The organism is Actinomadura sediminis (genome assembly GCF_042675525.1).
GTDB classification, from domain to species: domain Bacteria; phylum Actinomycetota; class Actinomycetes; order Streptosporangiales; family Streptosporangiaceae; genus Spirillospora; species Spirillospora sediminis.
In genome coordinates this window covers 1-52888 of the sequence record NZ_JBHTJA010000048.1, presented here as the reverse complement: position 1 = coordinate 52888, position 52888 = coordinate 1, and the positions used below count along the sequence as shown (strand labels likewise).

51 protein-coding genes and 2 pseudogenes are annotated in these 52888 nt (G+C 73.3%); 31 read left to right on the top strand and 22 right to left on the bottom strand.

Going from position 1 to position 52888, the window contains the following annotated elements; genetic code table 11:
• Positions 1 to 331 (bottom strand): annotated as a pseudogene (locus ACFQ11_RS22310) (GNAT family N-acetyltransferase); the annotation flags it as partial.
• An 83-nt stretch (positions 332 to 414) separates the two neighbouring features.
• Here ACFQ11_RS22310 and ACFQ11_RS22305 point away from each other — a divergent pair.
• Complete coding sequence (locus ACFQ11_RS22305; protein ID WP_378301659.1) at positions 415 to 912, top strand: GNAT family N-acetyltransferase; 498 nt, start codon at positions 415 to 417, stop codon at positions 910 to 912.
• On the opposite strand, the gene ACFQ11_RS22300 is transcribed toward ACFQ11_RS22305, so the two are convergent.
• Complete coding sequence (locus ACFQ11_RS22300) at positions 890 to 1483, bottom strand: DUF4126 domain-containing protein (protein ID WP_378301657.1); 594 nt, start codon at positions 1481 to 1483, stop codon at positions 890 to 892. The genes ACFQ11_RS22305 and ACFQ11_RS22300 overlap by 23 nt on opposite strands.
• A 94-nt stretch (positions 1484 to 1577) precedes the next feature.
• Between ACFQ11_RS22300 and ACFQ11_RS22295 the strand changes: the two genes are divergently transcribed.
• The gene (locus tag ACFQ11_RS22295; protein ID WP_378301655.1) at positions 1578 to 2624 is read left to right on the top strand and encodes an SGNH/GDSL hydrolase family protein; all 1047 of its coding nucleotides are present in this window, start codon (positions 1578 to 1580) and stop codon (positions 2622 to 2624) included.
• Positions 2625 to 2703: 79 nt separating this feature from the next.
• Positions 2704 to 3669, top strand: coding sequence for a CapA family protein (locus ACFQ11_RS22290; protein ID WP_378301653.1), 966 nt, complete (start codon positions 2704 to 2706; stop codon positions 3667 to 3669).
• A 37-nt stretch (positions 3670 to 3706) separates the two neighbouring features.
• Here ACFQ11_RS22290 and ACFQ11_RS22285 read toward each other — a convergent pair whose 3' ends face one another.
• A complete protein-coding gene (locus tag ACFQ11_RS22285; RefSeq protein ID WP_378301651.1) occupies positions 3707 to 4006 on the bottom strand; it encodes a hypothetical protein in 300 nt (99 codons plus the stop codon).
• A gap of 366 nt (positions 4007 to 4372) precedes the next feature.
• Here ACFQ11_RS22285 and ACFQ11_RS22280 point away from each other — a divergent pair, with 366 nt between their 5' ends.
• Positions 4373 to 6757, top strand: coding sequence for an ATP-binding protein (locus tag ACFQ11_RS22280; protein ID WP_378301649.1), 2385 nt, complete (start codon positions 4373 to 4375; stop codon positions 6755 to 6757).
• A 66-nt stretch (positions 6758 to 6823) separates the two neighbouring features.
• On the opposite strand, the gene ACFQ11_RS22275 is transcribed toward ACFQ11_RS22280, so the two are convergent.
• The gene (locus tag ACFQ11_RS22275; RefSeq protein WP_378301647.1) at positions 6824 to 7225 is read right to left on the bottom strand and encodes an NUDIX hydrolase; all 402 of its coding nucleotides are present in this window, start codon (positions 7223 to 7225) and stop codon (positions 6824 to 6826) included.
• A gap of 306 nt (positions 7226 to 7531) precedes the next feature.
• Between ACFQ11_RS22275 and ACFQ11_RS22270 the strand changes: the two genes are divergently transcribed.
• The gene (locus ACFQ11_RS22270) at positions 7532 to 8803 is read left to right on the top strand and encodes a cytochrome P450 (protein WP_378301645.1); all 1272 of its coding nucleotides are present in this window, start codon (positions 7532 to 7534) and stop codon (positions 8801 to 8803) included.
• Positions 8804 to 8849: 46 nt separating this feature from the next.
• Here ACFQ11_RS22270 and ACFQ11_RS22265 read toward each other — a convergent pair whose 3' ends face one another.
• The 4 genes from ACFQ11_RS22265 to ACFQ11_RS22250 are packed head-to-tail and all read right to left on the bottom strand — an operon-like array spanning position 8850 to position 12641.
• The gene (locus ACFQ11_RS22265; RefSeq protein WP_378301643.1) at positions 8850 to 9983 is read right to left on the bottom strand and encodes an NAD(P)H-dependent flavin oxidoreductase; all 1134 of its coding nucleotides are present in this window, start codon (positions 9981 to 9983) and stop codon (positions 8850 to 8852) included.
• A gap of 25 nt (positions 9984 to 10008) precedes the next feature.
• Entirely contained in the window at positions 10009 to 10413 is a 405-nt protein-coding gene (locus ACFQ11_RS22260) for a Zn-ribbon domain-containing OB-fold protein (protein WP_378301641.1), read from the bottom strand.
• Between the two features lie 4 nt (positions 10414 to 10417).
• Positions 10418 to 11584, bottom strand: a complete 1167-nt coding sequence (locus tag ACFQ11_RS22255; protein ID WP_378301639.1) for a thiolase family protein — start codon at positions 11582 to 11584, stop codon at positions 10418 to 10420.
• Positions 11577 to 12641 (bottom strand): GlxA family transcriptional regulator, encoded by a 1065-nt coding sequence (locus tag ACFQ11_RS22250; protein WP_378301637.1) that lies wholly within the window; start codon positions 12639 to 12641, stop codon positions 11577 to 11579. The genes ACFQ11_RS22255 and ACFQ11_RS22250 overlap by 8 nt, the downstream gene beginning before the upstream one ends.
• A gap of 101 nt (positions 12642 to 12742) precedes the next feature.
• Here ACFQ11_RS22250 and ACFQ11_RS22245 point away from each other — a divergent pair, with 101 nt between their 5' ends.
• Positions 12743 to 13396, top strand: a complete 654-nt coding sequence (locus ACFQ11_RS22245; protein ID WP_378301635.1) for an HD domain-containing protein — start codon at positions 12743 to 12745, stop codon at positions 13394 to 13396.
• A gap of 162 nt (positions 13397 to 13558) precedes the next feature.
• Here ACFQ11_RS22245 and ehuA read toward each other — a convergent pair whose 3' ends face one another.
• The 9 genes from ehuA to pip all read right to left on the bottom strand — a co-directional run bounded on the left by ehuA (position 13559) and on the right by pip (position 21754).
• Positions 13559 to 14467: an ectoine/hydroxyectoine ABC transporter ATP-binding protein EhuA gene (gene ehuA, locus ACFQ11_RS22240; RefSeq protein WP_378301633.1), complete on the bottom strand. Its 909-nt coding sequence runs from the start codon at positions 14465 to 14467 to the stop codon at positions 13559 to 13561.
• The gene (ehuD, locus tag ACFQ11_RS22235) at positions 14454 to 15107 is read right to left on the bottom strand and encodes an ectoine/hydroxyectoine ABC transporter permease subunit EhuD (RefSeq protein WP_378301631.1); all 654 of its coding nucleotides are present in this window, start codon (positions 15105 to 15107) and stop codon (positions 14454 to 14456) included. Before ehuD ends, ehuA begins: the two co-directional genes overlap by 14 nt.
• Positions 15107 to 15820, bottom strand: coding sequence for an ectoine/hydroxyectoine ABC transporter permease subunit EhuC (gene ehuC / locus ACFQ11_RS22230; RefSeq protein WP_378301629.1), 714 nt, complete (start codon positions 15818 to 15820; stop codon positions 15107 to 15109). Before ehuC ends, ehuD begins: the two co-directional genes overlap by 1 nt.
• Before the next feature lie 3 nt (positions 15821 to 15823).
• Positions 15824 to 16711 carry an ectoine/hydroxyectoine ABC transporter substrate-binding protein EhuB gene (gene ehuB, locus ACFQ11_RS22225; protein WP_378301626.1) on the bottom strand — a complete coding sequence of 296 codons (888 nt, stop codon included), beginning with the start codon at positions 16709 to 16711 and terminating at the stop codon, positions 15824 to 15826.
• A 108-nt stretch (positions 16712 to 16819) separates the two neighbouring features.
• Positions 16820 to 17728: an ectoine hydroxylase gene (gene thpD / locus ACFQ11_RS22220; protein ID WP_378301624.1), complete on the bottom strand. Its 909-nt coding sequence runs from the start codon at positions 17726 to 17728 to the stop codon at positions 16820 to 16822.
• Positions 17725 to 18120 (bottom strand): ectoine synthase, encoded by a 396-nt coding sequence (locus ACFQ11_RS22215; protein ID WP_378301622.1) that lies wholly within the window; start codon positions 18118 to 18120, stop codon positions 17725 to 17727. The genes thpD and ACFQ11_RS22215 overlap by 4 nt, the downstream gene beginning before the upstream one ends.
• Before the next feature lie 93 nt (positions 18121 to 18213).
• Positions 18214 to 19476, bottom strand: coding sequence for a diaminobutyrate--2-oxoglutarate transaminase (gene ectB, locus ACFQ11_RS22210; RefSeq protein WP_378301620.1), 1263 nt, complete (start codon positions 19474 to 19476; stop codon positions 18214 to 18216).
• Positions 19477 to 19528: 52 nt separating this feature from the next.
• Positions 19529 to 20077 carry a diaminobutyrate acetyltransferase gene (gene ectA, locus ACFQ11_RS22205; protein ID WP_378301617.1) on the bottom strand — a complete coding sequence of 183 codons (549 nt, stop codon included), beginning with the start codon at positions 20075 to 20077 and terminating at the stop codon, positions 19529 to 19531.
• Between the two features lie 708 nt (positions 20078 to 20785).
• Positions 20786 to 21754, bottom strand: coding sequence for a prolyl aminopeptidase (gene pip / locus ACFQ11_RS22200; protein ID WP_378301615.1), 969 nt, complete (start codon positions 21752 to 21754; stop codon positions 20786 to 20788).
• 417 nt (positions 21755 to 22171) lie between these two features.
• On the opposite strand from pip, the gene ACFQ11_RS22195 reads away from it, so the two are divergent.
• The 14 genes from ACFQ11_RS22195 to ACFQ11_RS22130 all read left to right on the top strand — a co-directional run bounded on the left by ACFQ11_RS22195 (position 22172) and on the right by ACFQ11_RS22130 (position 36010).
• Positions 22172 to 23902: a hypothetical protein gene (locus tag ACFQ11_RS22195; RefSeq protein WP_378301613.1), complete on the top strand. Its 1731-nt coding sequence runs from the start codon at positions 22172 to 22174 to the stop codon at positions 23900 to 23902.
• Between the two features lie 284 nt (positions 23903 to 24186).
• Positions 24187 to 25890, top strand: coding sequence for a CTP synthase (locus tag ACFQ11_RS22190; RefSeq protein WP_378301611.1), 1704 nt, complete (start codon positions 24187 to 24189; stop codon positions 25888 to 25890).
• A complete protein-coding gene (locus tag ACFQ11_RS22185; RefSeq protein ID WP_378301609.1) occupies positions 25887 to 26525 on the top strand; it encodes an NUDIX domain-containing protein in 639 nt (212 codons plus the stop codon). Before ACFQ11_RS22190 ends, ACFQ11_RS22185 begins: the two co-directional genes overlap by 4 nt.
• A 42-nt stretch (positions 26526 to 26567) precedes the next feature.
• Positions 26568 to 27728, top strand: coding sequence for a site-specific tyrosine recombinase XerD (xerD, locus tag ACFQ11_RS22180; protein ID WP_378301607.1), 1161 nt, complete (start codon positions 26568 to 26570; stop codon positions 27726 to 27728).
• Between the two features lie 210 nt (positions 27729 to 27938).
• Complete coding sequence (locus ACFQ11_RS22175) at positions 27939 to 28799, top strand: ParA family protein (RefSeq protein ID WP_449193584.1); 861 nt, start codon at positions 27939 to 27941, stop codon at positions 28797 to 28799.
• Positions 28800 to 28842: 43 nt separating this feature from the next.
• On the top strand, positions 28843 to 29424 hold the full coding sequence (locus tag ACFQ11_RS22170) for a SecDF P1 head subdomain-containing protein (RefSeq protein ID WP_378301605.1): 582 nt from the start codon (positions 28843 to 28845) through the stop codon (positions 29422 to 29424).
• Between the two features lie 122 nt (positions 29425 to 29546).
• Positions 29547 to 30521: a segregation and condensation protein A gene (locus ACFQ11_RS22165; RefSeq protein ID WP_378301603.1), complete on the top strand. Its 975-nt coding sequence runs from the start codon at positions 29547 to 29549 to the stop codon at positions 30519 to 30521.
• Entirely contained in the window at positions 30518 to 31111 is a 594-nt protein-coding gene (scpB, locus tag ACFQ11_RS22160) for an SMC-Scp complex subunit ScpB (protein WP_378301601.1), read from the top strand. The genes ACFQ11_RS22165 and scpB overlap by 4 nt, the downstream gene beginning before the upstream one ends.
• A 47-nt stretch (positions 31112 to 31158) precedes the next feature.
• Positions 31159 to 31890 carry a pseudouridine synthase gene (locus tag ACFQ11_RS22155; RefSeq protein ID WP_378301599.1) on the top strand — a complete coding sequence of 244 codons (732 nt, stop codon included), beginning with the start codon at positions 31159 to 31161 and terminating at the stop codon, positions 31888 to 31890.
• Between the two features lie 31 nt (positions 31891 to 31921).
• The gene (gene aroH, locus ACFQ11_RS22150; protein ID WP_378301597.1) at positions 31922 to 32284 is read left to right on the top strand and encodes a chorismate mutase; all 363 of its coding nucleotides are present in this window, start codon (positions 31922 to 31924) and stop codon (positions 32282 to 32284) included.
• Positions 32285 to 32333: 49 nt separating this feature from the next.
• The gene (locus ACFQ11_RS22145) at positions 32334 to 33440 is read left to right on the top strand and encodes a prephenate dehydrogenase (protein WP_378301595.1); all 1107 of its coding nucleotides are present in this window, start codon (positions 32334 to 32336) and stop codon (positions 33438 to 33440) included.
• 162 nt (positions 33441 to 33602) lie between these two features.
• The gene (gene cmk, locus ACFQ11_RS22140) at positions 33603 to 34265 is read left to right on the top strand and encodes a (d)CMP kinase (protein ID WP_378301593.1); all 663 of its coding nucleotides are present in this window, start codon (positions 33603 to 33605) and stop codon (positions 34263 to 34265) included.
• A gap of 31 nt (positions 34266 to 34296) precedes the next feature.
• Positions 34297 to 35697 carry a ribosome biogenesis GTPase Der gene (gene der / locus ACFQ11_RS22135; RefSeq protein ID WP_378301590.1) on the top strand — a complete coding sequence of 467 codons (1401 nt, stop codon included), beginning with the start codon at positions 34297 to 34299 and terminating at the stop codon, positions 35695 to 35697.
• 109 nt (positions 35698 to 35806) lie between these two features.
• Entirely contained in the window at positions 35807 to 36010 is a 204-nt protein-coding gene (locus ACFQ11_RS22130) for a hypothetical protein (protein WP_378301588.1), read from the top strand.
• A 196-nt stretch (positions 36011 to 36206) separates the two neighbouring features.
• Here ACFQ11_RS22130 and ACFQ11_RS22125 read toward each other — a convergent pair whose 3' ends face one another.
• Positions 36207 to 36638 carry a PPOX class F420-dependent oxidoreductase gene (locus ACFQ11_RS22125; RefSeq protein WP_378301586.1) on the bottom strand — a complete coding sequence of 144 codons (432 nt, stop codon included), beginning with the start codon at positions 36636 to 36638 and terminating at the stop codon, positions 36207 to 36209.
• Positions 36639 to 36774: 136 nt separating this feature from the next.
• Between ACFQ11_RS22125 and ACFQ11_RS22120 the strand changes: the two genes are divergently transcribed.
• The 7 genes from ACFQ11_RS22120 (at position 36775) to soxR (ending at position 43142) form a co-directional block, all read left to right on the top strand.
• The gene (locus ACFQ11_RS22120; RefSeq protein WP_378301584.1) at positions 36775 to 37179 is read left to right on the top strand and encodes a TOBE domain-containing protein; all 405 of its coding nucleotides are present in this window, start codon (positions 36775 to 36777) and stop codon (positions 37177 to 37179) included.
• Between the two features lie 9 nt (positions 37180 to 37188).
• Positions 37189 to 37959 carry a molybdate ABC transporter substrate-binding protein gene (gene modA, locus ACFQ11_RS22115; protein ID WP_378301582.1) on the top strand — a complete coding sequence of 257 codons (771 nt, stop codon included), beginning with the start codon at positions 37189 to 37191 and terminating at the stop codon, positions 37957 to 37959.
• On the top strand, positions 37956 to 38792 hold the full coding sequence (locus ACFQ11_RS22110) for an ABC transporter permease (RefSeq protein ID WP_378301580.1): 837 nt from the start codon (positions 37956 to 37958) through the stop codon (positions 38790 to 38792). Before modA ends, ACFQ11_RS22110 begins: the two co-directional genes overlap by 4 nt.
• The gene (locus ACFQ11_RS22105) at positions 38789 to 39847 is read left to right on the top strand and encodes an ABC transporter ATP-binding protein (RefSeq protein WP_378301578.1); all 1059 of its coding nucleotides are present in this window, start codon (positions 38789 to 38791) and stop codon (positions 39845 to 39847) included. The genes ACFQ11_RS22110 and ACFQ11_RS22105 overlap by 4 nt, the downstream gene beginning before the upstream one ends.
• Positions 39848 to 40024: 177 nt before the next feature.
• Positions 40025 to 41842, top strand: coding sequence for a phosphoenolpyruvate carboxykinase (GTP) (locus ACFQ11_RS22100; protein ID WP_378301576.1), 1818 nt, complete (start codon positions 40025 to 40027; stop codon positions 41840 to 41842).
• A gap of 125 nt (positions 41843 to 41967) precedes the next feature.
• Positions 41968 to 42555 (top strand): HdeD family acid-resistance protein, encoded by a 588-nt coding sequence (locus ACFQ11_RS22095; protein ID WP_378301574.1) that lies wholly within the window; start codon positions 41968 to 41970, stop codon positions 42553 to 42555.
• A gap of 41 nt (positions 42556 to 42596) precedes the next feature.
• Positions 42597 to 43142, top strand: coding sequence for a redox-sensitive transcriptional activator SoxR (gene soxR, locus ACFQ11_RS22090; protein WP_378301572.1), 546 nt, complete (start codon positions 42597 to 42599; stop codon positions 43140 to 43142).
• A gap of 7 nt (positions 43143 to 43149) precedes the next feature.
• Here soxR and ACFQ11_RS22085 read toward each other — a convergent pair whose 3' ends face one another.
• Entirely contained in the window at positions 43150 to 45555 is a 2406-nt protein-coding gene (locus ACFQ11_RS22085) for a glycoside hydrolase family 65 protein (RefSeq protein WP_378301570.1), read from the bottom strand.
• Positions 45552 to 46316 (bottom strand): HAD family hydrolase, encoded by a 765-nt coding sequence (locus ACFQ11_RS22080; RefSeq protein WP_378301568.1) that lies wholly within the window; start codon positions 46314 to 46316, stop codon positions 45552 to 45554. The genes ACFQ11_RS22085 and ACFQ11_RS22080 overlap by 4 nt, the downstream gene beginning before the upstream one ends.
• Before the next feature lie 149 nt (positions 46317 to 46465).
• Between ACFQ11_RS22080 and gndA the strand changes: the two genes are divergently transcribed.
• Positions 46466 to 47893 (top strand): NADP-dependent phosphogluconate dehydrogenase, encoded by a 1428-nt coding sequence (gene gndA / locus ACFQ11_RS22075; protein WP_378301566.1) that lies wholly within the window; start codon positions 46466 to 46468, stop codon positions 47891 to 47893.
• 3 nt (positions 47894 to 47896) lie between these two features.
• Here the strand turns inward: gndA and ACFQ11_RS22070 are convergent, their stop codons facing one another.
• Together ACFQ11_RS22070 and ACFQ11_RS22065 are read right to left on the bottom strand one after the other, a co-directional pair.
• Positions 47897 to 48694 carry an SDR family oxidoreductase gene (locus ACFQ11_RS22070; RefSeq protein WP_378301564.1) on the bottom strand — a complete coding sequence of 266 codons (798 nt, stop codon included), beginning with the start codon at positions 48692 to 48694 and terminating at the stop codon, positions 47897 to 47899.
• A complete protein-coding gene (locus ACFQ11_RS22065; RefSeq protein WP_378301562.1) occupies positions 48691 to 48882 on the bottom strand; it encodes a hypothetical protein in 192 nt (63 codons plus the stop codon). The genes ACFQ11_RS22070 and ACFQ11_RS22065 overlap by 4 nt, the downstream gene beginning before the upstream one ends.
• A gap of 148 nt (positions 48883 to 49030) precedes the next feature.
• Between ACFQ11_RS22065 and ACFQ11_RS22060 the strand changes: the two genes are divergently transcribed.
• The 3 genes and pseudogenes from ACFQ11_RS22060 to ACFQ11_RS22050 all read left to right on the top strand — a co-directional run.
• Positions 49031 to 51535 (top strand): DEAD/DEAH box helicase, encoded by a 2505-nt coding sequence (locus ACFQ11_RS22060; RefSeq protein ID WP_378301560.1) that lies wholly within the window; start codon positions 49031 to 49033, stop codon positions 51533 to 51535.
• Positions 51536 to 51567: 32 nt separating this feature from the next.
• The gene (locus ACFQ11_RS22055) at positions 51568 to 52365 is read left to right on the top strand and encodes a carbon-nitrogen hydrolase family protein (RefSeq protein ID WP_378301558.1); all 798 of its coding nucleotides are present in this window, start codon (positions 51568 to 51570) and stop codon (positions 52363 to 52365) included.
• A gap of 138 nt (positions 52366 to 52503) precedes the next feature.
• Positions 52504 to 52888, top strand: a pseudogene (locus ACFQ11_RS22050) (hypothetical protein); the annotation flags it as partial.

Here is a 52888-nt window from a genome sequence, read left to right as displayed (position 1 = left end):
GGGGCCGCCAGGCGTCCGTGAACGCCTCGGCGGCCTCCGGGGCGGCGTGCACGCCGCGGACGGGCCCGGGCAGGACGCCCGCCAGTTCGCCGGCCGCGTCCGGCGGGCAGCCGAGCAGCGGCGGGCGCGGCGGCGTCCACAGCGCGACGCCCTCGACGCGGCCGCCGCGGGTCCAGCGGGCGAACAGGACGTCCTCGCGGTCGCCGGGTTCCAGGGCGCGCATCGTGGCGGTCACCGTGAGCGGCACCGTGTGGACGGCCGGGTCGGCGTGCATGAACGGTCCGGCGTCGGAGAGGAAGGTGTCGAGGTCGCGCGTCAGCGTCCAGCCCATCCCCCCAGTCTGGACGGCGCCGTGCCGCCCGCGCACCCGGATATCCGGTCGTCCGCCCGGGCCCGGCGCCCTACGATCGCGCCATGGAGTTCGAGGTGCGGGCGGCGCGCGACGGTGATCTGGCGGGCCTCCCGGAGATCGAGCGGAGCGCGGACGGGGTGTTCCGGCCGCTCGGCATCGTGTTCCCGCCCGGCCCCACCGTGATCGAGGAGCTGATCGGGACGGACGCCGACATCATCGTCGCGGGGGACCCGCCGGTGGGCTTCGCCGCGGTCCGGGACGTCGACGGCGCGGCGCACCTGGAGCAGATCGCCGTCCGCGCGGACCTCACCGGCCGGGGCATCGGCGTGCCGCTGCTGCGGGCCGTCCGCGCGCGGGCGGCGGAGGCGGGGGCGCCGGGCGTCAGCCTGCTGACGTTCCGGGACGTCCCGTGGAACATGCCCTGGTACGAGCGGCACGGGTTCGCCGAGCTGCCCGGAGAGCGCTGGGGGCCGGGCCTGCGGGCGCACTGGGACGCCGAGGTGGAGGCGGGCCTGCACCGGCTGGGCCCCCGCGTCGTCATGTGGGCGCCCGCCCGCTGACGCGCCTCCGCCTCAGCAGCCGGTGGCCCGCCCACAGCACCGGCGGCAGGAGGAGCAGCGCGACGAGCGGGGCCAGGATCGCCAGCAGGCTCATGCCCAGCGACGCGGCGTCCTCCGCGGTGCTGACGACCGGCGCGCCGAAGCCGAACGTGCCCCCGTCGATCACCGGGCGCACCGACGCCTTGACGGCGTGCACCGCCAGGGCGGCCACGATGCCGAGCACCCACCCGATCCAGGCGTGCTCCTGCATGAACGACGACGTCGCGACCCGCCCGTCCAGCCGTTCCGCCGCGTCCGTGGCGGCGAAGACGGCCCCGCCCGCCGCCGGGCGGACGAGCGTCTGCACGGCGTCGTTGACGGTGTCGACCGCGGGGATCTTGTCCAGGACGACCTCGGCGGCGAGCAGCACCGCGAGGCCCGCAAGGACCCACCCGTTCGTCAGCCACCCGAACTCGGCGGGCAGCCGGACGACGTCGGTGAAGCGGGCGAGGAACCCGACGACGAGCATCGGGATGTAGGCGTTCAACCCGGCGGCGGTCGACAGGCCGAGGCCGGTCAGTGTCGCGAGCATCGTCCGGAGTCCCCCGTATCGTTGTTGCCCTAGGACGTGGGCGGCCCCACCCGGGTTCCGGGGCGGCGCCCGGCACAACAGGACAGGGGGGACGATGACGAGCCCGGGGGCGTGGCTGCGGGATCTGCGGGGTCGGCTCGGCGACCGGACGCTCTCCGTGGCGGCGCTGGTCGTGCTGGTGGCGGTGGCGGTCGTCCCGCTGGTGGCGCTGCCGGCGGTGCGGTGCGAGGTGTTCGGGAGCGGCTGCCGGGAGCCCGTGCCGGACCTCCGCGCGGACCGGGTCGTGGCGCGCACGCCGTCCGTGACCCCCGTCCAGGCGGCCGTCCGGGGCGGGTACGTGGCGCTCGGCGACTCCTACTCGTCCGGGCTCGGCGCCGAGGGCACCGTCGCCGACCGCAACCCGCTGAACCGCTGCCACCGGACGTCCGAGGCGTACTACCACGGGGTCGCGGCGGCGTTCGACTTCGCCGGGGGCAGCGCGTTCTGGGCGTGCTCCGGGGCGACCACCGCCGACGTGCTGGACGGCAAGGGCGGCGAGCCCCCGCAGATCGGCCGGATCGGCGCCGGCACCAGCCTGGTCACGATCAGCATCGGCGGGAACGACGTCGGCTTCTCCAAGATCCTCGCGGGCTGCGTGGTCAAGCTGCCGTGGAGCGACGCCTGCACCGAGCAGGGCGTCGACATCGCGGCGCGGATGGCCGAGCTGCGGCAGGACCTGCCCGCCCTGATCGACCGGCTGCGGGAGCGGGCGCCGCGGGCCCGGATCGTCCTGATGGGCTACCCGAAGGCGTTCTCCGAGGTGAAGGGCGCGGCCGGGGACAACATCACGGTCGGCGACCAGCGGTGGCTGAACGCCCGCACCTACGAGCTGGGCGAGCTGATCGAGAAGGCGGCCGCCGAGGCCGATGCGGAGATCGCGGCCGCGGGCGCGCCCGGCAGCGTCGAGTTCGTGGACGCCTACAGCGCGTTCGCCGGTCATGAGGCGGGCAGCCGCGACCCGTACATGAACGGGCTCACGGTCGACCTGGCCGCGTTCAAGGCCGAGCCGCGCAGCTTCCATCCGACCGCCAAGGGCCACGACGCCCTGGCGCGGCTGTTCGTCGACCAGATCAAGAAGGGCCCCGGGCGCCCCCTCACCTGAGTCGCGCGCACCGCCCCGCCGGGCTCGGGGTGACGGGCCACGGCGAAACGGGCATGAATGGACGGACTGGGAGGTTCCGATGTCCGTCACGCTGGCCCTCGCCGGAGACACGATGCTGGGCCGCGGCGTCGCCGAACGCGTCGCCGCCGACCCGCGCGGGCTGTTCTCCGGCGAGGTGCGCGAGGCCGTCGCCGGGGCCGACCTCGCCGTCCTGAACCTCGAATGCTGCGTGTCCGACCGCGGGCGGCGGTGGGACCCGGCCCACAAGGCGTTCCACTTCCGGGCGCCGCCGGCCGCCGCCGACGCCCTCGCCGGGTTGGGCGTCGACTGCGTCACCCTCGCGAACAACCACGCCCTCGACTACGGGCCCGACGCCCTGTCCGACACTCTCGGCCACCTCGCCGCCGCGGGCGTCCGGACCGTCGGCGCCGGACGGACCCCGCAGGAGGCGCGGGCACCGGCCGTCCTGGAGGCGGGCGGGCTCCGGCTGGCGGTCCTCGGCGTCACCGACCACCCCGCCGACTTCGCCGCCGCGCCCGGCCGTCCGGGCGTCGCCCACGCCGACCTGGAGAACGGCGTGCCCGCGTGGCTCCTCGACCTCGTCCGGGACCTTCGCGCCTCCTGCGACGCCGTCCTGGTGACCCCGCACTGGGGTCCGAACATGACGTCCGAGCCCCTCCCGTACGTGCGGCGGGCCGCCGCGGCGTTCGTGGAGGCGGGCGCCACGCTGGTCGCCGGGCATTCCGCCCACGTCTTCCACGGCGTCGCCGGGCCGGTCCTGTTCGACCTCGGCGACTTCATCGACGACTACGCCGTGAACGGGTTCCTCCGCAACGACCTCGGGCTGCTCTTCCGCGTCACCCTGGACGCGCGCGGCCCGTCCGGCATCGAGGCGGTCCCGCTCCGCCTCGACTACGCCCGCACCCGCCTCGCCGTCGGCGCCGACCGGGCGTGGATCGAGGGCCGCCTCACCGACGCCTGCGCGGCGTTCGGCACCCGCGTCGCGGCGGGGGCCGGGAACGGCCCCCTCACCATCGTGCCGTGATCACCGCGTGACCGCGCCGTCCTCCCCGCGCCCGCGTTCAAGGGCGGAGGACGATCGAGCGCGGGGGTTCGGGCGACTCCACCGTGACCTCCCCGGACTCCGGGTCGTGGAAGCCCTGCGCGACGAGCCCGCCGTAGTCGTACGTCCCCTGCCGCCCCTGGACGAGGCGGACGGCCCACACCGCGCCGCGGCTGCCCGGACGCTCGCGCACGAGCGCCCGCGCGAGCTCCTCCATCGCCCGCCGCGGGTCGGCGCCCGCCCCGCCGGGTCCGACGCGGCGCCCGGCGGGGTCGAGCACGTGCCAGCTGAACAGGTCGCCGCCGCTCGGCACCGTCATCGGGCTCCCCTCACCGTCTTCGCGTCCCGCCCCGGCGGTCGGGGCTCCCCCCGAGCCCCCGACCGCCGGGCCGGCGGACCGCGCGGGACGCCGGACGGACGGCCGTCCGGCGCGCACCGGTCCCGTACCGGGACAGGACCGGCCCCGTCCGGCCGACGCCCATCCTGGCGGGAGCGGCGCCCGGCCCGCATCGGTAGGTGCACCGATCGAGGTACCGATTTCGGAGGCCCCGGGCCCGAGGCCCTACCGACGCCGTATGTTCGTCCGCAACCTGACGATCACGGTAGCCGTCAGTGACTCGGTCATTACAATTCAGGTGACCCCTGATGTGCCGGGCTTCCGGCGGTAGCTGACTTGGAGGCGGCCGTGGCGCGGAGCGCGACGCTGGAACGACAGACCGGACGCCTGCCCGCGGAGCTCACCAGCTTCATCGGCAGGAAGGCGGAGCTGGAAGAGGTGCGGCGGCTGATCGACGGGCACCGGCTGGTCACGCTGACCGGGCCGGGCGGGGTCGGCAAGACCAGGCTGGCGGTCCGCGTCGCGACCGGGGCGCGGGACGCCTTCGCCGACGGCGTCCGCTTCGTGGGGCTGTCCGGGCTGACCGAGCCGACGCTGCTGGCGCAGTCGGTCTGCGACGCGCTCGGCGTCGGCGAGGGCGCCGAGCCCGCGGCGGCGCGGCTCGCCGACCATCTGGCCGACCGCTCGCTGCTGCTCGTCCTCGACACCTGCGAGCACCTGGTGGACGAGTGCGCGATGCTGGCCGAGGCGCTGCTGGCGGCCGCGCCCGGGTTGCGCGTCCTGGCGACCAGCAGGCAGCCGCTGGACGTCCTGGGCGAGTGCGCCTTCCCCGTCGCGCCGCTGGCCCGGCCGAGGACGGGCGGGGAGGAGGGCCCGGCCGGGGCGCCGGACGGCGAGGAGTGCGACTCGGTGAAGCTGTTCGCCGAGCGCGCGGCCGCGACCGTCCAGGGCTGGACGCTGACGCGCGGCGACCGTGACGCCGTCATGCGCCTGTGCGACCGGCTCGACGGCATCCCGCTGGCGATCGAGCTCGCCGCGGTGCAGCTGCGGACGTTCTCGCCGGACCAGGTGCTCGGCCGGCTCGGCACCCGCCTGTTCCAGGTCCGCGGCAGGCGCACGGGCCTGCCGCGCCACCAGACGCTGCGCGCCGCCGTCGACTGGAGCCACGAGCTGTGCTCGCCCGAGGAGCGGCTGCTGTGGGCGCGGCTGTCGGTGTTCGCCGACGACTTCGACCTCGACGGCGCCGAGGACGTCTGCTCCGGCGACGGGCTCGCGGCCGACCGGGTCGCCGAGGTGCTGACGGGCCTGCTGGAGAAGTCGATCGTGCAGCGCGCCGACCGCGGCGGCCGGGTCCGCTACCGGATGCTCGACACCCTGCGCGAGTACGGCGCCGAGCGGCTGGCCGAGCGCGGCGAGGAGGACCGGCTGTGGCGGCGCTGCCTCGACCGTTACGTGGCGCTGCTGCGCCGCGCCCGCGCGGAGCTGCACACCGCGGAGCAGGCGGCCTGGCTCGAATGGTTCGCCGGGGAGCGCGCGAACGTCCGGGCCGTCCTCGGCCGTCTCCTGCCGACGGCGGACGACGACGCGGTCCGGAAGGCGATGGCCGCCCTCGGCCGGTTCTGGACGCTGCACGGGATGGTGGGGGAGGGGCGGCACTGGGCGGCCAGGGTGCTGGAGACCCGCGACACGACCGCGCCGGGCTGGTCGGAGGTCGTGACGATGAGCGCCCTGACGATGGTGCTGCAGAACGACCTCGCCGTGGCGGGCGGGCTGCTGGACCGGGCGCTCGCGCAGGCCCGCGCGGAGGACGACCGCGCCGGCGTCGCCACCGCGCTGCTCGCGCAGGGCGTCGCCGCGCTGTTCGCGGGCCGCACCGAGGCGGCGCTGCGGCTGCTCGGCGAGGCCGGCGACCACTATCGCGACACCGGCCACGACGACGTGCTGGCCCCGCTCGTGGACGTCTTCCGCGGCCTGGCCCACATGTTCGGCGACGACTTCGCGGCGGCCGTCGCGGACGCCGACCGGGCGGTGCGGCACGGCGAGGAGCGGGGGGAGCTGTGGGTGCGGTCCTACGGGATGCTGGTGTGCGGGCTGGCGCTGTGGCTCGCCGGCGACCTGGACGAGTCGCTCGCCCGGCTGCGCGGGGCGCTGCGCATCAAGCGCGACCTGGACGACGGGCTGGGCATGACGCTGGGGCTGGAGGGGGTCGCGGGATGCCTGTGCAGCCGGGGCGAGCACGCCCGCGCCGCCCGGCTCCTCGGCGCCGCCGACCGGATGCGCGAGTTCACCCAGACGTCCTGGTTCGGCCCGCAGCACGCGCTGCTCCGCGAGGTGTACTGCGGGGAGGCGGTCGCGGCGCTGGGCGAGGAGCGGTACCGCGCGGCCTTCGCGGAGGGCGAGGCGCTGCCCACGGCGTCCGCGATCGACGACGCACTCGGCGACACCCCGGACGCCCGGGACGCCCGGGACGGCGCGGCCGGGGGCGGCACCGCCCCGGCCGCGCCCGTTACGGACGGGCGGACGGGCGGGGCCGCGCAGGCGGGGCGCCCGCTGACCGGGCGGGAGCTGGAGGTCGCGGCCCTGATCGCCGAGGGGCTGTCCAACCGCGACATCGCCGCACGGCTGACGATCGCCAAGCGGACCGCCGACTCGCACGTCGAGCACATCCTCGCCAAGCTCGGCTACTCCTCGCGGGCGCAGGTCGCCGCGTGGATCGCCGCGCGGGACGCCTGACCGCGCGCCCGGGCGGGGCCGCCGCCCCGGGCCCGCCGCGATCTCCGCGGCGGGCCCGGGGGCGGGTCAGCGCAGGTCGCCGGCCTCGTGCAGCCGGTCGAAGATGATCTGGTCGACGGGGGAGACCCGGTCGCGGTCGCGGTACGACAGCCAGCCGACCTCTTCGATCTCGTTGCGCGGCACGGGGGTGCCCCGGTGGTCGGCGGTGTAGCAGGTCATCCGGACGGTGACGCCGCACGCGTGCCCGTGCGCCCGCGCGCGGAACGTCCCGAAGTGCCGGACGGTGTCGGGCTCGATGGCGACGGCGAGCTCCTCCTCGATCTCGCGGACGAGGGTGTCGAGGTCGGTCTCGCCGGATTCGCGCTTGCCGCCCGGAAGGTAGTAGACGTCCTTGCCGCGCGATCGCGTGCCGAGGACCCTGCCGTCCTCCAGGTGAATCCACGCGATCTTGTCGATGGTCTTGATCAAGCCGGTTCCCCCGGTCGGTCGCCGTCGTTCGTCCCCCGCTCCATCATCGCAATTCTCACGACCCGGCGCCTTCGAGTTCGAGCCCGGGGCCGTCCCGATTCGGGGCCTGGAGCGGACATCCGGAACGGACGGGACGCGCCCGTGCGGGCCGACGGCCTCCGGGCTTACTCCCGCGATGTCGTTTTGACTCCTCCGGTTAACGTAACCTGACCGCAAAGCAAGCCCCTGACCAGCGCAAAGCCATGCTCGGCAGGCGGACGGCGCTCGCTGGGCAACTCCCCGGCAGACCCCTTGACGGAGGCCCCCTTGTGCGACTTCGACGAGCCTGACCTCTTCACGGACGAGTCCCTCATCGACGACCCCCACCCCTACTACGACCGCCTGCGGGGGAAGTGCCCGGTCCAGATCGAGCCCCACCACGGAGTGGCCGCGGTGACCGGCTACGACGAGGCCGTCGCCGTCTTCCGGGACCACTCGGGCTACTCGTCGGTCAACGCGGTGACCGGACCGTTCCCGGGCCTGCCGTTCGAGCCGGAGGGCGACGACATCGGGGCGCTGATCGAGAAGTACCGCGATCACTTCCCGATGAACGAGCACCTGGTGACGCTGGACCGGCCGCAGCACACCGCGCACCGGGCGCTGCTGCGGAAGCTGCTGACCCCGCGGCGGCTGCAGGAGAACGAGGCGTTCATGCGGCGCCTGGCGGACCGCCAGATCGACGAGTTCTTCGAGCGGGGCCGGTGCGAGCTGATGGGCGACTACGCCAAGCCGTTCTCGCTGCTGGTCATCGCGGACCTGCTGGGCGTCCCGGAGGAGGACCACCGGAGTTTCCGGGCGCAGCTCGCCGGCGGGTCGGCCCCCCTCGAGAACGGCGAGGTGCCGATCGCCAACCCGCTGGAGTTCCTGGAGGAGCGCTTCACCGCCTACGTCGAGGACCGCCGCCGCGAACCACGCGAGGACGTGCTGACCTCGCTGGCCACCGCCCGCTTCCCGGACGGCACGCTGCCGGAGGTGGCCGAGGTGGTCCGGGTCGCCTGCTTCCTGTTCGCGGCCGGGCAGGACACCACGGCGCGGCTGCTCACCTCCGCGTTCCGGATCATCGCCGACCGGCCCGACCTGCAGCGGCTGCTGCGCGACGAGCGCGACCGCGTCCCGGTGTTCGTCGAGGAGACGCTGCGGATGGAGAGCCCGGTCAAGAGCGGCTTCCGGCTCGCCCGGACGCCGACGACGCTCGGCGGCGTCGACGTCGCCCCCGGGACGACGGTCATGGTGCTCAACGGCGCGGTGAACCGCGACCCCGCGCGGTTCGAGTGCCCGCACGAGTTCCGCGTCGACCGCCCCAACGTGCGCGAGCACCTGGCGTTCGGACGCGGCGTCCACTCCTGCCCGGGCGGTCCCCTCGCCCGCATCGAGGCCCGCGTCAGCATCGAGCGGTTCCTGGACCGCACGTCCGACATCACCGTGAGCGAGGCCCGGCACGGGGCGCCCGGCGACCGCCGCTACTCCTACGAGCCGACCTACATCCTGCGCGGCCTCAACGAGCTGCACCTGGAGTTCGCGCCGGTCCCGGAATCGTGAACGCGGCGCCCGGGGTGCCCGGACGGGCGCGGCCGGGCACGGCCGGTCAGCCCTCGGTGATCCGGTTGAGCCGCTCCACGGCGTCGGCGAACTCCTGCACCATGTCGTAGACCACCTGGCGGGCGGGCTTGACGGTGTTCATCAGCCCGACGCACTGGCCGACGAAGTAGTTCGCGAGCTGCCGGGCGCCCGGGCCGCCGGACTCGGCGACCTTGTTGATCTGCCGCATGGCCCCCTCGGCGACGATCATCTGCAGCGGCATGCCGAGGGCGCCCGGGCTCGCGGGGCCCTCCCACTCGTCCGTCCAGGCCGACCGGAGCTGCCGTGCGGGCTTGCCGGTGCGGGACCGGGAACGGACGGTGTCGCGCGACGTCGCGGCGAGCATCTTCTCCTTGACCGGGGGCGGGGTCTCGGCCTCCTCGGTGGTGAGCCAGACCGAGCCGCACCAGACGCCGGAGGCGCCGAGCGCCAGGGACGCGGCCATCTGCCGGCCCGTCGCGATGCCGCCCGCCGCGAGGACGGGGACGGGCGCGACCTCGTCGACGATCTCGGGGACCAGGACCATCGTGGAGATCTCGCCGGTGTGCCCGCCGGCCTCCCCGCCCTGCGCGACGATGAGGTCGGCGCCCGCGGCGACCTGCCGGCGGGCGTGCTCGGCGGTGCCGACGAGCGCGGCGACCGGGACGCCCGCCGCGCGGGCCCTCTCCACCATGAGCGGCGGGGGAGTGCCGAGCGCGCTGGCGATGAGCCCGATGGGATGGGCGAGGGACACGTCGATCAGCTCGGACGCGCCCCGCTTCGTCACCTGCGTGCCGCCGCGGGCGTTCGAGCGCTTCGCCTTCTCGAAGTCCGGCGGCGGGACGTCGTACTTCTCGAAGAGGCCCGCGAGGAACGCCCAGTGCTCCGCGGGGATCGCGGCGAGCATGTCGTCCAGGCCGCCGCCCCGCTCGGCCGACTCGTCGATCTTGCCGGGGACGAGCACGTCCACGCCGTACGGCCGTCCGCCGACGTGGTCGTCGATCCAGCGGAGCTCCTCCTCGAGGCGGTCGGGCGTGTAGGCCACCGCGCCGAGGACGCCGAAGCCGCCCGCGTTGGTGACGGCGGCGACGACGTCGCGGCAGTGGCTGAAGGCGAACAGGGGGAACTCGATGCCGAACCGGCGGCAGACCTCGGTGTCCATGCCCGGCACGCTACTAAGCCGAATGTCATTCGGTCCAGGGGCGGAACAGCATGTACGACTCGCCCTCCTCCGGGTGGACGAACGCCGCGCGCAGCGGGAGCCCCTCGCGCAGGGTCGCGCGGTCCACGCCGTCCAACCGGGCGTGCAGCCACGGACCCTCGGCCAGTTCGACGAGCGCGAGGAACACGGGGGGCGGGACGGTGCCGTCCTCGGCGGGACGGCCGTGCGTGACGGTCCAGGAGACGAGGGACGCCTCGCCGCTCGCGTCCGCCCAGCCGAGCTCCTCGCTCCCGCAGCGGGGGCAGTCGCCCGCGTCCGGGGCGAGCCGGTGCTCGCAGGCCGTGCAGCGCCTGAGCACGAGCCGGCCTTCGGCGGCGCCGTCGAAGAAAGGGTCGGTGCGGCCGTCGCGCCGCAGAACGCCGATGTCCATCGGGTCAGGCTCCCTTCGGGTGCGGGCTGACGATCAGCGTGGAGTGGTGGTCGAGGATGCCGCCGTTGCCGCTGACGAGGATGACGTCGTTGGCCGGCGCCTGCCGTTCGCCGCCGTCCCCGCGGGCCTGGATCACGGCCTCCGACAGCGGCGTCATGCCCCACATGTAGTACGCCGACAGCTGCCCGCCGCCGGTGTTGGTCGGCAGCGACCCGCCGGGCCCGAGGGCGCCCGACGCGGCGAACGCGCCGCCCTCGCCCTTGGCGCAGAAGCCGTAGTCCTCCAGCGACACGAGGACCGTGTAGGTGTAGCAGTCGTACAGCTCGCACACGGTGACGTCCGCCGGGGTGACGCCCGCCATCTTCATCGCGGTGGCCCCGGACGCCGCGGCGCCCGTGGTGAGGCCCCACTCGCTGCCGCGCTCCTTGCGGTGCCCCGGGTGGCCCTGCCCCCACCCCCACAGGTGGACGGGCGGACGGGCGAGGTCGCGGGCCCGCTCGGCGGACGTGACGATCACCGCGATCGCGCCGTTGGAGACCAGGCAGCAGTCGAGCAGGTGCAGCGGCTCGGCGACCCAGCGCGAGCTCTGGTGGTCGTCGAGGGTGATCGGGTCGCGCATCTGCGCGAGCGGGTTGCGCGTCGCCCACTCCCGCGTCGCGACGGCGATCGCGCCCAGCTGCTCGCTGGTGGTGCCGTAGCGGGCCATGTGCCGCTGCGCCGCGAGCGCGTAGAACGCGTTGACGCTGCGCAGGCCGAGCGCGGCCGTCATCCCGCCGAACCCGTACCACTCGCGCGCGTCGCGGTGGTACGCCGCGCCGGACGACTGCCTCGGTTTGAGCGGCGCGTCCGCGAACACGCACGCCACCGCGGACGCGGCGCCGCTGCGCACCGACATCGCCGCGTAGGAGATCATCGCCCCGGCCGTCGCGCCGAACGCGTTCATCTGCGTCAGCAGCCGCAGGTCCCGCATGCCGAGCGTGTCGGCCAGCTCGATGCCGGGGGATCCGCCCAGCCCGTGGCTGACGATCAGCCCGTCCACGTCGGACGGCGCGAGGCCCGCGTCGGCCGCGGCGAGCCGCACCGCGTCCGCGGCGAGCCGGCGCGGGCTGCGTCCGTACACCTTGCCCAGCTCGGTCATGCCGAGCCCTGCGATCGCCGTGCCGTCACCCATCGGTCGTGCATCCCTCCCGCGTGTCCATCCGGCCACGGTACCGAATCGCGTTCGGTGCGGGGGCGGGCGGGTCGGGCGGGGCGGTGCGGAAGGCGCTCCGGTACGCCTGCGGCGACGCGCCGACGGCGCGCGCGAAGTGGGCCCGCAGCGTCACCGCCGACCCGTACCCGCACTCGGCGGCGATCCGCTCGACCGGCAGGTCCGTCGTCTCCAGCAACTGCTGCGCCCGCCGCACCCGCGTCCGTGCGAGCCACCGCAGCGGCGTCGTCCCCGCCTGCTCGCGGAACCGGCGGCTGAGCGTCCGCACGCTGACGGACGTGTGCCGCGCGATGTCGTCCAGCGTCAGCGGCCGGTGCAGGTTCGCCTCCAGCCACGCCAGGACGGGCTGCAGCGCCGTGCCGGCGTCCGCCGGGTCCGCGTGCCGGATGAACTGCGCCTGCCCGCCGTCCCGCTGCGGCGGCATGATGATCCGCCGGGCGGTGCGGGCGGCGGTCGCCGCGCCGTGGTCCCGCCGCACGACGTGCAGGCACAGATCGACCCCCGCCGCGACGCCGGCCGAGGTGAGCACCGCGCCCTCGTCGACGAACAGCACCGCCGGGTCGACCTCGACCCGCGGGTACCGCCGGGCCAGCCGCCGGGCGTACATCCAGTGGGTGGTCGCGCGCCGCCCGTCCAGCAGCCCGGCGGCGGCCAGGACGAACGCGCCGACGCAGATGGACGCGACGCGCGCGCCCCGGGCGGACGCGGCGCGCAGCGCGTCCAGCACCTCGCCCGGCGGTTCGTACGGGTCGTCGTGGCCGGGGACGACGATGGTGTCGGCGCCCGCGAGCGCGTCGAGCCCGAACGGGCTCTCCACCCGCATCCGGCCGAGCACGCCCGACGTCGCCGCGCCGTCCGGCCCGGCGCACACGCGCACCTCGTACAGCGGGACGCCCCCGTCGGTGGTGGTCGTCCCGAACACCTGGCCCGGGACGGCCAGATCGAACGGCACGACCCCGTCCAGAGCGAGGACCGCGACGACGTGGGGGGCGGAGGAGCGCGGGGCCGGGAGTGGCATGGCCAGAACGTAGCGCATATCGGCAGGGCAGCCACTGGCGGGGACGGCCCGTGCGGTCGGACGATCGATGCCGTCATCGTCCGACCGACAAGGAGACCGACATGGGCGACTTCTTCGCCGAGTTCGACGCCCCCGACACCGACCTGACCCGCCGGGCCTACGACCACGTCTTCGCGACCGGGACCGCCGCGCTCGCCGGGCACAGCGTGCGGGCCTACCTGTTCGGCCGTGCGCTGGGGGAGAGACGGGGCCTGCGGCCCGGCACCGACTACGACGACGAGGCGCTCCTGCTGGCCTGCCTGCTGCACGATCTCGGCCTCACCGAGGGCGGGGACGGAGACCAGCGGTTCGAGGTGGACGGCGCCGACCGCGCCGCGTCGTTCCTGCGGGACCGCGGCATGGACGAGGAGCGGGTGCGGGTCGTGTGGGAGGCGATCGCCCTGCACACCAGCCAGGGGATCGCGCACCGGATGCGTCCCGAGATCGCGCTCACCCACGCCGGGTCCGGCGCCGACGTCCTCGCGTTCGGTGCGGACGCCCTTCCGGACGGGTTCGCCGACCGGGCGCACGCGGCGTTTCCCAGACTGGACGCCGGCCGGGAGCTGAGCGACACGGTCGTCGGGCAGATCGCCCGGGACCCGCGCAAGGCCCCGTTCGGCTCGTTCCCCGCCGCGATGGCGGCCGAGGCCGGCGTCGACGTGCGTGCGCCGCGGTGGTCCGACCTCCTCGCGCGGGCCTGGGAGGGCACGGCGTAACGGGCGAGCTGCGACGAGCAGGCTGTGACGGGCGGGCTGGCACGGGCGGGCGTGACGGGTGGGGGCCGGCTCATGCGCCCCCGCCCCGCCCCTCGACGCGAAGACGCCCGCGCCTCCCTCGACAGGGGGACGCGGGCGCCGTGACGCGGACGCGCGGGGAGGTCAGGAGGCCAGGACGGCCTGCAGGAAGTCCCGCGTGCGCTGCTCGGTGGGCTCGCCGAAGATCTGGTCCGGCGGGCCCTCCTCGACGATCTGGCCCTGGTCGAACATCAGGACCCGGTCGGAGATGTCCCTGGCGAAGTGCATCTCGTGCGTGACGCACAGCAACGTCAGGTCGCTCTCGCGGGCGATGTCGCGCAGCAGGTCCTGGACGCCGACGACCAGCTCGGGGTCGAGCGCCGAGGTGACCTCGTCCAGCAGCAGCACCCTGGGCTGCATGGCGAGCGCGCGGGCGATCGCGACCCGCTGCTGCTGGCCGCCCGACAGCCTGCTCGGGTGGGCGTTCTCCTTGTCGGCCAGGCCGACCAGGTCCAGCAGGCCGCGGGCCCGCTCGACGGCCTCGTCCTTGGACACCCCCAGCACCCGCACCGGCCCCTCGGTGAGGTTGCGCAGCACGTTCATGTTGGGGAACAGGTTGAACTGCTGGAACACCATGCCGACCTGCTTGCGCATCTCGTGCAGGTGCTTCTCGTTGGCCGGGACGCGCTTGCCGCCCTTGTCCATGTGCCACAGGGTGTTGTCGCCGATCCAGATGACGCCCTCGTCGAGCTTCTCGAGCGTCATCAGCAGCCGCAGGATCGTGGTCTTGCCGGACCCGGACGGCCCGATGAGCGTCACCCGCTCGCCGGGCTCCACGGTGAAGTCGAGCTCGCGGAGCACGACATTGCCGCCGAACCGCTTGACCACCTTCTCGAAGCGGATGCCCGGGGCACCGCTCTGCGGCAGCTTCGCGACCTCGTCGAACGCCGCGCCCTTGCGGACGCCGCTCGCGGGCGCGTCCCCCTTCGCCGCCGGGACGCCGTCGGTCTCGTCGGGGTTCGGGGCTTCCGGTGTGGTGTCAGTTGGTGGCATAACGCCTCTCCAGGCGGCGGACGATGATCGAGGAGAACACGCTGACCACGACGAAGATCAGTCCGGCGACGGTCAGCGGCTCCAGGTACTTCAGGGTCTTGGCCCCTTCGTCGAACGCGACGAAGAGCACCTCGTGGACGCTGATCGCCAGCAGCATCGGGGTGTCCTTGAACGTCGCGATCAGGTAGTTCCCGAGGGTCGGGATGACCCGCCGGACCGCCTGCGGCAGGATCACGTCCAGCCACACCCGCGACCTCGGCAGGTTGAGCGCGGTGCAGGCCTCCCACTGCCCCTTCGGGACGTCGGCGATCCCCGCCCGGTACACCTCCGCCGTATAGGTGGAGTAGTGGACGCCGAGCGTGATGATCCCCGCGGTGAGCGACTCGAGCGTCAGGCCCCAGTCCGGGAAGACGAAGTAGACGAAGAACAGCTGCGGGATCAGCGGCGTGGACCGGATGAACTCGGTCACCCACCGTGTCGTCTGCCGGACGACCACGTTGGGCGCCCTCCGCAGCAGCGTCCACACGAGCCCGAGGACCAGGGCGATCGCGTACGCGATCAGCGTCGCCAGGACCGTGACCCGCAGTCCTTCGAGCAGCGCCGGGAAGACGTCCACGGCGAATTCGGTGTCCCACTGCATCAGCCGGTCACCCCCGCCCCGGGCGCGCCCGCCGCGACGGACTCGAGCGACGGCTCGTGACCGCCCCGGCGGCCGAGCATCCGGTCGACACGGCGCTCCGCGAAGCGGACGAACAGCTGCAGGAGCTGCGCGATCACGAAGTAGAACACGAGGACGACGGAGAAGACCATGATGGTCTCACCGAGGCTGCTCTGCAGGTTCTTCGACACCCTCGTCAGGTCGACGAGGCCGATCAGGGAGACGATGGCCGTCGCCTTCATCAGCTCGATGAGCAGGTTGCCGAACGGGGGCAGCATGAGCGCGACGCCCTGCGGCAGCAGGACGCGCACCATCCGCTGGAACGGCGTGAAGTTCAGCGCGATCGCGGCCTCGTACTGGGCCTTGGGCACCGCGTTGATCGCGCCGCGCACGACCTCCGCCCCGTACGCGCCGACGTTCAGGCCGAGGGCGAGCACCGCCGCGAGCAGCGGGGTGAACCGGAAGCCCACGAGGGGCAGCGCGTAGAAGAACCAGTACAGCAGCACCAGCGCCGGCGTCCCGCGGAAGAACTCGACGTAGACGCGGTTGAGGACCCGCACCCAGGCATGGCGCGAGGTGCCCGCCAGGCCGAAGGCCAGGGCGAGCACCAGCGCCAGCAAGGCGCCCAGGACGGTGAGCTGAACGGTCGTTACCGCGCCCTCGAGCCACTGGTCGTTGCTGAGGACCTCGGACACGGATCAGCCCTTGCAGAACTTGGCGGCCGTGTCGTCCGGGCCGGGCATCTCCGCCTCGGTGAAGCCGAACGGCTGGAGGATCGGCAGCAGCTTGCCGCCGTCCTTCAGCTTCTTCAGCTCAGCGTTGAAGGCGTTCAGCAGTTCGGTGTCGGCCTTGCGGAACCCGAACGCGCCCGCGCCGAACTGCTCCTTGCCGTCGACGACGGGCGTGAACGCGTCGGTGACCTCGAAGCCCTCGCCCTCGTGCTTGGACAGCAGGTCGGCCAGCGAGATGCGGGTCAGCCAGATCGCGTCGATGCGGCCGGACTTGAGGGCGGAGTAGGCGCTCGCCTGGTCGGGGAAGGTCTGGATGTCCTTCACGCCGAGGCTCTTGGCGTAGCCCTGCTCGACGGCACCGGTCAGGACGCCGACCTTCGCGTTCTCGGCCGCGAGGCTCTTGCCGTCCGTCAGGCCCTTCGGGTTGCCTTCCTTGACCATGAGGGCGCTCTTGGCGACGTACTCGGGATCGGAGAACGCCACCGACTGGCAGCGCTCGGGGATGATGAACATGCCGGCGGCGATGACGTCGAAGCGCTTGGCGTTCAGCCCGCCGATCAGGCCGCCGAAGTCGACCTGGACTCCCTCCATCTCCTCGATGCCGAGGTTCTTGAAGATGACGCGGGCGAGCTCGGGGGCCTCACCGGTCAGCTTCCCGGAGCTGTCGGTGAAGCCGTACGGGGCCTCGTTGGCGAAGCCGACCTTGATCTTGCCGGCGTCCTTCGCCTTCTGGAGCGTGCCGCCGCCGCTCGCCTCGGTCTCCGGGTCCGTCGTGGAGCAACCCGCCGCGGCGAGCGGCACCGCGGCGGACAGCAGAACGGCGGAGCGAAGGAAATCGCGTCGTGAGGAAGTCATCGTTGAACTCCTGCATTGGGGGGTGGTGTGCGTCGCGCCCGCGGAGACGATATGCCTCCGCGGGCGCGACCACCGTGGTCGGGTTATGGAATTGTTACGCCCATCGGGTCAGTCGCGAACGGGGGTGAAGTCGCGCGCGCCGATGAACGTGGGGCGGGGTGAAGGCGCCGAGAAGGGCTCGACGCACGTGTTCTCGACGCTGTTGAACACGATGAACACGTTGGAGCGCGGGAACGGGGTGATGTTCCCGTTGGAGCCGTGCATGCAGTTGCAGTCGAACATCGTCGCCGAGCCGGCGGGCCCGGTGAACAGCTCGATGCCGTGCTTGTCGGCCAGGATGGAGAGGCTGTTCGGGTCGGGAGTGCCGATCTCCTGGTTACGGAGGGACTCCTTGTAGTGGTCGGCGGGAGTTTCCCCGACGGCCGCCACGAACGTCTTGTGCGAGCCCGGCATGATCATGAGGGCGCCGTTGTGGACGAAGTTCTCGGTCAGCGCGATGGAGATGCTCACCGCGCGCATCCGAGGCATGCCGTCCTCCGCGTGCCAGGTCTCGAAGTCGGAGTGCCAGTAGAAGTCCTTACCGGTGAAGCCTGGCTTGTAATTGACCCGGCTCTGGTGAACGTAAACGTCCGAGCCGAGGATTTGCCGGGCCCGGCCAACGACCCGGGGGTCCTTGACCAGGGAGTTGAAGACTTCGCTGATCTTGTGGACTTCGAAGATGGACCGGACCTCGTTGGAGCCGCGCTCGGTGACCGTGCGCTCGTCGGCCAGGATCTCCGGGTCGTTCGACAGCCGGCGCAGCTCGGCGCGGTAGTCCTCGACCTCCTCCGGCGCGAGCAGCTGGTCGACGTTCAGGAACCCGTTGGTCTCGAAGGAGTCGAGCGTCGCCTCGTCGATGGGGCCGTCGCCCGGACTGCCGTAGACGACCGGATCCTGTCGGTACAGGAGCGCGGCCTCCGCCCCCTTACGGGTGGGGTAGGCGTCGTCGATCGTCGGGTGGCTCTCGATGATGCTCATGCGTCCTCCTCTGTGAGCAGCGGATAGACCCCGTTCTCGTCATGGACCTCCCGGCCGGTCACGGGCGGGTTGAACACGCAGACCGTCTTGACGTCCGTGTGCGCCCGAAGGGTGTGGTGCTCGTGCTCGTTCAGCAGGTACATGACGCCGGGCTCGATACGGTGCTTCTCGCCGTTCTCGTGGTTGATCAGCTCCCCTTCGCCCTCGATGCAGTAGACGGCCTCGACGTGGTTGGCGTACCACATCTTCGTCTCCGTCCCGGCGTACAGGACGGTCTCGTGCATCGAGAACCCCACGCCCTCCTTGGCCAGCACGAACCGGCGGCTGTGCCACGTGGGCGCCTGAACATCGCGCTCCGTGCCGATGATCTCCTTCAGGGAACGAACGATCATGAATCTCCTCTTTCGATCGGCGGGGGGCGGCCGGTGACGGCCCCGGGCGGGCCCGTCCGGGACGGGCCCGCGGACCCCGTGCGGGACGGTCGGTCAGACCGTCACGGTCGAGCGGACGGCCTCGACGGAGTCGGCGATGATCTCCAGGCCGCGGCCCAGCTCGGCCTCGGTCACGGTGAGCGGCGGCAGCAGCTTGACCACCTCGCCCTCCGGACCGGAGGTCTCCATCAGCAGCCCGCGCTTGAACGCCTCGCCGCAGACCTTGGGGGCCGTCTCCGGGTCCTTCATGACCAGACCCCACGCCAGGCCGCGGCCGCGCACCGAGTCGACGGCGCCGGCGTGCGACAGCGCGATCTCCTCCAGGGCCGCCTGGACCTGCTGGCCCTTGGCGATGGTCTGCTTCTCCATGCCCTGGCCGGCCCAGTAGTCCTCCAGGGCGCCGACGGCGGTGACGAACGCGGGGTTGAAGCCGCGGAACGTCCCGTTGTGCTCGCCGGGCTCCCAGACGTCCAGCTCGCGCCGCATCAGCGTCACCGCGAACGGCAGCCCGTAGCCGCTGAGCGACTTGGACAGGCAGACGATGTCCGGGGTGATCCCGGCCTCCTCGAAGGAGAAGAACGGGCCGGTGCGGCCGCAGCCCATCTGCACGTCGTCGACGATCAGCAGGATCTCGTGCCGGCGGCACAGCTCCTGCAGGCCGCGCAGCCACTCGGCGGTGGCCACGTTGATGCCGCCCTCGCCCTGCACCGTCTCGACGATCACCGCGGCGGGCTTGTCGAGGCCGCTGCCGCTGTCGTCCAGCATCGTGTCGAACAGCAGGAAGTCGGGCGTGCGGCCGTCGAGGTAGTTGTCGTAGGGCATCGCGACGCCGTGGCCGAGCGGGACGCCGGCGCCGGTGCGCTTCATCGAGTTGCCGGTGACCGCCAGCGCCCCCAGCGTCATGCCGTGGAAGGCGTTGGTGAAGCTGACGACGGTCTCGCGGCCGGTGTACTTGCGGGCGAGCTTGAGGGCGGCCTCGACCGAGTTGTTGCCCGCCGGACCGGGGAACTGGACCTTGTAGTCCAGGCCCCGCGGGGACAGCACGTACTCGTTGAAGCGTTCCAGGAAGTCCCGCTTGGCCGAGGTGTACATGTCCAGGCTGTGGACGATCGAGTCGCTCGCCAGGTAGTCGATGAGGCGCCGTTTCAGCTGCGGGTTGTTGTGCCCGTAGTTCAGCGTGCCCGCACCGGCGAAGAAATCGAGGTAGGTGCGGCCGTTCTCATCGGTCATGTGGCTGCCCTGCGCGCTGGTGAACACCGTGGGCCACCCCCGGCAGTAGCCGCGGACTTCCGATTCCATACGGGCGAACGTGTCCATGATCTGCCTCCGGCAGGTTGGGATGGAGTGAGAGCGGGATGAAGAATCGTGCTCAGTCGGCGACGGTGATCGGGCCGATCCGGAAGAGCACCTCGGGCTCGTGTCCCCCGTCGGGGAAGTGCTCCGCGCCGAACAGCGGGCTGCGGACGAGCTCGCATCCCCGGGCCCGCGCGAACGACTCGAACATCGCGGTGGACGCGGCGTTGTCCGGGGTGACGGTGGCCTCCATGTACCGGTGGCCGCGGCCGGCGAGGCGGTCGGCGAGGTCGTCGAGCATGCGGCGGGCCAGGCCCTGCCCGCGGTGGTCGTGATCGACCGCGACCTGCCAGACGAAGAACGTGTCGGCACTGGACGGGCGGGTGTAGCCGGTGATGAAGCCGCAGGCCGTGCCGCCGTCGCGGGCGACGACGGAGGTGTCGGCGAAGTCGCGGCACCAGAGCGTGTAGCTGTACGGCGAGTTGACGTCCAGGACCTTGGAGTCCCGGGCGAGCCGCCACATCTCGGGCCCGTCGGTAAGGCTGGGCTCCTGGAGTCGCACGTCCTCGTTCGTCTCGTTCGCGTCCGGGCGTCGGGTCGGTGTTTCCAGGGATTGCGCTGCCATGTCCAGGCAACTTAGCGAATCTCGGCCCGTGATCGCAGAGTAATGTTATGTGCGAGATGTTTAGCGAGGCCGCGCAGTGGGTATGGTGATACGCTTAACAATTTCGGGGGAAAATTAGCGGGTGCGGCGGCGGTTCCGAGGCGCCATTTCCCCGCGATACGCAGGAGGTACTGCCGACTGCGGCTCCGGAGGCGTCGATCGCCTTCCTGAAAGGAAGCTTAATGTCCTGTCATCGCTTGGACGGGCATTTTGTGTATCGGTTGTGTGAGGTAAGTCACATAGATTTAACGTCAACGTCCGGAGTGCGGCGGGCGTCACGTCGGCCCGGGCCGGGAGGGGCCTTCATCACGCCTGGTGGGGCGGGTGGGGGAGGTGGCGCCGGCGCGGGTTCTGGGAGGGGCGCGGCCTGCCCTGCAAGCCCCCGAAGGGCTTACCTCGGCGCCAGGGTGAACGTATGGAGAGGTAAGGCGATCGGAGGTTTCGGTCGCTCTGGACGTTCGCCGGGACGGGATTCGGTCACCGTGGTCCGGGCGGGCTTCGGACGAGCCGTTACCGAGGTTGGAGATGGACCGTAATCGGGGGGAGGGCGGAGAAGACGGCGAGGACGGGACGGGGGAGCGGGCGCCGGGTACGGGGCGGCGGGTACGGGGCGGCGGGGATACGGGGCGGCGGGGACGGGCCCCGGCGGTTCGGAGCCCGTCCGGGGGTTCAGCGGTCGCGGGCGAACTTGTCGGTCGCCTCGATCAGGTGGTGCAGGATTCCCGGCTCACTGTAGGCGTGCCCGGCGTCGTCCACGATGTGGAAGTCCGCCTCCGGCCACGCGCGGTGCAGATCCCACGCCGTCGCGACGGGCGTGCACATGTCGTAGCGGCCCTGGACGATGACGGCCGGGATGTGCCGGATCTTGTCCACGTCCCGGATCAGCTGATCCTCTTCGAAGAACCCCTCGTTGACGAAGTAGTGGTTCTCGATCCGGGCGAACGCCACCGCGTAGTCGGGCTCGCCGAAGCCGCCCGCCAGCTCCTCGTCGGGGCGCAGCGTGAGCGTCGACCCCTCCCACGTCGACCAGGCCCGGGCGGCCGCCACCCGCACGTCGCGGTCGGCGGAGTTCAGCCGCTCGTGGAACGCGGAGATGAGGTCCTCGCGCTCGTCCTCCGGAATCGGCTCGACGTACCGCTCCCACAGGTCGGGGAAGATCAGCGACGCGCCCTCCTGGTAGAACCAGTACAGCTCGAACGGCCGCAGCGTGAAGATGCCGCGCAGCACCAGCTCGGTGACGCGCTCCGGGTGCGTCTGCGCGTACGCCAGCGCCAGCGCGCTGCCCCAGCTCCCGCCGAAGACGAGCCAGCGGTCGATTCCCAGATGTTCGCGGAGCCGCTCCATGTCGGCGACGAGGTGCCAGGTCGTGTTCGCCTCCAGCGACACCTCCGGGTCCTTGGCGTGCGGTTCGCTCCGGCCGCAGTTGCGCTGGTCGAACAGCACGATCCGGTACGCCTCGGGATCGAACTGCCGCCGGTGCGCGGGGCTGCACCCGCCACCCGGCCCGCCGTGCAGCATGACGGCGGGCTTGCCGTCCGGATTGCCGCAGACCTCCCAGTAGACGCGGTTGCCGTCACCCACGTCGAGCAGCCCGGAGTCGTACGGCTCGATCGGCGGGTACAGGGTGCGAAGCTCCATGGCCCGGATTCTCGCACTCGCGCGCGCCCGCGCGTGCGACCGGCCCGGCGCGCCCGTTCGCCGCTCGGCCGTTTCGACGCCCGTGTGCACGTTCGTCCGGTCTTCCGGGGGCGCGCCGGGGTGGCGTTCGGGTGTGAGTCATGGCACCGTCCGTGGGAGCCGGCACGGCCCCGCCCGGGGCCGTGATAGGTGGTTGATCAGGCGCGCTGCGTGCGTGAACACCGGAACGGGACCACGAAACTAAACCCCAAACTGGGCAAACGTTTCGCCGGTCCGGACTAGAGTGCCTTCCGTGAGCGAAGCGACGAGCCTGCGGGCGAGGAGTGAAGCGAGCGCCATGTCCACGGGCGGCCCCGCGCACACGACGTGCACACCAGCCCCGCGAACGCGGCCCCGTGCCGCCAGTCGAGGAGAGCAGTGAGCGAGCTGAACGGATCGGGTGGTTCGCGCGGAGTCCCGGAGTCGGGCTCCCCCTGGCCCGCGATGGGACGCGACCCGTCGCGCGGGTCGGACGTCTCCGTGCCTGCCGCCCAGCAGCCGATCCAGATGACCAAGGCGGACCTGCCCGGCGAGACCGCCCGGCCCGAGCCCGAGCAGCCCGAGGCGCAGCCCTGGGACATCGTCGAGCGCCTCCGCCAGATGGCCGACCTCATCGGCGACGCGCTCGCCGCCGGGGAGCGCAAGGTCACCGAGGCGCAGAGCGACGCCGCCTCGCAGGTCTCGGCCCTGCAGGCGGAGAAGGAGTCGGCGCAGCGGGACGCGGCGGCGGCGTGGGGCGAGGTCCAGCGTGCGCGCGGGCAGGCCGAGGAGGCCGACCGCCGCGCCGTCGAGGCCGAACGGAAGGTCGCCGAGGCGCAGAACGAGGCCGCCTCGCAGGTCTCGGCCGTCCAGGCGGAGAAGGAGTCGGCGCAGCGGGACGCGGCGGCGGCGTGGGGCGAGGTCCAGCGTGCGCGCGGGCAGGCCGAGGAGGCCGACCGCCGCGCCGTCGAGGCCGAACGGAAGGTCGCCGAGGTCGAGCGGCGCGCCACCGAGGTGCAGAACGAGGCCGTCACGCAGATCGCCGCCCTCCAGACGGAGAAGGAGGCCGCCCAGCGGGACGCGGCCGCCGCCTGGAACCAGGCGCAGCAGGGACGCGCCCAGGCCGACCAGGCGCGCGGGCAGGCCGAGCAGGCCAGGGTCCAGGCCGACCAGGCGCGCGCGCAGGCCGAGCAGGCGCGCACCCAGATGGAGCAGGCGCAGGGCCAGGCCGCGCAGGCGCGAGCCCAGGCGGAGCAGGCCGAACGCCGCGTCGCGGAGGCGGAGGCGACCGTCCGGCAGGCCATCCAGCAGCGCGACGCCATGAGCGAGGCCCGCGACGACGCCCTGCGCGCCGTCGAGGACGCCGTCGGCGGCCGGCGCGCGGCCGAGGCCGAGCGCGACCGCGCCGCCGAGCAGGCCGCCGAGCTGTCGCGGGCGCTGGAGACCGCGCACGCCGAGCTGACCGCGCTGCGCGCGAAGGTCTCCGACGCGGAGATGACCGCGCAGAACCTGCAGCACGCCGTGGTCGCCGCCGGCAAGGAGGCCGACGAGAGCCGCCGCCGCGCCGAGGCCGCCGAGCGCCGCGCGCAGGAGAACGACCGGCGCGCCCAGGACGCCGAGCGCCGTGCCCAGGAGTCCGAGCGGCGCGCCACCGAGGCCCAGCGCCGCGCGGAGGCCGCCGAGGCCGAGCGGCAGCAGGCCCTCGACACCGCCGCGCAGTCGCTGGAGGCGGGCAAGAAGGCCGAGCGGGAGCGCGACGCCGCCACCAAGGCCCGCGAGGACGCCGAGCGGGCCCGCGAGGCGGCCGTGCAGGCGCAGGCCCGCGCGGAATCGGAGCTCACCCTGGCCCGCGGCCGCGCCGACCAGGCCGGCCGGGAACGGGACAAGGCGGTGGCCGGGATGCGCCAGATGGCCGCCGAGCGCGACGCCGTGGCCGAGAAGCTCGCCGAACGCGATCAGTGGGTCGACCAGCTCGCGCAGGCGGTCACCGAGCAGCGCGCCGCGATCGCCGAGCTGTCCCAGGAGCGCGACGCCGCCAAGAACGCCGCCGACCAGGCGCGCTCGCTGATCGACGAGCTGACCCGCCAGCTCCGCACGATCATGCCGACCGCGGCGACGCCCCGCCTCTAGCCGGACGGACGGTCGGGACGGCGCGATGGCGCCGCCCCGACCGCCGCCCCGACCGGCGTCACGATCCGGTACGCCACGGGACCGAACCGTCGGCGCGCGGGCCGCGCCCGGCGGCGCGCGCGTCCACCCCGTCCGCGCCCTGACCAGGAGCGGGACGCCGCCGGACGTTCGACCTCCGGACATCTCACCGGCGCGCGGCTGTTATCCTGGTGGCCCGTGGACAGTGAGCCTTCTCCAGGCTCAACGCGGTACGTCCGCCTCGCAACGACCACGGGAGCGCCTTCTTGCCTTCGGCAGCCACTGGTAGAACTCGTCCTACCAAGCATCTCTTCGTCACCGGCGGTGTCGCCTCCAGCCTCGGCAAGGGTCTGACGGCGTCCAGCCTGGGCCGGCTACTCACCCTCCGCGGCCTGCGGGTCACCATGCAGAAGCTCGACCCCTACCTCAACGTCGACCCCGGCACGATGAACCCGTTCCAGCACGGCGAGGTCTTCGTCACCGACGACGGCGCCGAGACCGACCTGGACATCGGGCACTACGAGCGCTTCCTGGACACCGACCTGCACGGTTCCGCCAACGTCACCACCGGCCAGGTGTACTCCAACGTCATCGCCAAGGAGCGGCGCGGGGAGTACCTCGGCGACACCGTGCAGGTCATCCCGCACATCACCAACGAGATCAAGGACCGCATCCGCGGCATGGCGGACGGCTCGGACGGCGCCGAGGTCGACGTCGTGATCACCGAGGTGGGCGGGACGGTCGGCGACATCGAGTCGCAGCCGTTCCTGGAGGCCGTCCGGCAGATCCGGCACGAGATCGGCCGCGAGAACTGCTTCTTCCTGCACGTCTCGCTGCTGCCCTACATCGGGCCGTCCGGCGAGCTCAAGACCAAGCCGACGCAGCACTCGGTGGCCGCGCTGCGCTCCATCGGCATCCAGCCCGACGCGATCGTGTGCCGCTCCGACCGGCCGATCACCGACGGGCTCAAGCACAAGATCAGCATGATGTGCGACGTCGACCGCGACGCGGTCGTCTCCGCCGTCGACGCCGCCAGCATCTACGACATCCCGAAGGTGCTGCACGCCGAGGGCCTCGACGCCTACGTCGTCCGCCGCCTCGACCTGCCGTTCCGGGACGTCGACTGGGGCGCGTGGGACGAGCTGCTGCGGCGCGTCCACCGGCCCGCCCACGACGTCACGATCGCCCTCGTCGGCAAGTACATCGACCTGCCCGACGCGTACCTGTCGGTCACCGAGGCGCTCCGGCACGGCGGGTTCGGCAACGACGCCAAGGTCCGCATCCGCTGGGTCAAGAGCGACGACTGCGAGACGCCCGAGGGCGCCAAGCGCGAGCTGGACGGCGTGGACGGCGTGCTGATCCCCGGCGGGTTCGGCGTCCGCGGCATCGAGGGCAAGCTCGGCGCGGTCCGGCACGCCCGCGAGAACGGCGTCCCGCTGCTCGGCATCTGCCTCGGCCTGCAGTGCATGGTCATCGAGGCGGCCCGCAACCTCGCCGGGATCCCCGGCGCGGGCAGCGCCGAGTTCGACGCGACCACCGCCGACCCGGTGGTGGCGACCATGGCCGACCAGCTCGACGTCGTCGCCGGCGAGCGCGACATGGGCGGCACGATGCGGCTCGGTCTCTACCCCGCCGACCTCGCCGAGGACTCGATCGTCCGCGAGCTGTACGGGGAGTCGAAGATCTCCGAACGGCACCGGCACCGCTACGAGGTCAACAACACCTACCGCGACCGGCTGGAGGACGCCGGGCTGCGGTTCAGCGGCCTGTCGCCCGACGGCCGGCTCGTCGAGTACGTCGAGCTGCCCCGCGACCGGCACCCGTTCTTCGTCGGCACGCAGGCGCACCCGGAGTTCCGGTCCCGGCCGACCCGCCCGCACCCGCTGTTCACCGGCCTGATCGCCGCCGCGATCGCGTACGCCGGGGAGCACGGCCGAGGCCGGGCGCCCCGCGCCGTGACCGCGTCGTGAGCGGTCTCGGCCCGGACGACGTCCGCGACCGCCCCGAACGCTGGCGCGTCGTCGAGGAGGCCGCGGCCTTCAAGGGGCACGTGTTCAACGTCCGGCGCGACCGGGTGGAGATGCCGCGCGGCGACGGCACCGAGGTCGTCGGGCGGGACGTGATCGAGCACCTCGGCTCGGTCGGCGTCATCGCCCTCGACGACCGCGACCGCGTCCTGTTCGTCCGCCAGTACCGGCACGCCGTCGGGCGGCTGCTGTGGGAGGCGCCCGCCGGGCTGCGGGACGTGGCCGGGGAGCCCCTGCACGAGCTCGCGCGGCGGGAGCTGCTCGAGGAGGCCGGGTACCGGGCGGAGCGCTGGGACACCCTCGTCGACGTGTACCCCTCGTCCGGCATGTCGGACGAGCGGGTCCGCATCTTCCTCGCCCGTGACGTCGCCGAGGTCCCCGCCGACCAGATCGACTTCGAGCGGATCCACGAGGAGGCCGACATGCCCGTCGTGTGGGTGCCGCTCGACGAGGCCGTCCGCAAGGTCCTCGCCGGTGAGGTGCACAACATGATCGCCGCGACCGGCGTCCTCGCGGCGCACGCCGCCCGCGCCGCCGGGTTCGCGGGGCTGCGGCCGGTCGACGCGCCCGAGGGGTGAGGCCCGCCCATCATGCCCCCTCGCACCGCGCGAGGGGGCATGATGGGCGGGTCCCCATCGGCCGCGACCGCCGGAAGAGGTGCCGCACTGTCCCCGAGCACGAGCCGCCGCAGCACCGCACGGCCCCCGGCCGAACCCGGCGCGGGATCCGCGGCGGCGCCCGCCATCGAGCACGCGGACCCCCGCGAACCGGACGGCACCGTCACCGGCACCGTCACCGGGGCCGTCCCGCCGGCGACCACGGAGACCGCCGCGGAACCGGCCGCGCCGGCCTCGCCGCTCGCGGCGGCCGTCGACGCCTACCTGGGGCATCTGGCCGTCGAACGCGGCCTGGCCGCGAACACGCTCAGCGCCTACCGCCGCGACCTCAGCCGGTACCTGCGGGTGATGGGGGCCATGGGCCGCACCGCCGTCGACCAGATCACCGAGCACGACGTCCGCGGCTTCCTGCTGGTCCTGCGCGAGGGCGACCCCGACCATCCGCCGCTGTCGGCGGGCTCGGCGGCGCGCGCGCTCGTCGCCGTCCGCGGCCTGCACCGGTTCGCGCTGCGCGAGGGCCTCGCCCCGGACGACCCCGCCCACGGCGTCAAACCGCCGACGCCGCCGCGCCGGCTCCCCAAGGCGATCTCCGTGCAGGACGTCGAGCGGCTGCTCGCCGCCGCGTCCGGCGGCGCGGACGCCGGCGGCGCCCGCGGCCTGCGGGACCGCGCGCTGCTGGAGCTGCTGTACGGGTCGGGCGCCCGGATCTCCGAGGCCGTCGGGCTGGACGTCGACGACCTCGATCTCGACGAGGGCGTCGCCCGCGTCGCGGGCAAGGGCGGCAAGGACCGCGTCGTCCCCGTCGGCGACTACGCCGTCCGCGCCGTCGGCGCCTACCTCGTGCGGGCCCGGCCGGAGCTCGCCGCGGCCGGGCGGGGCGGGCCCGCGCTGTTCCTGAACGCGCGCGGCGGGCGGCTGTCGCGGCAGGGCGCGTGGATGGTGCTGCGCGCCGCCGCCGAGCGGGCCCGGCTGTCGGACGTCTCGCCGCACACCCTCCGGCACTCGTTCGCCACGCACCTGCTGGACGGCGGCGCGGACGTGCGCGTCGTGCAGGAGTTGCTCGGGCACGCGTCGGTGACCACCACCCAGGTCTACACTCTCGTCACGGTGCAGCTCCTGCGCGAGGTGTACGCCACCTCGCACCCCCGCGCGAGGAGCGCCTGACGGGCGTCCGGGCGGGCGGCCTGACCGGTGGCCTTACCGGGCGGGAACCGGCGGTGACATCGCACCGACAAATACCGACGTTCGGCGCGCGTCGCCTTGTGAGCGCATGGTAGGGGGCCATAGAGTCCCCGTTCTGGACGGCATTTCCGGCCGCCGGGGAGGGATCTGGTGACCAGCACGAACGGTGCGGACGGGCTGTCCTCCGCCACCATAGAGACCGATCCGAGTCGGGCCCTCGGCCCGACTCAGCGACCCGTGCCCGAATTTCCGGAACCTGAGATCCCGGCCGAGCACGGACCCGCGCGCATCGTCGCCATCTGCAACCAGAAGGGCGGCGTCGGCAAGACCACGACGACCATAAATCTGGGCGCGGCGCTCGCCGAGTTCGGCCGCCGCGTGCTCCTGGTCGACTTCGACCCGCAGGGCGCCCTGTCGGTCGGCCTCGGCAAGGGCGACCCGCGCCAGCTCGACGTGACGATCCACAACCTGCTGCTCGAGGCCGACACCGAGTGGGAGGACGTGGTCATCGAGACCGGCGTCGAGGGCATGGACCTCCTGCCGAGCAACATCGACCTGTCCGGGGCGGAGGTGCAGCTCGTCCACGAGGTCGGGCGCGAGTACATCCTCCAGCAGGCGCTGAAGTCGGCCGTCCCGCACTACGACTACATCCTGATCGACTGCCAGCCGTCGCTCGGCCTGCTCACGGTCAACGCGCTGGCGGCCAGCGAGGGCGTGCTGATCCCGCTGGAGTGCGAGTACTTCGCGATGCGCGGCGTCGCGCTGCTGATGGAGACGATCGAGAAGGTGCAGGGCCGGATCAACCCGTCCCTGGTCATCGACGGGGTGCTCGGCACCATGTACGACTCGCGCACCCTGCACACCCGCGAGGTGCTCGGGCGGATCGTCGAGGCGTTCGGCGAGAAGGTGTTCCACACGGTCATCAACCGGACCGTGCGGTTCCCCGACGCGACCGTCGCCGGTGAGCCGATCACCTTCTTCGACCCGAACTCGATGGGGGCGAACGCCTACCGCGCGCTGGCGCGCGAGGTCCTCGCCAAGTGGGCGGCCTGACCGGCCCCCCCGATCAGAAGTGAATCAGTACGGACCGCCGCCGATGCGGCGGCAGCCGTCCCCGCCCGGGCGGGCGGCGTGGGGCCTCGTGATCGCGGCCGTGGCGATCGCGGCCGTGCTCCTCATCGCGGCGGGCGGGTTCGCGGCGTACCTGCTGACGCGGCCCGACGACGCCCGCCACGAGGGTATGGGGCCGCCGGAGCGCGGGACGAGCGGGCCCGTGGACCTGCTGATGCCGCTGGAGTTCTTTCCGGTCGCCGATGAGCGGCCGGGGGACGTGTGCCCGCCCGGATACCTGCCCGAGGGCACCGGCGGCTGTCTCCTGCTGGGCTCCGGCGGTTTCCGGGTGGCGCGCGTCGACGCCCTCAAGACGGTGCCGCCGGAGTCGACGGGCTCGTGGGGCGTCGAGATCAGGCTCACCGGGGACGACGCGAAGGCCTTCGCCCGGCTGACCGAGCAGGCCGCGGCGGAACCGCCCGGGCGGCGGATCGCGATCCTGGTCGACGAGCGGATCGTCGCCGCCCCGATGGTGAACGAGCCCGTCCGCGGCGGCGAGATCATGATCACCGGGAACTACACCCGGGCGGAGGTCGACGACCTCGTCGAGCGGATCACCGGCCGCTGACGCGGCCCCGCCCCGCCGCCCCGAACGTGCGCGCGCACCCCCCGCGGCATGGGACGATGTGGCCGGTGGACGGCGTGGCGGAACGGGGAGAGGCGCGGGTGGGCTCCGCTACGGTGAGCGACGTGGAGGAGACGCCCGCGGAAGCGACGCCGCCGGAGGCGGCGCCCCCGGACACGCCGGCCGGTGCGGACACCGGTGCGGACACCGCCGAAGAGGGCGGGTTCCACGTTCACCTGGACAACTTCGACGGGCCGTTCGACCTGCTGCTCGGGCTGATCTCCAAGCACAAGCTCGACATCACCGAGGTGTCGCTGCACAAGGTCACCGACGACTTCATCGCGCACATCCGGTCCCACGGCAAGGACTGGGACCTCGACCAGGCCAGCCATTTCCTGCTGGTCGCCGCGACCCTCCTGGACCTCAAGGCCGCGCGGCTGCTGCCGTCCGGCGAGGTCGACGACGAGGAGGACCTCGCGCTGCTGGAGGCCCGCGACCTGCTGTTCGCGCGGCTCCTGCAGTACCGCGCGTACAAGGAGGTCGCGCAGGTCCTCGCCGCGCGGATCGCCGAGCACGGCCGCCGCCACCCGCGGCTCGTCCCGATGGAGCCGCGCTTCGCGAACATGCTGCCCGAGGTGCTGCTCGGCCTCGGCCCGGACGAGTTCGCCCGGCTCGCCGCCCGCGCGATGACGCCCAAGGCGCCGCCGTCGGTGTCCGTCGAGCACATGTACCAGCCGAAGGCGAGCGTCAAGGAGCAGGCGGAGATCGTCGTGGCGATGCTGCGGCGGCTGCGCGACACGACCTTCCGCGTCCTGGCCGCCGACGCCGACGGCACCTACGAGGTCGTCGCGCGGTTCCTGGCGCTGCTCGAGCTGTACCGGGAGCAGGCGGTCGCGTTCCGCCAGGACGAGCCGCTCGGCGAGCTGCACGTCGCCTGGACCGGCACCGACGAGGGGAACGTCGCGGTCGGCGACGACTACGAGGGCGCGCCGAGGCCCGCCGACGGCGGCGAGGACCCGGAAGGCCCCGAGGACCCGGAGAACCTTGAGCGTCCCGAGAACTCCGGGGACGCCCGCGACGACGATGAGGGGGGACGATGACCCAGGAACCGGTCACCGGCGAGCCCGGCGGCCCGCTCGACGCCCCGGACGGCCCGACGCTGCACGCCGCGATCGAGGCGATCCTGCTGGTCGTGGACGAGCCCGTCGCCGAGATCACGCTCGCGCAGCTGCTGGAACGGCCCCGCCCGCAGATCGCGGCGGCCGTCCGGGAGCTGGCCGCGGAATACACCGCGCAGGGCCGCGGGTTCGACCTCAGGGAGGTCGCCGGCGGCTGGCGGTTCTACACCCGGGACGTGTGCGCCCCGGTGGTGGAGCGGTTCGTGACGGACGGGCGGCAGGCGCGGCTCACCCAGGCCGCGCTGGAGACCCTGGCCGTCGTGGCGTACCGGCAGCCGGTGAGCCGCGCGCGGGTGTCGGCGATCCGCGGCGTCAACAGCGACGGCGTCATGCGGACGCTGGCGCTGCGCGGCCTCATCGAGGACGCGGGACAGGATCCGCAGTCGCAGGCGCACCTCTACCGCACCACCGGGTACTTCCTGGAGCGGCTGGGGCTGCGCGACCTCGACGAGCTGCCCGAGCTCGCCCCCTACCTGCCCGACGACCTGCCCGACGAGATGATCGACGACTGATCGAGACGATCGAGTCGATCGAGGGCCGACGAGATGATCGAGGAAACGTGAGCGAGAACGAAGGCGTGCGGTTGCAGAAGGTCCTGGCCGAGGCCGGGATCGGCAGCCGCCGCCACTGCGAGGAGCTGATCGGCGAAGGCCGCGTCACCGTGGACGGCAAGAAGGTGTTCCGGTTCGGTGAGCGCGTCGACCCGGAGCGGGCCGTCATCCACGTGGACGGCCGGCGGGTCGAGACCCGCTCCGAGATGCGGTACTACATGATCAACAAGCCGCGCGGCGTGGTCAGCACGATGGCGGACGAGCGGGGCCGCAAGTCCCTCGCGGACTACGTGGAGGTGCCCGAGCGGCTGTTCCACGTCGGCCGGCTCGACACCGACACCGAGGGGCTGATCCTCCTCACCAACGACGGGGAGCTGTCGCACCGGCTGACCCACCCCAGCTACGGCGTGCACAAGACCTACCTCGCCGAGATCCACGGGCCCATCCCGCGTGACCTCGGCCGGCGCCTCAAGGCGGGGGTGACGCTGGACGACGGCCCCGCGAAGGCGGACAAGTTCCGGATCTTCGACCAGGTCGGCCGGCGGGTGCTCGTGGAGATCACCCTGCACGAGGGGCGCAAGCACATCGTGCGGCGGCTGCTGAAGGAGGTCGGTTTCCCGGTGCAGCAGCTCGCCCGCGTAGAGTTCGGGCCCATCAAGCTGGGGCAGCTCAAGCCGGGCGGGATGCGCGCGCTGACCGTCCGGGAGGTCGGCGAGCTGTACAAGGCCGTCGGGCTGTAGCCGCGGGCGGACGACGAGAAGGGGAGTGCAGGTGGCGGTACGCGCGGTCCGCGGGGCGACGCAGATCGACGCCGACGACCGGGACCAGATCCTGGCGGCGACGACCGAGCTGGTCAACGAGGTGATGAGCCGTAACGCGCTCGGCACCGACGACGTCATCAGCGTGATCTTCACCGTGACGCCGGACATCACGGCGGAATTCCCGGCGCTGGCCGCGCGCAAGCTCGGCTTCCACGAGGTGCCGCTGCTGTGCGCGACGGAGATCGGTGTTCCGCACGCCCTGCCGCTGGTCATCCGCCTGATGGCGCACATCGAGACGGACCGGCCCCGCTCGGACGTCCAGCACGTGTACCTGCGCGGGGCGACCGCCCTCCGGCTCGACATCGCGCAGTAGGCGGGGCGAGGCGCAGTAGGCGGGACGAGGCAGTGAAGAGGATGACGGCGTGAACGACGAACTGGCGGGCCTGCGGATCACCGTGGTCGGCACGGGCCTGATCGGCACCTCGATCGCCCTGGCCGCCCGGGAGCGGGGCGCCGAGGTGCTGCTGACCGACCGGGACGCGGCGGCGCTGGAGCTGGCGGTGGAGCTGGGCGCGGGGACGGCGCTGCCGGACGGCGCCCCGGACGGCCCCGCGGACCTGGCCGTCCTCGCGGTGCCGCCCGCGGCCGTGGCGGTGACGCTGCTGGACGCGCAGAAGCGCGGCCTCGCGTCCGTCTACACCGACGTGGCGAGCGTGAAGGCGCTGCCGCTGGCGCAGGCGGCCGAGCTGGGCTGCGACATGTCGGTGTTCGTGCCCGGCCACCCCCTGGCGGGCAGCGAACGGTCCGGGCCGGGCGCCGCCCGCGCGGACCTGTTCCTCGGCCGCCCGTGGGCGCTGACCCCCGGGCCGAAGACCGGCCCGGAGGCCGTGGCGCGGGTGACCGCGCTGGCGCGGGCCTGCGGCGGGATGCCCGTCACGGTGGACGCCGCCGAGCACGACCGGGCGGTCGCGCTGGTGTCGCACGGCCCGCACGTGGTGTCGGCCGCGGTCGCGGCCCGGCTGACCGGCGCCGACGACACGGCGCTGGGCCTCGCGGGCCAGGGCGTCCGGGACGTCACCCGGATCGCCGCCGGGGACCCGAAGCTGTGGATCGGGATCCTGGCCGCGAACGCGCAGCCGGTCGCGGACGTCCTGGAGGGCGTGGCGACCGACCTCGCGGTGGCCGCGTCGCTGCTGCGCGACGGCAGCGAGGGCGCCGCCGCGCACGTCGCCGACCTGCTGCTGCGCGGCAACGCGGGCCGGTCCCGCATCCCGGGCAAGCACGGCGGCGACCAGTCCGCGTACACGCCCGTCCAGGTGGTGATCCCGGACCGGCCGGGCGAGCTCGCGATGGTGTTCCAGGCGGCGGGGATCGCCGGGGTCAACATCGAGGACGTGACGATCGAGCACTCCCCGGGCCGTCCGCTGGGCGTCCTGGAGCTGTCGGTGGCACCCGAGGCGGCCGACCGGCTCGCCGACGAGCTGCGCGCCCGGGGCTGGTCGGTGCCGGGCCGGCCCACCGGGGGCTGAGCCGCCCGCGCCACGGCGCCGCGGGTGGCCGCGTGCCGGTAGCCTGATGCGCTGGGGCTCGTACGGGGGACGCGCACGCCGCGCAGCGGCGGGACGAGCGCCGCCCGTTCGCCCGACGGCCGCGCCGTGGGGCGCTCCGACGACCAGAGAAAGGGAGCGATCGTGCCGCTCGTCATCGCCATGGACGGACCTTCCGGGTCGGGCAAGTCGAGCGCCTCCAAGGGCGTGGCCCGCGCGCTGGGCCTGCGTTACCTGGACACGGGCGCCATGTACCGCGCCATGACCTGGTGGATGCTGCGCGCCGGGGTGCGGGTGGAGGACGCGGGCGCGGTCGCGGCCCGCGCGCTCGAGCCGGTGATCGTGTCCGGCACCGATCCGGACGGGCCGACGATCGCGGTGGACGGCGAGGACGTGTCCGGGCCGATCCGCACCCGCGAGGTGACCAACGCGGTCAGCGCGGTCAGCGCCGTCCCGGCGGTCCGCACCCGGCTCGTCGACCTGCAGCGCGAGATCATCGGCGCGGGCGGCATCGTGGTCGAGGGCCGCGACATCGGCACGGTGGTCGCGCCGGACGCCGCGGTGAAGGTGTTCCTGACCGCGAGCGAGGAGGCGAGGGCGGAGCGCCGGGCGAAGGAACTGGCGGCCGACCCGGGCGCGTCGGTGCGGACCACGCAGGCCGAGCAGGCCCGTCGTGACCGGATCGACTCGACCCGGAAGGCGTCGCCGCTGACGAAGGCGGCCGACGCGCACGAGATCGACTCGACCGAGCTGGGGCTCGACGAGGTCATCGAGGCGGTCGTCCGCCTCGCCAAAGAGCGGGAGTGAGCGGGCCGTACGCGCCCGCCGGGGAAGCACTGTGAGCGAATACGAGATCGAGACGGTCGACATGGAGACGGTCGACGTCGTCGCCGAGGCCGGCGCGGACGAGGGCCCGGCGCCGGTGGTGGCGGTCGTCGGCCGCCCGAACGTCGGCAAGTCCACGCTGGTCAACCGGATCCTCGGGCGCCGTGAGGCCGTCGTCGAGGACGTCCCGGGCGTCACCCGGGACCGCGTCGCCTACGACGCGACGTGGAGCGGGCGGCGGTTCACCGTCGTCGACACCGGCGGCTGGCTGCCGGACTCGTCCGGGCTGGCCGCGGCGATCGCCGAGCAGGCGCGGCTGGCGGTCGACCTCGCCGACGTCGTGATGTTCGTGGTCGACGCGACCGTGGGCGCCACGGACGTCGACGAGGCGGTCGTGGAGATCCTGCGGCGCGCGGGCAAGCCGGTGGTGCTGGTCGCCAACAAGGTCGACGACGCGGGCGCCGAGGCGGACGCGGCGCTGCTGTGGTCGCTCGGCATCGGCGAGCCGCACCCGGTGAGCGCGCTGCACGGGCGCGGCAGCGGCGACCTGCTGGACGCGGTGCTGGAGGCGCTGCCCGCGGAGCCCCCGGCCGAGACGTTCGGGGAGGCGGGCGGCCCGCGCCGCGTCGCGCTGCTCGGCCGCCCGAACGTCGGCAAGTCGAGCCTGCTGAACAAGCTGGCGGGGGAGAACCGCGCGGTCGTCGACGCGGTCGCCGGGACCACCCGCGACCCGGTCGACGAGATCATCGAGCTGGGCGGCCGGGAGTGGCGGTTCATCGACACCGCCGGGATCCGGCGGCGGCACCGGGAGAACCAGGGCGCCGACTTCTACGCGACGCTGCGGACGCAGTCGGCGCTGGAGCGGGCCGAGGTCGCGGTCGTGCTCGTCGACGCGGGCGAGCCGCTCGCCGAGCAGGACCTGCGGATCATCTCGATGGTGGTCGAGTCGGGCCGTGCGCTCGTCATCGCCTACAACAAGTGGGACCTGCTGGACGAGGAGCGCCGCCACTACCTGGAGCGCGAGATCGACCGGCAGCTGCACAACGCCCGGTGGGCGCCGCGCGTCAACATCTCCGCCAAGACCGGACGGCACGTGGAGAAGCTCGTCCCCGGGATCGACACGGCCCTCGAGGGCTGGGGCACCCGGGTGCCGACCTCCAAGCTGAACCAGTTCTTCGCCGACCTGGTGAACTCGCACCCGCACCCGGTGCGGGGCGGCAAGCAGCCGAGGGTGCTGTTCGCGACGCAGGCGGGGGTGCGGCCGCCGCGGTTCGTGCTGTTCACGTCCGGGTTCCTCGAGGAGGGGTACCGGCGGTTCATCGAGCGCCGGCTGCGCGAGGAGTTCGGCTTCGAGGGCACCCCGCTGGACATCACGATGAAGATCCGGGAGAAGCGCGGCAAGAACCGCAAGTAGCCCCCCGCACGTGATCACGGCCCGTCCGGACCTTCCCCGGACGGGCCGCGGCGTGTCAGGATGCACAGAGCGGGCGCGGGTAAGTTGTCCATTACTCGAGGGGTGCTACGTGAAGCTGCTGCTGCTCATCTCCTGCGCCGTCGTCTGCGTGGCGCTGAGTTTCGCGTGGCGGGAACCGTGGATCGGCGGCGTCGGCCTGCTGATCGGGTTCGTCGCCATGTTCACCGACCGCGACGACGTCCAGGTGGACGACGAGAAGCGCAGCTACGAGACGACGAAGTCCGTCCGCAACATGCGCCGCGGCGAACGCTAGCCCGGTTCCCCGCCGTCGTGCACGCGCGCGGCGAGCCACCGCCCGCCGGACCGCCGCGTTCTTCCTGCCGGGACCGACGCCCCCGCAGCCCGGCGTCCCGTCCCGGCGCCCGGCGGCGACCGCCGGACGCCCGAGCCCGCACCGTGCGCATGCCCAGGACTCGGGCGGGCGAAGACGATGCGGGTGGCGGGCGCGCTCAGACGCTCCGTGACGACTGGTCGGGGCGGTCGGGGTCGATGTGCCAGCTGATCACGCGGGCGGGGCGGATGCGGATGAGGTCGTCGCTGAAGAAGCCCTGCCCGATGTGCATGGTGCCCTTGACCGGCTCGGCGACGCCGCGGATCTCGACGCCGCGGCCCCAGCCGGGCTTGACGGCGTCGGGGTCGTCCGGGGCGGCCATGTCGTCGACGAGGAACGACACGTGCGGATCGGCCTGGACGTTGCGGTACTTGCGGCTGTTCGCGTTGTCGGGGCCGCCGATGTCTATGGTGCCGTCGTCGTTCAGCCGGAACCCGACCGGCCGCGTCTGCGGGGCGCCGTCGGGGCCGATCGTGGACAGCCGTCCGAGGCGCTGCGTGGCGAGGTAGGCGCGTTCGGCGGGAGTGAAGGGATCAGCGGTGGTGTCCATGCTCCGACGGTAGAACCTCAACCGGAGTCGAGGTCAAGGGCCTGGTGCATGTGCCAGCGGAAACCTCGCGATGCTTCGCAATCTCTGGACGTTCTGCCGGATGTACCTCGTAAATGCTAGGCGCTAGGGTTGCCGCGTGACGACGTTCGGGATCGGCGAGGCCGCGGTGTTGCTGGGCGTGAGCGCGGACACCGTGCGGCGGTGGGTGGACGGCGGGCGGCTCCCGGCCGCGCGGGACGAGCACGGGCGCCGGCGCGTGCCCGGGCCCGAGCTGGCGGCGTTCGTCCGCGAGCAGGCGCGGGGCGGCCTCGGGGAGCACGGCGAGCGGTTCTCCTCGGCGCGCAACCGCATGCGCGGCATCGTCACCGAGGTGGCCCGCGACGGCGTCATGGCGCAGGTGGAGATCCAGGCCGGGCCGTTCCGGGTCGTGTCGCTGATGAGCCGCGAGGCGGCGGACGAGCTGGGGCTCGCGCCCGGCGTCGTCGCGGAGGCCGTCGTCAAGTCCACCAACGTGGTCGTCGAGCTGCCCGACGCGGGCTGAGGGGGAGACGTGTCCAAGCGCACCGCGGCCGTCACGGCCCTGCTCGCCGCGCTCGCCGCGCTCACCGGATGCGGCGAGGTGGAAGGGGCGTCCGGGGAGGGCGGCGGGGCGACGCTGACCGTGTTCGCGGCGGCCTCGCTGACCGAGACGTTCACCCGGCTGGGGGAGACGTTCGAGAAGACCCACCCCGGAACGGACGTCCGCTTCGGCTTCGCCGGCAGTTCGACGCTCGCCCGGCAGATCGCGCACGGCGCCCCCGCGGACGTGTTCGCCTCCGCGAGCCACGCGACCATGAAGACCGTGACGGACGCCGGCGACGCGGCGGGCGGCCCGCGGGTGTTCGCCACGAACCGGCTCGTCATCGCGGTCCCCGAGGACAATCCGGGCGGCGTCCGGTCGGTCGGGGACCTGGCGGGCGACGGCCTCCGGGTGGTGCTGTGCGCCGAGCAGGTGCCGTGCGGCGCGGCGGCGCGCACGGCGCTGGACGCGGCCGGGGTGACCGTCGAGGCCGCGTCGAGGGAGAAGGACGTGAAGGCCGTCCTGACCAAGGTGCGGCTCGGCGAGGCCGACGCGGGCCTCGTCTACCGCACCGACGCGAGGGCGGCCGGAGGGGACGTCACGGGCATCGAGTTCGCGGCGGCCGCGGGGGCGGTGAACGAGTACCCGATCGTCCAGGTGGCGGACGCCCCGCAGCCCGGGCTCGCGCGGGAGTTCATCGCCCTGGTGACCGGCCCGCGGGGCAGGGCCGTGCTGGGCGAGGCGGGGTTCGGGGCGCCGTGACCGTGCGCGCCCCGGACGCCGCGCCGCGTCCCGACACGGCCCCCGACCGGCTGCCCGGCCGCCCGCCACTGGTCCTGGTGCTGCCCGCGCTCGCCGGGCTCGCCTTCCTCGTGCTGCCGCCGGCGGGGCTGCTCGTCCGGGCGCCGTGGTCCACGCTCGGCACCCGGCTGCTGCGGCCGGAGGTCCTGGACGCGCTCAGGCTGTCGCTCGTCACCGCGACGGCCGCCACGGTGCTGTGCGTGCTGTTCGGCGTGCCGCTGGCGTGGACGCTCGCGCGCGTCCGGTTCCCCGGCGTCCGGCTCGTCCGGGCCCTGGTCACGGTGCCGCTGGTCCTGCCGCCGGTGGTCGGCGGCGTCGCGCTGCTGCTGGCGGCGGGGCGGCGGGGCATCGTCGGCGGCCCGCTGGAGTCGGCCTTCGGGATCACGCTCCCGTTCACCACGGCCGGGGTGGTGCTCGCCCAGACGTTCGTCGCCATGCCGTTCCTGGTGATCAGCGTCGAGGGGGCGCTGCGCGGCGCCGACCCGCGCTACGAGGAGGCGGCCGCGACCCTCGGCGCGTCCCGCTGGACGGCGTTCCGCCGCGTCACGCTGCCGCTGGTCGCGCCGGGCGTCGCGGCGGGCTCGGTCCTGTGCTGGGCGCGCGCACTCGGGGAGTTCGGGGCGACGATCACGTTCGCGGGGAACTTCCCCGGCGAGACCCAGACGATGCCGCTGGCCGTCTACCTCGCGCTGGAGACCGACCCGCAGGCCGCGATCGTCCTCAGCCTGGTGATGCTCGCGGTGTCGGTCGTGGTGCTGGCCGCCCTCCGGGACCGCTGGACGGGCCCGTCGTGACCGGCCGGACGGGCGCGGGGCTGGACGCGCGGGTGGTGGTGCGGCGCGGCGGGTTCGTCCTCGACCTGCCGCTCGCCGCTGGGCCCGGCGAGGTCGTGGCGCTGCTCGGGCCGAACGGCGCGGGGAAGAGCACCGCGCTGCGGGCCCTCGCCGGGCTCGTCGCGACGTCGGGCGGGCACCTGCGGCTGGACGGCGCGGACCTGCGCACGCTGCCGCCCGAGCGCCGCCGCATCGGCATGGTGTTCCAGGACTACCTGCTGTTCCCGCACCTGAGCGCCCTCGACAACGTCGCGTTCGGGCCGCGCTGCCGGGGCGTCCGCCGCCGGGAGGCGCGCCGGGCCGCCGCGGGCTGGCTGGAACGCGTGGGGCTCGCCGAGTACGCGTCGGCCCGGCCGCGGGAGCTGTCCGGCGGGCAGGCGCAGCGCGTGGCGCTGGCGCGCGCACTGGCCGTCCGCCCGGGCCTGCTCCTGCTGGACGAGCCGCTCGCCGCGCTGGACGCCCACACCCGGATGGAGGTCCGGGCGGCGCTGCGCCGCCACCTCGCCGGGTTCGAGGGCGCGGCGGTGCTCGTCACCCACGATCCCCTGGACGCGATGGTGCTGGCCGACCGCATCGTCGTGGTGGAGGGCGGGCGGCCCGTGCAGGAGGGCGTCCCGGCCGAGGTCGCGCGGCGCCCGCGCACCGACTACGTGGCGCGTCTCGTCGGGCTGAACCTGTACCGGGGGCGGGCCGAGGGCGGGCGCGTCGTCCTGGGTGACGGTTCTCACACTCTGGACACTGTGGAGTCACTCACCGGTCAGGTGTTCGTGGCCTTCGCGCCATCCGCCGTCGCGCTGTACCGGACGCGCCCGGACGGCAGCCCGCGCAACCTGTGGCGGGCCCGGGTGGGAACGATCGAACGGCATGGGGACCGGGCGCGGGTACGGGTGACGGACGACTCCTTTACGGCCCTCGCGGACGTGACCGCGGCGGCGGTCGCGGAGCTCCAATTGTCGGAAGGCAGCCCGATATGGGCGGCCGTCAAGGCCACCGAGACGCACGTTTACCCAGCTTGAGGGCGGTTATGTCCTGGTTTGGGATGAGACGCCCGGGCCGCCCGTAGTCTGGTGATATCAATCACAAAAGGGGTCGGGAAGACCCAAAAACCGACGGGATTGGTCCAGACCAAATGGCAAAAACCGAGGGTCTTGTTCATCATGCAAAGATCCTGCGAACAGCTGAAGGAGTAGCCCGTGTCCATCCAGGTCCCCGGCCTCGACCAGGCCCCTACCGGTCACACCGAACTGATTGACTGGGTACGCGGGATCGCCGAGCTGACCAAGCCCGACCGCGTCGAGTGGTGCGACGGCTCGGACGACGAGTGGGAGCGGCTCACCGGCCTGCTCGTCGAGCAGGGCACGCTCACGCGGCTCGACCCGGCGAAACGGCCCAACAGCTTCTACGCGGCCTCCGATCCCACCGACGTGGCCCGTGTGGAGGACCGGACGTTCATCTGCTCCGAGAAGGAGGAGGACGCCGGTCCCACCAACAACTGGATCGCCCCCGGCGAGATGCGCGAGACCCTGAACGGGCTCTTCGACGGCTGCATGAAGGGCCGCACCATGTACGTGGTGCCGTTCTGCATGGGCCCGCTCGGCGGTGAGATCTCCCAGCTCGGGGTCGAGATCACCGACTCCGCCTACGTCGCGGTCTCGATGCGGATCATGACCCGGATGGGCGCGGGCGCCCTCCGGCTGATCGAGGAGCGCGGTTCGTTCGTCAAGGCCGTGCACTCGGTCGGCGCCCCGCTCGAGCCCGGCCAGCAGGACGTGAAGTGGCCGTGCAACTCCACGAAGTACATCACGCACTTCCCCGAGACCCGTGAGATCTGGTCGTTCGGCTCCGGGTACGGCGGCAACGCCCTCCTCGGCAAGAAGTGCTACGCGCTGCGGATCGCCTCGACGATGGCCCGCGACGAGGGCTGGATGGCCGAGCACATGCTCGTCCTCAAGCTCACCCCGCCGGACGGCGAGACCCGCTACGTCGCCGCCGCGTTCCCGTCCGCCTGCGGCAAGACCAACCTCGCCATGCTGGAGCCGACCATCCCGGGCTGGAAGGTCGAGACGATCGGCGACGACATCGCCTGGATGCGGTTCGGCGACGACGGCCGCCTCTACGCGATCAACCCCGAGGCCGGCTTCTTCGGCGTCGCGCCCGGCACCGGCGAGAGCACCAACGCCAACGCCGTGAAGACGCTGTGGGGCAACAGCATCTTCACCAACGTCGCGCTCACCGACGACGGCGACGTGTGGTGGGAGGGCCTCACCGACGAGCCCCCGGCGCACCTCACCGACTGGAAGGGCAACGACTGGACGCCCGAGTCGCAGACGCCCGCCGCGCACCCCAACGCCCGCTTCACCACCCCGGCCGGGCAGTGCCCGATCATCGCGCCCGAATGGGAGGACCCGAAGGGCGTGCCGATCTCGGCGATCCTGTTCGGCGGCCGCCGCGCCACCGCCGTCCCGCTCGTCACCGAGTCGTTCGACTGGCAGCAGGGCGTGTTCCTCGGCGCCAACGTGGCGTCGGAGAAGACCGCCGCCGCCGAGGGCAAGGTCGGCGAGCTGCGCCGCGACCCGTTCGCCATGCTGCCGTTCTGCGGCTACAACATGGGCGACTACTTCGGCCACTGGCTCGACATCGGCAAGGCCACCGAGCCCGAGAAGCTCCCGCGGATCTACTACGTCAACTGGTTCCGCAAGGACGCCGACGGCAAGTTCATCTGGCCGGGCTTCGGCGAGAACAGCCGCGTGCTGAAGTGGATCGTCGAGCGCCTCAACGGCAAGGCCGACGCGGTCAAGTCCCCGATCGGGCACCTGCCGACCAAGGAGTCGCTGGACACCGAGGGCCTCGACATCGACGACGCCGCCCTCGACACCCTCCTGTCGGTCGACACCGAGGTGTGGAAGCAGGAGGCCGCGCTCGTCGTGCCGCACTTCGAGACGTTCGGCGACCACACCCCGAAGGCGCTGTGGGACGAGTACCACAGCCTGGTGCGCCGCCTGGAGCACTGAGCCGCACGGCATCCGGCGCCCGCCGCCCGGCACGTCCGGGCGGCGGGCGCCGCCGTTCCGCGTGCTTGCCCCGCTCTCCTGCGGGAACGGGCGATGTGACCGTTCCCCGAGCTCGGGAGGCACGCGTGTTCGACCTCATGACACGCCACTGGTGGGTGCTGGCGCTGCGCGGCGCGTTCGCCGTCCTGTTCGGCATCGTCGCGTGGGTGTGGCCCGGCATCACCGTCTGGGCGCTGGTGCTCCTCTTCGGCGCGTACGCGCTGGTCGACGGGGCGATGGCGCTCGCGCACGCGATCCGCGGGACGACCGGCGGCGCGTCCCGCGGCTGGCTCGGCGTCTCCGGCGCGGCCGGGATCGTCCTCGGCCTGCTCGCCCTGCTGTGGCCCGCCGCCACCGCGCTCGTCCTGCTGTGGCTCATCGGCGTCTGGGCGATCGTCACCGGCGTGTTCGAGATCGTCGCCGCGATCGCGCTCCGCCGCGAGATCCGCGGCGAATGGTTCTACGCGCTGACCGGCGCGATCTCGATCGTCTTCGGGATCCTGCTGCTGGCGTGGCCGGTGAGCGGCGCGCTCGCGCTCGTCTGGCTGATCGGCCTGGCGTCGATCCTGTTCGGCGCGGTGATGATCGGCGCCGCGTTCCGGCTGCGCAAGCTCGGCGAAGAGGCGCACCGCGGCGAACGCCCGTACGGCGCGCCGTCCCCCCGCCCGCACTAGCCGGCGCGGGTCATCCGGATCGGGCGTTTAGGATGCGGAGCATGACGCGGCTGGAATTCCGGGTGCACGAACTGACCGTCGGCCAGCTCGCCGAGCGCAGCGGCGTGGCCGTCTCCGCCCTGCACTTCTACGAGTCCAAGGGACTGATCAGCAGCCGGCGGACGGCCGGGAACCAGCGCCGGTTCAGCCGCGACACGCTCCGCCGGGTCTCCTTCATCAAGGTGTCCCAGCGGGTCGGCATCCCGCTCGCCGAGATCCGCGAGGCGCTCGCCACGCTCCCCGAGGAGCGCACCCCCACGGTCGACGACTGGGCGCGGCTCTCCCGGCACTGGCGCGGCGCCCTGGACGACCGCATCGCGCAGCTCGAGAAGCTCCGCGACGACCTCACCGACTGCATCGGCTGCGGCTGCCTGTCGATCAGCAAGTGCGCGCTCGCCAACCCCTACGACCGGCTCGGCGACGAGGGCCCCGGCCCCCGCCGCCTCCTGACCGGCCCCGCCACCGGCGAGGACGCCCGGCCCGCCGCCCGGCGGGCGGAGCGCCCCGCCGGGGACTCCTGCGCCCCCGTCTGCACCCCGGACGGCTGAGTCCGGCTCAGCGCCCGCGGCGGCGGGTGTGGTGGCCGTGGGGGTCGAGGCGGCGCGGCATGGGCGCGCGCCCGGCGGGCTGTGTCGGCGGCGGATGCGCCGTGACGGGCTCGATGGGCAGCTCGACGGGTTCCTCGCCCAGCGTGAACGGCTCGCCGTGGTGCCACAGCTTGACGCCCGGGCCGTCGAGGAGTTCATAGCGGGCGGACTCGGCGGTCACGGTGACCCGCACGAGGCTGCCCCGGTACCGCATCCGGAACGTCAGCCTGCTGATCCCGCCGGGCAGCCGCGGCGCGAACCGGAGCCGTCCGCCGCCCGCCCGCATCCCGCCGAACCCGGCGACGAGGCCGTTCCAGGCGCCCGCCATCGACGCCAGGTGCAGCCCGTCGCCGGTGTTGCGGTTCAGGTCGTGCAGGTCCATCAGGGCGGTCTCGCCGAGATAGTCGTGCGCCAGTTCCAGCTGGCCGACCTCGGCGGCGATGACCGCCTGCGTCTGCGCGGACAGGGACGAGTCCCGGACCGTCAGCGCCTCGTAGTACGCGAAGTCGCGGGCCTTCTGCTCGTCGGTGAACGCCTGCCCGCACAGGTGCAGGGCCAGCACCAGGTCGGCCTGCTTGACCACCTGCTTGCGGTACAGGTCGAAGTACGGGTAGTTCAGCAGCAGCGGATAGTGGCCGGGGTCGGTCGCGGCGAAGTCCCAGCGGGCGTGGTTGGTGAACCCCTCGCTCTGCGGGTGCACGCCGAGCCGCTGGTCGTAGGGGATCAGCATCGCGGCGGCGGCGTCCCGCCAGGACGCGGCCTCCTCCGCGTCCACGCCGAGCCGCTCGGCGATGTCCGGGTGCCGCATGGCCGTCTCGGCGGCCTCCTGCAGGTTCCGCCGCGCCATCAGGTTCGTGTACACGTTGTTGTCGGCGATCGCGCTGTACTCGTCCGGGCCGGTGACGCCGTCGATGCGGAACACGCCGCCGACGTCGTGGTGGCCGAGGCTCCGCCACAGCCGGGCCGTCTCGACCAGGATCTCGAGGCCGATCTCCCGTTCGAACTCGGCGTCCTGCGTGACGTCCACGTACCGGACGACCGCGTCGGCGATGTCGGCGTTGATGTGGAACGCGGCGGTGCCCGCCGGCCAGTACCCCGAGCACTCGTGGCCCCGGATCGTCCGCCAGGGGAACGTGGCGCCGCGCAGGCCGAGCTGGCGGGCGCGCTCGCGGGCCAGCGGGAGGATCATGTGCCGCCACGCGAGGACGTCGGCGGCCGCGCCGGGCAGGGTGTAGGTGAGGACGGGCAGGACGAACGTCTCGGTGTCCCAGAACGTGTGCCCGTCGTAGCCGGGGCCGGTGAGCCCCTTGGCCGGGATCATGCGGCGTTCCGCGCGCGCGCCGGCCTGCAGCACGTGGAACAACCCGAACCGGACGGCCTGCTGGATCTCGGCGTCGCCGTCCACCTCGACGTCCGCGCCCTGCCAGAACTCGTCGAGGTACGCGCGCTGCTCGGCCAGCAGCCCCTCCCAGCCGGTCTGCCGCGCGCCCGCGAGCGCCCCGACGACCTGGTCGTGCAGCGCCGGGCGGGACCGCTGGCTCGACCACCCGTAGGCGATGTACTTGACGATCCGGAGCCGCTGCCCCGGCTCGATGCGCGTCGCGACCGTCAGCCGGCCCACGTCCGGTGAGCTCTCGGTGTCGACCGTCATCGACTCCGGGCCCTCCACGTCGTGCGACATGCCCGCCGCCATCCGCAGGTCGCTCTCGCGGGTGCAGTGCAGCAGCAGGACCTTCTTGCCGTTGGCGACGTGCTCCTCGCTGACCAGCGGGCTGTCCAGGATCGCCGACGAGCGCGGGTCCTTCCCGCCGCCGGGCAGCGCCTCGTTGGCGACGAGTTCGGACTGGACGACGATCCGGACGGCCTCGTCCACCGGCTCGACGTCGTAGCAGATCGCGGCGATCGCCCGCTGCGTCAGCGACACCAGCCGCACCGACCCGATCTTCACGCGCCGGCCCGCCGGGGACGTCCACTCCACGTTCCGGGTGAGCGTCCCGGCCCGCATGTCGAGGACGCGCTCGTGGTGGTGCACCCGGCCGTAGCGGACGTCGAACGGCTCGTCGTCCACCAGCAGCCGGATCACCTTGCCGTTGGTGACGTTGATGACCGTCTGCCCCGACTCGGGGTACCCGTAGGCCGTCTCGGCGTGCGGCAGCGGCCGCTGCTCGTAGAACGAGTTCAGGTAGGTGCCGGGCAGGCCGTGCGGCTCGCCCTCGTCGAGGTTGCCGCGCAGGCCGACGTGCCCGTTGGAGAGCGTGAACACCGACTCGCTCTGCTGGAGGCGGTCGACCCGCAGCTCCGGTTCCCGCACGCACCACGGTTCGACCATGAACACCGGCCGGTCGACGCTCGCCTGCCCTTCCGGAATGTTCACGCGCTCCCCTCCCGCGTTCCGTCCATGAGCTCCGAGAGGTCCGCCACGACGACGTCCGCGCCGCGCTCGGCCAGCGCCCGCGCGTGCGCGCCATCGACCCGGTTGACCCCCACCACGTGCCCGAACCCGCCGGCCCGTCCGGCCTCGACGCCCGCGAGGGCGTCCTCGAACACCGCGGCCCGCGCCGCCGGGACGTCCAGTTCCCGCGCGGCGGCCAGGAACATGTCCGGGGCGGGCTTGCCCGGAAGGCGCCGCTCGGCCGCGACGACGCCGTCGACCCGGGCGTCGAACAGGCCGGTGATCCCGGCCGCCTTCAGCACCTGGACGGTGTTGGCGCTCGACGAGACGACGGCCGTCCTCAGCCCGGCGTCCCGCGCCGCCCGCACGTAGTCGATCGACCCGTCGAACCGTTCCACGCCCTTCTCCGCGATCAGCTTCAGGACGAGCGCGTTCTTGCGGTTGCCGAGGCCCCGGATCGTCTCCGCGTCGGGCGGGTCGTCCGGTTCGCCCTCCGGGAGCCCGATGCCGCGCGACTCCAGGAACGAGCGCGTCCCGTCCTCGCGCTTCTTGCCGTCGACGTAGGGGCCGTAGTCCTCCGCGATGTCGAAGGGCGCGAACGGCTCCCCGGTCCGGGCGGCCCGCTCCCGCAGATACCCGTCGAACATCTCCTTCCACGCGGCCGCGTGCACCGACGCCGTCCGCGTGAGCACCCCGTCGAGGTCGAACAGACACGCCTCGGTCCCGTCCGGAAGTCCCAGCATCGCACCCCCATGAGCTCGTGATCCCGTCGATCCGTCACGTGCGACCCGTTCCCGAGGGGAATAAGGGCATGCGGGCACGGTGCTCGCACGGGGGACCGGGATCTTGTGAACCGCCCGCGGTCAGGGTCGCACACGATGAGGAGAGAGCAATGGACAAGGCGCGAATCGGCGTCACGGGGCTGGCGACGATGGGCCGGAACCTGGCCCGCAACCTGGCCCGGCACGGCCATCCGGTCGCCGTGCACAACCGCACGCCGTCCCGGACGAAGGCGCTGGTGGAGGAGTTCGGCGACGAGGGGACGTTCCTGCCGGCCGAGTCGGCGGAGCGGTTCGTCGCGTCGCTGGAGCGGCCCCGCCGGCTGGTGATCATGGTGAAGGCGGGACCGGCGACGGACGCCGTTATCGAGGAGTTCGCGCCGCTGCTGGAGCCCGGCGACATGATCGTCGACGGCGGCAACGCGCACTTCGCCGACACCCGGCGCCGCGAGGCCGACCTGCGCGAACGCGGCATCCACTTCGTCGGCACCGGAATCTCCGGCGGCGAGGAGGGCGCGCTGCACGGGCCGAGCATCATGCCGGGCGGCTCCGCGGAGTCCTACGAGTCCCTCGGCCCGCTGCTCGAGGACATCTCCGCCCACGTCGACGGGACGCCCTGCGCCGTCCACGTCGGCCCGGACGGCGCGGGCCACTTCGTGAAGATGGTGCACAACGGCATCGAGTACGCCGACATGCAGCTGATCGCCGAGTCCTACGACCTGCTGCGGCACGCCGCCGGGCTCGCCCCGGACGAGATCGCCGCCGTGTTCCGGGAGTGGAACACCGGGCGGCTGGAGTCGTACCTGATCGAGATCACCGCCGAGGTGCTCGCGCACACCGACGCCGCGACCGGGCGCCCGTTCGTCGACGTCGTCCTCGACCAGGCCGAGCAGAAGGGCACCGGGCGGTGGACGGTGCAGAGCGCGCTGGACCTCGGCGTCCCCGTCGGCGGCATCGCCGAGGCCGTGTTCGCCCGGTCGGTGTCCGGGCACGCCGCGCTGCGCGAGGCCGCCCGCGGCCTGCCCGGCCCGGCCCGCGCCGGGGCCGAGACGCTGCCGGGCGTCCCCGACGCGATCGAGAAGGCCCTCTACGCGTCCAAGATCGTCGCATACGCGCAGGGCTTCCACGAGATCCAGGCGGGCAGCGCCGAGTACGGCTGGAACATCGACGCGGGCGCGATGGCGACGATCTGGCGCGGCGGCTGCATCATCCGGGCCCGGTTCCTCGACCGGATCCGCGCCGCCTACGAGGCCGACCCGCAGACCCCGACGCTGCTGACCGACGCGCACTTCGCCGAGGCGCTGGGCGACGCCCAGGAGGCGTGGCGCAACGTCATCGCGATCGCCGCGAAGCACGGCGTGCCCGTCCCCGGGTTCTCCGCCGCCCTGGCGTACTACGACTCGCTGCGCGCGCCCCGGCTGCCCGCCGCGCTCACCCAGGGCCAGCGGGACTTCTTCGGCGCGCACACCTACCGGCGCGCCGACCGCGAGGGAACGTTCCACACCCTCTGGGGCGGCGACCGCACGGAGGTCACGGCCTGACCGTCACCCCTCGCGCCACTTCGGCGAGTCCAGGGCCCCGGCCGCCTGCGGGCCCATCAGCCCCAGGCCGCCGTCCACGAACAGGGACGCGCCGGTGACGTAGGACGACTCGGGGCCGGCGAGGAACGCGATCGCGGCGCCGACCTCCTTCGCGTGCCCGGGGCGGGCCAGCGGGTAGCCCGGCCTGCTGTCCGCCTCGGGCGGCCGCTCGTGCTGCCCCGTCATCGGCGTCGCGATCTCGCCAGGCGCCACCGTGTTCACGGTGATCCCGTACTGCGACAACTCCAGCGCCAGGACGCGGGCCAGCATCTTCAGGCCGCCCTTCGCGGCGCAGTACGGGCCCGCGCCCACCCTCGGGTGCTCCTCGTGGACGCTCGTCACGTTGACGATCCGGCCGCCCTGGCCGCGCTCGATCATCCGGCGGGCCGCCCGCCGCGAGCACAGGAACGCGCCGTCGAGATCGACCGACAGCACCTCCCGCCACTCGCCGTAGTCCATGTCGACCAGCGGCCGCATGCTGCCCGTCCCGGCGTTGTTGACCAGGACGCCGAGGCCGCCCAGCTCGTCGGCCAGCTCGTCCACCGCCGCCGAGGCCGCCTCCGGGTCGGTCAGGTCGTGCCGCCGCACCGCCGCGCGCCGTCCCGCCGCCTCGACCTCGGCGACCGTCCCCCGCGCGCCCTCCTCGTCGGACCGGAACGTGATCCCGACGTTGAAGCCGCGCCCGGCGAGCGCGACCGCCGCCGCCTTCCCGATCCCCGAGTCGGCGCCGGTGACGACCGCGACCCTGTCGTAACCGTTCACCGGTCGCTCCCGCGCCCGGGTTCGTCGTCGCGCTCGACCCCCGCGGTCGGGTCGCCCGTCCGGGTGCCCTGCTCGTCCTCGTCCTCGTACCCCTCCGCGGCGCTCGCCGTCCCCGGGACGATCCGCTCGTGCGGCCGGTCCTCCCGCCCCGAAGCGGCCCCGGGCCCCCGCTCCTCGTCCTTGCGCATGGCTCGCCTCCTCTGGTCGTCGACGGCGCCGCCTCCGGCACCGGATCAGCGGATTCTTGCCGGACGGCGCCGCCCTAACCGCCCGTCCGCGAGGTTCGGCTCACACTCCGGTTCCCGGTCGGCGGGCGATCGGGGGCAGGATGGAGGGGTGAGTCTTATCGATGAGCTTCCCTCCGGAAACGACGCCGACGCCGATTCGCTGTTCGAGGCCTTCGAACGGTGGGTGTCCGGGCGCGGGATCACGCTGTATCCCGCGCAGGAGGAGGCGCTGATCGAGGTCGTGTCCGGCGCGAACGTGATCCTGTCCACGCCGACCGGCTCCGGCAAGAGCCTGGTCGCGGCGGGGGCGCTGTTCGCCGCGCTCGGCAAGGACCAGGTCGGCTTCTACACCGCGCCGATCAAGGCGCTGGTGTCGGAGAAGTTCTTCGACCTGTGCGAGATGTTCGGCCGCGACAACGTCGGGATGATGACCGGCGACGCCAGCGTCAACGCCGACGCCCCGATCGTCTGCTGCACCGCCGAGGTGCTGGCCAACATCGCGCTGCGGGACGGCGCGCAGGCCGACATCGGGGTCGTGGTGATGGACGAGTTCCACTTCTACGCCGAGCCCGAGCGGGGCTGGGCGTGGCAGATCCCCCTGCTGGAGCTGCCGCAGAGCCAGTTCCTGCTGATGTCGGCGACGCTCGGCGACGTCACGTTCTTCCAGAAAGACCTCACCCGCCGGACCGGACGGCCGACCGCGCTCGTCACCTCCGCGGAGCGTCCCGTCCCGCTGATCTACGACTACCGGGTCACGCCGCTGCACGAGACGATCGAGGAGCTCCTCGGCGAGCAGAAGGCGCCGATCTACCTGGTGCACTTCACGCAGGCCGCCGCGATCGAGCGGGCGCAGTCGCTGATGAGCATCAACGTGTGCACGAAGGCGGAGAAGGCCCGGATCGCCGAGCTGATCGGCGGTTTCCGGTTCACGACCAAGTTCGGCAGGAACCTGTCCCGGTTCGTGCGGCACGGCATCGGCGTCCACCACGCCGGGATGCTGCCCAAGTACCGGCGGCTGGTCGAGCGGCTCGCGCAGGCCGGGCTGCTCAAGGTCATCTGCGGCACCGACACGCTCGGCGTCGGTGTCAACGTCCCCATCCGGACGGTCGTGTTCACCGCGCTCAGCAAGTACGACGGGCACCGGGTGCGGCGGCTGCGGGCCCGCGAGTTCCACCAGATCGCCGGACGCGCCGGGCGCGCGGGCTTCGACACGGTCGGGTTCGTCGTCGCGCAGGCGCCCGAGCACGTCGTGGAGAACGAGAAGGCCCTCGCCAAGGCGGGCGACGACCCGAAGAAGCGCCGCAAGGTGCAGCGGAAGAAACCGCCGGAGGGGTTCGTCGGCTGGGACGAGGAGGTGTTCCGCAAGCTGCAGGACGCCGAGCCGGAGATGCTCCGGTCCCGGTTCCAGGTCAGCCACGCGATGCTGCTGTCGGTGATCGCCCGCCCGGGCAACGCGTTCCAGGCGATGAAGCGGCTGCTGACCGACAACCACGAGGAGCCGGCGGCGCGGCGGCGGCACATCTCCCGCGCCATCGCGATCTACCGGTCGCTGCTGGCCGGGGGAGTGGTCGAGGTGCTGCCCGAGCCGGACGACCTCGGGCGGTACGCGCGGATCACCGTCGACCTGCAGGAGGACTTCGCGCTCAACCAGCCGCTGTCGACGTTCGCGCTCGCCGCGTTCGAGGTCCTCGACCCGGGCTCGCCGTCGTACGCGCTCGACGTCCTCTCGGTGATCGAGGCGACGCTCGACGACCCCCGGCAGATCCTCGCCGCGCAGCTCAACAAGGCGCGCGGCGCGGCCGTCCAGGAGATGAAGGCCGAGGGCATCGAGTACGAGGAGCGGATGGAGCTGCTCCAGGACGTCGACTACCCGAAGCCGCTCGAGGAGGAGCTCGGCGCCGCCTACGAGATCTACCGGGCGGGGCACCCGTGGGTGGGCGACCATCCGCTGCGCCCGAAGTCGGTGGTGCGCGACATGTACGAGCGGGCGATGACGTTCACCGAGTACATCGCGTACTACGAGCTGGCGCGCGGCGAGGGCCTGGTGCTGCGGTACCTGTCCGGCGCGTACAAGGCGCTGCAGCAGACCGTCCCCGAGTCGATCAAGACCGACGACCTCATCGACCTGATCGAGTGGCTCGGAGAACTGGTCCGGCAGGTCGACTCCAGCCTGCTGGACGAGTGGGAGCAGCTCGCCAACCCGGCGGACGAGCCCGACGAGCCGATCGAGGAGCGGGTCACGAAGGTCACCGCGAACGCGCGGGCGTTCCGGGTCCTGGTGCGCAACGCGATGTTCCGCCGCGTGGAGCTGGCCGCGCTGGAGCGGTACCGCGACCTCGGCGAGCTGGACCCGGACTTCGGCGCGGACGCCTGGGCGGAGGCCATGGACGGCTACTTCGCCGAGCACGACGAGCTGCTGACGGGCCCGGACGCGCGCGGGCCGAAGCTGCTCCAGATCGAGGAGGTTCCCGAGGACGCGCTCTGGCGCGTCCGGCAGGTGTTCGACGACCCGGAGGGGCATCACGACTGGGGGATCTCCGCCGAGGTCGACCTCGCGGGCTCCGACCAGGCGGGCGAGGCCGTCGTCCGGGTGACCGGCGTCGACCGGCTTTGACGCGGCGTTTCCGAGACGGGGAGGACGGGACCATGGTGCAGGTCGCGGTGGCGCAGTTCGCGCCCGGAACGAACAAGGACGAGAACCTCCGCGCGATCGGGGAGCTGGTGGCGGAGGCCGCCGGGCGCGGCGCGAAGGTCGTGGTGTGCCCCGAGTTCGCGATGTTCGCGGCGCCGAAACTGGACCGGCGCTACGTCGACTCCGCCGAGCGGCTCGACGGCCCGTTCGCGAGCGGGCTCGGCGACCTGGCGCGCGAGCACGGCGTCCACGTCGTCGCCGGGCTGAACGAGCGGCTGGACGAGCCGGACCGCATCGCCAACGTGCTGGTCGCGCTCGCCCCCGACGGGACGGTCGCCGCGACGTACCGCAAGATCCACCTGTACGACGCGTTCGGGTACGAGGAGTCGGAGATCGTCCGGCACGGCGACATCGGCGAACCCGAGACGTTCACGGCGGACGGCGTGACGTTCGGCATGCAGACCTGCTACGACGTGCGGTTCCCCGAGGTGACGCGCCGCATCGTGGACGCGGGCGCCGACGTCCTGCTGCTGCCCGCCCAGTGGGTTCCGGGCCCGCTCAAGGAGGACCACTGGCGGACGCTCGTGCGCGCCCGCGCCATCGAGAACACGATCTACGTGGCGGCCGCCGACCAGTGCGCGCCGACCGGCGCGGGCAACAGCATGATCGTCGACCCGATGGGCGTGGTGGCGGCGGCGCTGGGGGAGGCGCCGGGCGCCGCCGTGGCCGACGTCGCGCCCGCGCGGGTCGCGGCCGTCCGGGAGCGGAACCCGGCCCTGGCGCTGCGCCGCTTCACGGTCGCCCCGCGCTGACCGCGGCGCACCGGCTCGCCCCGCACCCGCTCCTGCCGCACGGGCTCCTGCCGCACGGGCGGGCGCGGGTTATATCGAGGTCGCAACGGCCCGGCCGTTTTCCGTGTGCGGACGTGCGCGGAGGGTGACGATCGGGGGGTGCGTCCTCCCCGTCACCTGCCGCCGTCCGGTTACACGCGCGCCGCGCCGAGCCCGCCGGGCCCGCCGCGCCGCGCGTCCGTCCGTCCCGCCGGGCCCCTGCTCGCCGGCCTGCTGCTCGCGGGCCTCGTGTCCGCCGTCGTGGTGGCGGGCGCCATGAGCCGGACGGAGCCGCGGACGTCCCCGGCGGACGTCCCGCCGCACCGGGCGAGCGGAACGGCGGCCCCCGGCTCGCCCGGCGCGGTTCCGCCCGGCTCAGTTCCGTCCGGCGCAGTCCCTCCCGTGGCGCGTCCCGGACGGGACGGCGCCTCGGACGGACCGGCGCCGGCGGCCTCCGGCGAGCCGTCGGCGGCGCGCGGTCCCGGCGTGCCGCCGGGGGAGCGGG

Bases quoted from the DNA above. Each gene is read 5' to 3' on its own strand.
- ACFQ11_RS22305 (WP_378301659.1), top strand. From the start codon at position 415: ATGGAGTTCGAGGTGCGGGCGGCGCGCGACGGTGATCTGGCGGGCCTC.
- ACFQ11_RS22300 (WP_378301657.1), bottom strand. From the start codon at position 1,483: ATGCTCGCGACACTGACCGGCCTCGGCCTGTCGACCGCCGCCGGGTTG.
- ACFQ11_RS22295 (WP_378301655.1), top strand. From the start codon at position 1,578: ATGACGAGCCCGGGGGCGTGGCTGCGGGATCTGCGGGGTCGGCTCGGC.
- ACFQ11_RS22290 (WP_378301653.1), top strand. From the start codon at position 2,704: ATGTCCGTCACGCTGGCCCTCGCCGGAGACACGATGCTGGGCCGCGGC.
- ACFQ11_RS22285 (WP_378301651.1), bottom strand. From the start codon at position 4,006: ATGACGGTGCCGAGCGGCGGCGACCTGTTCAGCTGGCACGTGCTCGAC.
- ACFQ11_RS22265 (WP_378301643.1), bottom strand. From the start codon at position 9,983: ATGGACACCGAGGTCTGCCGCCGGTTCGGCATCGAGTTCCCCCTGTTC.
- ACFQ11_RS22260 (WP_378301641.1), bottom strand. From the start codon at position 10,413: ATGGACATCGGCGTTCTGCGGCGCGACGGCCGCACCGACCCTTTCTTC.
- ACFQ11_RS22255 (WP_378301639.1), bottom strand. From the start codon at position 11,584: ATGGGTGACGGCACGGCGATCGCAGGGCTCGGCATGACCGAGCTGGGC.
- ACFQ11_RS22250 (WP_378301637.1), bottom strand. From the start codon at position 12,641: ATGCCACTCCCGGCCCCGCGCTCCTCCGCCCCCCACGTCGTCGCGGTC.
- ACFQ11_RS22245 (WP_378301635.1), top strand. From the start codon at position 12,743: ATGGGCGACTTCTTCGCCGAGTTCGACGCCCCCGACACCGACCTGACC.
- ehuA (WP_378301633.1), bottom strand. From the start codon at position 14,467: ATGCCACCAACTGACACCACACCGGAAGCCCCGAACCCCGACGAGACC.
- ehuD (WP_378301631.1), bottom strand. From the start codon at position 15,107: ATGCAGTGGGACACCGAATTCGCCGTGGACGTCTTCCCGGCGCTGCTC.
- ehuB (WP_378301626.1), bottom strand. From the start codon at position 16,711: ATGACTTCCTCACGACGCGATTTCCTTCGCTCCGCCGTTCTGCTGTCC.
- thpD (WP_378301624.1), bottom strand. From the start codon at position 17,728: ATGAGCATCATCGAGAGCCACCCGACGATCGACGACGCCTACCCCACC.
- ACFQ11_RS22215 (WP_378301622.1), bottom strand. From the start codon at position 18,120: ATGATCGTTCGTTCCCTGAAGGAGATCATCGGCACGGAGCGCGATGTT.
- ectB (WP_378301620.1), bottom strand. From the start codon at position 19,476: ATGGACACGTTCGCCCGTATGGAATCGGAAGTCCGCGGCTACTGCCGG.
- ectA (WP_378301617.1), bottom strand. From the start codon at position 20,077: ATGGCAGCGCAATCCCTGGAAACACCGACCCGACGCCCGGACGCGAAC.
- pip (WP_378301615.1), bottom strand. From the start codon at position 21,754: ATGGAGCTTCGCACCCTGTACCCGCCGATCGAGCCGTACGACTCCGGG.
- xerD (WP_378301607.1), top strand. From the start codon at position 26,568: ATGGGCGGGTCCCCATCGGCCGCGACCGCCGGAAGAGGTGCCGCACTG.
- ACFQ11_RS22170 (WP_378301605.1), top strand. From the start codon at position 28,843: ATGCGGCGGCAGCCGTCCCCGCCCGGGCGGGCGGCGTGGGGCCTCGTG.
- scpB (WP_378301601.1), top strand. From the start codon at position 30,518: ATGACCCAGGAACCGGTCACCGGCGAGCCCGGCGGCCCGCTCGACGCC.
- ACFQ11_RS22125 (WP_378301586.1), bottom strand. From the start codon at position 36,638: ATGGACACCACCGCTGATCCCTTCACTCCCGCCGAACGCGCCTACCTC.
- soxR (WP_378301572.1), top strand. From the start codon at position 42,597: ATGACGCGGCTGGAATTCCGGGTGCACGAACTGACCGTCGGCCAGCTC.
- ACFQ11_RS22080 (WP_378301568.1), bottom strand. From the start codon at position 46,316: ATGCTGGGACTTCCGGACGGGACCGAGGCGTGTCTGTTCGACCTCGAC.
- gndA (WP_378301566.1), top strand. From the start codon at position 46,466: ATGGACAAGGCGCGAATCGGCGTCACGGGGCTGGCGACGATGGGCCGG.
- ACFQ11_RS22065 (WP_378301562.1), bottom strand. From the start codon at position 48,882: ATGCGCAAGGACGAGGAGCGGGGGCCCGGGGCCGCTTCGGGGCGGGAG.
- ACFQ11_RS22055 (WP_378301558.1), top strand. From the start codon at position 51,568: ATGGTGCAGGTCGCGGTGGCGCAGTTCGCGCCCGGAACGAACAAGGAC.